General features: G+C 68.3%; 65 protein-coding genes and 1 pseudogene (1 of these 66 cut by a window edge). 26 read left to right on the top strand and 40 right to left on the bottom strand.

The features are described 5' to 3' along the window. Positions 1–567: the beginning of an MFS transporter gene (locus DEIPH_RS17870; RefSeq protein ID WP_051517515.1), read on the bottom strand. 648 nt of this gene lie to the left of the window's left edge; the window shows 567 of its 1215 coding nt (coding positions 1–567); it begins with the start codon at positions 565–567; the stop codon falls past the left edge of the window. Next, positions 564–929: an ArsR/SmtB family transcription factor gene (locus DEIPH_RS19475; RefSeq protein ID WP_081791007.1), complete on the bottom strand. Its 366-nt coding sequence runs from the start codon at positions 927–929 to the stop codon at positions 564–566. The genes DEIPH_RS17870 and DEIPH_RS19475 overlap by 4 nt, the downstream gene beginning before the upstream one ends. Positions 930–987: 58 nt before the next feature. Between DEIPH_RS19475 and DEIPH_RS20035 the strand changes: the two genes are divergently transcribed. The 5 genes from DEIPH_RS20035 (at position 988) to DEIPH_RS17845 (ending at position 5187) form a co-directional block, all read left to right on the top strand. Next, complete coding sequence (locus tag DEIPH_RS20035) at positions 988–1224, top strand: hypothetical protein (RefSeq protein ID WP_152545027.1); 237 nt, start codon at positions 988–990, stop codon at positions 1222–1224. A gap of 282 nt (positions 1225–1506) precedes the next feature. Further along, positions 1507–2289, top strand: a complete 783-nt coding sequence (locus tag DEIPH_RS20030; protein WP_034360879.1) for a TlpA family protein disulfide reductase — start codon at positions 1507–1509, stop codon at positions 2287–2289. A 200-nt stretch (positions 2290–2489) separates the two neighbouring features. Then, the gene (locus tag DEIPH_RS17855) at positions 2490–4118 is read left to right on the top strand and encodes a bifunctional metallophosphatase/5'-nucleotidase (protein ID WP_034360877.1); all 1629 of its coding nucleotides are present in this window, start codon (positions 2490–2492) and stop codon (positions 4116–4118) included. A 230-nt stretch (positions 4119–4348) separates the two neighbouring features. Beyond that, on the top strand, positions 4349–4972 hold the full coding sequence (locus tag DEIPH_RS17850; RefSeq protein WP_152545026.1) for a nucleotidyltransferase family protein: 624 nt from the start codon (positions 4349–4351) through the stop codon (positions 4970–4972). Then, positions 4969–5187, top strand: a complete 219-nt coding sequence (locus tag DEIPH_RS17845) for a hypothetical protein (RefSeq protein WP_034360873.1) — start codon at positions 4969–4971, stop codon at positions 5185–5187. Before DEIPH_RS17850 ends, DEIPH_RS17845 begins: the two co-directional genes overlap by 4 nt. 27 nt (positions 5188–5214) lie before the next feature. On the opposite strand, the gene DEIPH_RS17840 is transcribed toward DEIPH_RS17845, so the two are convergent. The 5 genes from DEIPH_RS17840 to DEIPH_RS17820 all read right to left on the bottom strand — a co-directional run bounded on the left by DEIPH_RS17840 (position 5215) and on the right by DEIPH_RS17820 (position 10777). Then, on the bottom strand, positions 5215–6753 hold the full coding sequence (locus DEIPH_RS17840) for a tetratricopeptide repeat protein (protein WP_034360871.1): 1539 nt from the start codon (positions 6751–6753) through the stop codon (positions 5215–5217). Between the two features lie 29 nt (positions 6754–6782). Continuing rightward, positions 6783–7871 (bottom strand): protein kinase domain-containing protein, encoded by a 1089-nt coding sequence (locus DEIPH_RS20025; protein ID WP_034360869.1) that lies wholly within the window; start codon positions 7869–7871, stop codon positions 6783–6785. A gap of 106 nt (positions 7872–7977) precedes the next feature. After that, on the bottom strand, positions 7978–9090 hold the full coding sequence (locus DEIPH_RS17830; protein ID WP_034360867.1) for a sensor histidine kinase: 1113 nt from the start codon (positions 9088–9090) through the stop codon (positions 7978–7980). After that, positions 9091–9756, bottom strand: coding sequence for a response regulator transcription factor (locus tag DEIPH_RS17825; protein WP_034360865.1), 666 nt, complete (start codon positions 9754–9756; stop codon positions 9091–9093). Positions 9757–9829: 73 nt separating this feature from the next. Next, complete coding sequence (locus DEIPH_RS17820) at positions 9830–10777, bottom strand: prolipoprotein diacylglyceryl transferase (RefSeq protein WP_051517514.1); 948 nt, start codon at positions 10775–10777, stop codon at positions 9830–9832. A gap of 159 nt (positions 10778–10936) precedes the next feature. On the opposite strand from DEIPH_RS17820, the gene DEIPH_RS17815 reads away from it, so the two are divergent. Next, positions 10937–11515, top strand: a complete 579-nt coding sequence (locus DEIPH_RS17815) for a DUF305 domain-containing protein (RefSeq protein ID WP_051517513.1) — start codon at positions 10937–10939, stop codon at positions 11513–11515. 203 nt (positions 11516–11718) lie between these two features. Then, positions 11719–12423, top strand: a complete 705-nt coding sequence (locus tag DEIPH_RS17810; RefSeq protein ID WP_235183291.1) for a LysM peptidoglycan-binding domain-containing M23 family metallopeptidase — start codon at positions 11719–11721, stop codon at positions 12421–12423. A 140-nt stretch (positions 12424–12563) separates the two neighbouring features. Here the strand turns inward: DEIPH_RS17810 and DEIPH_RS19455 are convergent, their stop codons facing one another. Further along, positions 12564–13196 (bottom strand): M23 family metallopeptidase, encoded by a 633-nt coding sequence (locus DEIPH_RS19455; RefSeq protein WP_161636096.1) that lies wholly within the window; start codon positions 13194–13196, stop codon positions 12564–12566. Positions 13197–13709: 513 nt separating this feature from the next. On the opposite strand from DEIPH_RS19455, the gene DEIPH_RS20020 reads away from it, so the two are divergent. From DEIPH_RS20020 to DEIPH_RS20725, 5 genes are all read left to right on the top strand, one after another. Further along, on the top strand, positions 13710–13847 hold the full coding sequence (locus DEIPH_RS20020) for a hypothetical protein (protein ID WP_198296466.1): 138 nt from the start codon (positions 13710–13712) through the stop codon (positions 13845–13847). Between the two features lie 180 nt (positions 13848–14027). Continuing rightward, positions 14028–14678 (top strand): LysE/ArgO family amino acid transporter, encoded by a 651-nt coding sequence (locus DEIPH_RS17800; RefSeq protein WP_034360858.1) that lies wholly within the window; start codon positions 14028–14030, stop codon positions 14676–14678. Positions 14679–14750: 72 nt separating this feature from the next. After that, positions 14751–14912: a hypothetical protein gene (locus tag DEIPH_RS20735; protein ID WP_232472386.1), complete on the top strand. Its 162-nt coding sequence runs from the start codon at positions 14751–14753 to the stop codon at positions 14910–14912. Beyond that, a complete protein-coding gene (locus DEIPH_RS20730) occupies positions 14909–15673 on the top strand; it encodes a hypothetical protein (RefSeq protein WP_232472387.1) in 765 nt (254 codons plus the stop codon). Before DEIPH_RS20735 ends, DEIPH_RS20730 begins: the two co-directional genes overlap by 4 nt. Positions 15674–15712: 39 nt before the next feature. After that, positions 15713–15967 carry a hypothetical protein gene (locus tag DEIPH_RS20725; RefSeq protein ID WP_232472388.1) on the top strand — a complete coding sequence of 85 codons (255 nt, stop codon included), beginning with the start codon at positions 15713–15715 and terminating at the stop codon, positions 15965–15967. A gap of 512 nt (positions 15968–16479) precedes the next feature. Here the strand turns inward: DEIPH_RS20725 and DEIPH_RS20720 are convergent. The 6 genes from DEIPH_RS20720 to DEIPH_RS17765 all read right to left on the bottom strand — a co-directional run bounded on the left by DEIPH_RS20720 (position 16480) and on the right by DEIPH_RS17765 (position 21886). Then, the gene (locus DEIPH_RS20720; protein WP_232472389.1) at positions 16480–16626 is read right to left on the bottom strand and encodes a hypothetical protein; all 147 of its coding nucleotides are present in this window, start codon (positions 16624–16626) and stop codon (positions 16480–16482) included. 330 nt (positions 16627–16956) lie between these two features. Next, complete coding sequence (locus DEIPH_RS17790; RefSeq protein WP_034360855.1) at positions 16957–17637, bottom strand: DUF1345 domain-containing protein; 681 nt, start codon at positions 17635–17637, stop codon at positions 16957–16959. A gap of 324 nt (positions 17638–17961) precedes the next feature. Next, positions 17962–18435, bottom strand: a complete 474-nt coding sequence (locus tag DEIPH_RS17780) for a cytochrome c-type biogenesis protein (protein ID WP_034360851.1) — start codon at positions 18433–18435, stop codon at positions 17962–17964. Next, a complete protein-coding gene (locus DEIPH_RS17775; protein WP_152545025.1) occupies positions 18432–18908 on the bottom strand; it encodes a TlpA family protein disulfide reductase in 477 nt (158 codons plus the stop codon). Before DEIPH_RS17775 ends, DEIPH_RS17780 begins: the two co-directional genes overlap by 4 nt. 199 nt (positions 18909–19107) lie before the next feature. Further along, positions 19108–20076 carry a heavy-metal-associated domain-containing protein gene (locus tag DEIPH_RS17770; protein WP_152545024.1) on the bottom strand — a complete coding sequence of 323 codons (969 nt, stop codon included), beginning with the start codon at positions 20074–20076 and terminating at the stop codon, positions 19108–19110. A 301-nt stretch (positions 20077–20377) separates the two neighbouring features. Beyond that, complete coding sequence (locus DEIPH_RS17765; protein WP_034360846.1) at positions 20378–21886, bottom strand: phospholipase D-like domain-containing protein; 1509 nt, start codon at positions 21884–21886, stop codon at positions 20378–20380. 312 nt (positions 21887–22198) lie between these two features. On the opposite strand from DEIPH_RS17765, the gene DEIPH_RS17760 reads away from it, so the two are divergent. After that, positions 22199–22387 carry a hypothetical protein gene (locus DEIPH_RS17760; protein ID WP_034360843.1) on the top strand — a complete coding sequence of 63 codons (189 nt, stop codon included), beginning with the start codon at positions 22199–22201 and terminating at the stop codon, positions 22385–22387. A gap of 382 nt (positions 22388–22769) precedes the next feature. Next, positions 22770–23531, top strand: coding sequence for a LysM peptidoglycan-binding domain-containing M23 family metallopeptidase (locus tag DEIPH_RS17755; RefSeq protein WP_034360842.1), 762 nt, complete (start codon positions 22770–22772; stop codon positions 23529–23531). A gap of 147 nt (positions 23532–23678) precedes the next feature. On the opposite strand, the gene DEIPH_RS17750 is transcribed toward DEIPH_RS17755, so the two are convergent. The 3 genes from DEIPH_RS17750 to DEIPH_RS17740 form a co-directional block, all read right to left on the bottom strand. After that, complete coding sequence (locus DEIPH_RS17750; RefSeq protein ID WP_034360840.1) at positions 23679–24149, bottom strand: hypothetical protein; 471 nt, start codon at positions 24147–24149, stop codon at positions 23679–23681. Positions 24150–24278: 129 nt separating this feature from the next. Next, complete coding sequence (locus DEIPH_RS17745) at positions 24279–24638, bottom strand: TlpA family protein disulfide reductase (RefSeq protein WP_034360838.1); 360 nt, start codon at positions 24636–24638, stop codon at positions 24279–24281. Between the two features lie 299 nt (positions 24639–24937). Further along, the gene (locus DEIPH_RS17740; protein WP_235183290.1) at positions 24938–25984 is read right to left on the bottom strand and encodes a peptidase C39 family protein; all 1047 of its coding nucleotides are present in this window, start codon (positions 25982–25984) and stop codon (positions 24938–24940) included. A 474-nt stretch (positions 25985–26458) separates the two neighbouring features. Between DEIPH_RS17740 and DEIPH_RS17735 the strand changes: the two genes are divergently transcribed. Continuing rightward, positions 26459–27595: an LCP family protein gene (locus DEIPH_RS17735; RefSeq protein WP_034360834.1), complete on the top strand. Its 1137-nt coding sequence runs from the start codon at positions 26459–26461 to the stop codon at positions 27593–27595. Between the two features lie 182 nt (positions 27596–27777). Here DEIPH_RS17735 and lnt read toward each other — a convergent pair whose 3' ends face one another. The 14 genes from lnt to DEIPH_RS17665 all read right to left on the bottom strand — a co-directional run bounded on the left by lnt (position 27778) and on the right by DEIPH_RS17665 (position 39361). After that, positions 27778–29232 (bottom strand): apolipoprotein N-acyltransferase, encoded by a 1455-nt coding sequence (gene lnt / locus DEIPH_RS17730; RefSeq protein ID WP_051517510.1) that lies wholly within the window; start codon positions 29230–29232, stop codon positions 27778–27780. 11 nt (positions 29233–29243) lie between these two features. Continuing rightward, entirely contained in the window at positions 29244–30131 is an 888-nt protein-coding gene (locus tag DEIPH_RS17725; RefSeq protein ID WP_051517509.1) for a cation diffusion facilitator family transporter, read from the bottom strand. Positions 30132–30176: 45 nt separating this feature from the next. Next, positions 30177–30590: a hypothetical protein gene (locus tag DEIPH_RS17720; RefSeq protein WP_034360832.1), complete on the bottom strand. Its 414-nt coding sequence runs from the start codon at positions 30588–30590 to the stop codon at positions 30177–30179. Then, the gene (locus tag DEIPH_RS17715) at positions 30587–30949 is read right to left on the bottom strand and encodes an ArsR/SmtB family transcription factor (RefSeq protein WP_034361088.1); all 363 of its coding nucleotides are present in this window, start codon (positions 30947–30949) and stop codon (positions 30587–30589) included. The genes DEIPH_RS17720 and DEIPH_RS17715 overlap by 4 nt, the downstream gene beginning before the upstream one ends. A 35-nt stretch (positions 30950–30984) precedes the next feature. Further along, complete coding sequence (locus DEIPH_RS17710; protein ID WP_034360830.1) at positions 30985–31614, bottom strand: SCO family protein; 630 nt, start codon at positions 31612–31614, stop codon at positions 30985–30987. Positions 31615–31702: 88 nt separating this feature from the next. Continuing rightward, positions 31703–32992, bottom strand: coding sequence for an NRAMP family divalent metal transporter (locus tag DEIPH_RS17705; RefSeq protein WP_051517508.1), 1290 nt, complete (start codon positions 32990–32992; stop codon positions 31703–31705). A gap of 74 nt (positions 32993–33066) precedes the next feature. Beyond that, complete coding sequence (locus DEIPH_RS17700) at positions 33067–33321, bottom strand: hypothetical protein (RefSeq protein ID WP_034360828.1); 255 nt, start codon at positions 33319–33321, stop codon at positions 33067–33069. Then, entirely contained in the window at positions 33318–34214 is an 897-nt protein-coding gene (locus DEIPH_RS17695) for a cation diffusion facilitator family transporter (RefSeq protein WP_034360826.1), read from the bottom strand. The genes DEIPH_RS17700 and DEIPH_RS17695 overlap by 4 nt, the downstream gene beginning before the upstream one ends. Next, the gene (locus tag DEIPH_RS17690) at positions 34207–34845 is read right to left on the bottom strand and encodes a DUF305 domain-containing protein (RefSeq protein ID WP_051517507.1); all 639 of its coding nucleotides are present in this window, start codon (positions 34843–34845) and stop codon (positions 34207–34209) included. The genes DEIPH_RS17695 and DEIPH_RS17690 overlap by 8 nt, the downstream gene beginning before the upstream one ends. Beyond that, positions 34815–35315, bottom strand: a complete 501-nt coding sequence (locus DEIPH_RS17685; RefSeq protein ID WP_034360823.1) for a DUF3105 domain-containing protein — start codon at positions 35313–35315, stop codon at positions 34815–34817. Before DEIPH_RS17685 ends, DEIPH_RS17690 begins: the two co-directional genes overlap by 31 nt. Continuing rightward, the gene (locus DEIPH_RS17680; RefSeq protein ID WP_051517506.1) at positions 35312–35842 is read right to left on the bottom strand and encodes a signal peptidase II; all 531 of its coding nucleotides are present in this window, start codon (positions 35840–35842) and stop codon (positions 35312–35314) included. The genes DEIPH_RS17685 and DEIPH_RS17680 overlap by 4 nt, the downstream gene beginning before the upstream one ends. Further along, the gene (locus DEIPH_RS17675; protein ID WP_051517505.1) at positions 35839–36573 is read right to left on the bottom strand and encodes a ZIP family metal transporter; all 735 of its coding nucleotides are present in this window, start codon (positions 36571–36573) and stop codon (positions 35839–35841) included. Before DEIPH_RS17675 ends, DEIPH_RS17680 begins: the two co-directional genes overlap by 4 nt. Further along, positions 36570–36827, bottom strand: a complete 258-nt coding sequence (locus DEIPH_RS17670; RefSeq protein WP_034360821.1) for a glutaredoxin family protein — start codon at positions 36825–36827, stop codon at positions 36570–36572. Before DEIPH_RS17670 ends, DEIPH_RS17675 begins: the two co-directional genes overlap by 4 nt. Before the next feature lie 8 nt (positions 36828–36835). After that, complete coding sequence (locus DEIPH_RS17665) at positions 36836–39361, bottom strand: heavy metal translocating P-type ATPase (protein ID WP_051517504.1); 2526 nt, start codon at positions 39359–39361, stop codon at positions 36836–36838. A gap of 122 nt (positions 39362–39483) precedes the next feature. On the opposite strand from DEIPH_RS17665, the gene DEIPH_RS17660 reads away from it, so the two are divergent. Next, positions 39484–39729, top strand: coding sequence for a DUF2171 domain-containing protein (locus DEIPH_RS17660; protein ID WP_034360819.1), 246 nt, complete (start codon positions 39484–39486; stop codon positions 39727–39729). Positions 39730–39876: 147 nt separating this feature from the next. On the opposite strand, the gene DEIPH_RS17655 is transcribed toward DEIPH_RS17660, so the two are convergent. From DEIPH_RS17655 to DEIPH_RS17640, 4 genes are read right to left on the bottom strand one after another with little or no spacing between them, the layout of a single operon-like run. Beyond that, entirely contained in the window at positions 39877–41028 is a 1152-nt protein-coding gene (locus DEIPH_RS17655) for a sensor histidine kinase (RefSeq protein ID WP_232472390.1), read from the bottom strand. Next, positions 41012–41692 carry a response regulator transcription factor gene (locus tag DEIPH_RS17650; protein ID WP_034360817.1) on the bottom strand — a complete coding sequence of 227 codons (681 nt, stop codon included), beginning with the start codon at positions 41690–41692 and terminating at the stop codon, positions 41012–41014. Before DEIPH_RS17650 ends, DEIPH_RS17655 begins: the two co-directional genes overlap by 17 nt. A 54-nt stretch (positions 41693–41746) precedes the next feature. After that, entirely contained in the window at positions 41747–42256 is a 510-nt protein-coding gene (locus DEIPH_RS17645; RefSeq protein WP_034360816.1) for a TlpA family protein disulfide reductase, read from the bottom strand. A 22-nt stretch (positions 42257–42278) separates the two neighbouring features. After that, positions 42279–42833 carry a DUF3105 domain-containing protein gene (locus DEIPH_RS17640; protein WP_081790992.1) on the bottom strand — a complete coding sequence of 185 codons (555 nt, stop codon included), beginning with the start codon at positions 42831–42833 and terminating at the stop codon, positions 42279–42281. A gap of 126 nt (positions 42834–42959) precedes the next feature. Between DEIPH_RS17640 and DEIPH_RS17635 the strand changes: the two genes are divergently transcribed. From DEIPH_RS17635 to DEIPH_RS20280, 5 genes are all read left to right on the top strand, one after another. Next, entirely contained in the window at positions 42960–43664 is a 705-nt protein-coding gene (locus DEIPH_RS17635; RefSeq protein ID WP_152545022.1) for a beta propeller repeat protein, read from the top strand. Between the two features lie 171 nt (positions 43665–43835). Further along, on the top strand, positions 43836–44219 hold the full coding sequence (locus DEIPH_RS17630) for a hypothetical protein (protein WP_152545021.1): 384 nt from the start codon (positions 43836–43838) through the stop codon (positions 44217–44219). Positions 44220–44313: 94 nt separating this feature from the next. Next, a complete protein-coding gene (locus DEIPH_RS17625; protein ID WP_034360812.1) occupies positions 44314–44763 on the top strand; it encodes a CBS domain-containing protein in 450 nt (149 codons plus the stop codon). A gap of 61 nt (positions 44764–44824) precedes the next feature. Continuing rightward, positions 44825–45448, top strand: coding sequence for a class I SAM-dependent methyltransferase (locus DEIPH_RS17620; RefSeq protein ID WP_034360810.1), 624 nt, complete (start codon positions 44825–44827; stop codon positions 45446–45448). After that, positions 45445–45903 carry a hypothetical protein gene (locus tag DEIPH_RS20280; protein ID WP_034360808.1) on the top strand — a complete coding sequence of 153 codons (459 nt, stop codon included), beginning with the start codon at positions 45445–45447 and terminating at the stop codon, positions 45901–45903. The genes DEIPH_RS17620 and DEIPH_RS20280 overlap by 4 nt, the downstream gene beginning before the upstream one ends. A 308-nt stretch (positions 45904–46211) precedes the next feature. On the opposite strand, the gene DEIPH_RS17610 is transcribed toward DEIPH_RS20280, so the two are convergent. The 3 genes from DEIPH_RS17610 to DEIPH_RS17600 are packed head-to-tail and all read right to left on the bottom strand — an operon-like array spanning position 46212 to position 48179. Next, positions 46212–47060, bottom strand: a complete 849-nt coding sequence (locus DEIPH_RS17610) for an urease accessory protein UreH domain-containing protein (protein ID WP_235183289.1) — start codon at positions 47058–47060, stop codon at positions 46212–46214. Beyond that, a complete protein-coding gene (locus DEIPH_RS18965) occupies positions 47057–47932 on the bottom strand; it encodes a WD40/YVTN/BNR-like repeat-containing protein (protein ID WP_051517500.1) in 876 nt (291 codons plus the stop codon). Before DEIPH_RS18965 ends, DEIPH_RS17610 begins: the two co-directional genes overlap by 4 nt. A 1-nt stretch (position 47933) precedes the next feature. Continuing rightward, positions 47934–48179 (bottom strand): DUF2933 domain-containing protein, encoded by a 246-nt coding sequence (locus tag DEIPH_RS17600; RefSeq protein WP_235183299.1) that lies wholly within the window; start codon positions 48177–48179, stop codon positions 47934–47936. A 189-nt stretch (positions 48180–48368) separates the two neighbouring features. Here DEIPH_RS17600 and DEIPH_RS21020 point away from each other — a divergent pair. Beyond that, positions 48369–50877: pseudogene (locus DEIPH_RS21020) on the top strand (heavy metal translocating P-type ATPase). A gap of 127 nt (positions 50878–51004) precedes the next feature. Here DEIPH_RS21020 and DEIPH_RS18960 read toward each other — a convergent pair. Then, positions 51005–51589: an ISAs1 family transposase gene (locus DEIPH_RS18960; protein WP_051517499.1), complete on the bottom strand. Its 585-nt coding sequence runs from the start codon at positions 51587–51589 to the stop codon at positions 51005–51007. 2 nt (positions 51590–51591) lie between these two features. Continuing rightward, on the bottom strand, positions 51592–52134 hold the full coding sequence (locus DEIPH_RS17585; protein WP_034360803.1) for a transposase family protein: 543 nt from the start codon (positions 52132–52134) through the stop codon (positions 51592–51594). Positions 52135–52204: 70 nt separating this feature from the next. Here DEIPH_RS17585 and DEIPH_RS17580 point away from each other — a divergent pair, with 70 nt between their 5' ends. From DEIPH_RS17580 to DEIPH_RS17565, 4 genes are all read left to right on the top strand, one after another. Then, positions 52205–52450 (top strand): cupredoxin domain-containing protein, encoded by a 246-nt coding sequence (locus DEIPH_RS17580; RefSeq protein ID WP_051517498.1) that lies wholly within the window; start codon positions 52205–52207, stop codon positions 52448–52450. An 81-nt stretch (positions 52451–52531) separates the two neighbouring features. After that, positions 52532–52897 carry a four-helix bundle copper-binding protein gene (locus DEIPH_RS17575; protein ID WP_034360801.1) on the top strand — a complete coding sequence of 122 codons (366 nt, stop codon included), beginning with the start codon at positions 52532–52534 and terminating at the stop codon, positions 52895–52897. A 91-nt stretch (positions 52898–52988) separates the two neighbouring features. Next, positions 52989–53255, top strand: coding sequence for an SHOCT domain-containing protein (locus DEIPH_RS17570; RefSeq protein WP_235183288.1), 267 nt, complete (start codon positions 52989–52991; stop codon positions 53253–53255). Further along, positions 53252–55168 (top strand): copper resistance CopC family protein, encoded by a 1917-nt coding sequence (locus DEIPH_RS17565; protein ID WP_034360797.1) that lies wholly within the window; start codon positions 53252–53254, stop codon positions 55166–55168. The genes DEIPH_RS17570 and DEIPH_RS17565 overlap by 4 nt, the downstream gene beginning before the upstream one ends. The last annotated feature ends 102 nt before the right edge of the window (positions 55169–55270 follow it).

Raw genomic sequence — 55270 nt, 5'->3', positions numbered from 1 at the left:
CGTCAGGATCAGCAGGCCGGAGAGCAGGAAGCTGGCCGCGTCGATGAAGAACAGGTCCCGTCCACCGGCCCAGGCGGCCACCAGACCGGCAAGTCCGGGGCCGACGATGCCGATGAGTTCCGTGGTGGCGCTGGAGAGCGCGAAGGCCTGGCCGCTGTCCTCGCGCCCCACGACGAGCGGCACGGTGGCCTGATTGGTCGGCGTGAAAAAGGCTGTGAGGGCGTTGAGCAGGAACATCAGCACGTACACCTGCCAGGTCGCGTGGATGAACGGCATGAACCCGATCACGAGCATCCGGCCGAAGTCACAGCCCACCAAGAGCCACTTGCGGTTCACCCGGTCCGCAACGACCCCGGCGAGCGGGCTGAAGAGCACGAAGGCCGCCACCCGCAGGGTCAGCGCGAAGCCCAGCACGGGGGCGGCATCCTTCCCGCCGGTGAGCTGGTAGGCGAGCAGGGCCAGGCCCACCCAGGTGAGTGCGTCGCCAATCTGGCTGACGGTCTGCGCGAGGTATAGCCGCGCGAAGCGAGCGTTCCGCAGGGGGGCGAACGGCGCGAAAGCGTTCAATGGACGCCCCCAGGCGCCGCATCGGGGGCCGGGTGGTCCGGCAGGTCCAGGCGTTCATGCTGGGCGTGGCTGAAGGCTTCCTGGACCAGGCGGCCCACATGCCCGTCGGCCAGACGGTAGTAGACGCTGGTCGTCTCGCGGCGGGTCCTGACCAGATCAGCGCTGCGCAGCAGGGCCAAGTGCCGGGAGACAGTGCTCTGGGGGAGGTGCAGCGCCTCGACCAACTGACCGACATTGCGCTCGCCGTCTTTGAGCAGCAGCACCAGTTGCACACGGATGGGTTCGGATAGGGCTTTGAAGAGGCCAGTGACGCGAGTGAGGTCTTCTGGATCGGCGTGTGCCGGAACAGGATGCTGCTGCATGGCCATACCTTAACATTTGCCTCTCCGAATATGTGGAACTTCGGATTAGGATAGAAAGGTGTCGTGTACCGCTCACCTTCCTGCCCAGCAGATCGCAGGCCCCATCATCCGCAGTGACGATCCGCGCCTCCCCGTCGGCTCATCCGTCGGGTTGCGCCTCGCGGACTTCGGGGGTGTCTCCGAGCCCAGCGTCACCTTTCAGGGAACCATTCATCCGATTCTCGTTCTGGGCCAGGACCGTCATCCCGATGGCAGCAGTGACGTGACATTTGCGCTGCTGCCTGCAGGAGAGTGAGCGGCCGGGATCTCATGGCCGGCTCCGTGACACGATCTTTACACACCTGCCGGACACTCCTCTCCATGGGACATCTCGCGGCTGGACGAAGCGTACGCCGGTGCCCCCGCTCCACGGGGGACCATCATTGGCCGACTCGCTATGGGGATGCCGCAGCATGAGGACTGCTGATCACGCCTGGACCGACACCTGCCGTTCCCCCGGACCCACCCATGGAAGCTGGAGGACTATCCCTGTGGTCGCGGGCGGCCCTGTCTCTCACCGCCGCCTGCCGGAACTCGCGTGACCATCGGGCCGGACGCCCTGACGGTCGGACCGCTGGTGCTCGGCTGGTCGCAGCTCACGCTGGTGCTCGGCCTGCTGGCCTGGTCCACCCTGGCGCGCTTCCGGGGGGCGGGCGTGGCCGCGGTCGTGGCCCTGTTCACCGCCCGCCTCTGGGCGACCCTTCCCGGCCTCTTCGGCAACCTGAGCCAATCCCTGGGCGCACAGTTGCTCGAACTGCTGGACGTCCGGCGGGGAGGCTGGGCGTGGGGGCCGGGCCTCGCCGCGGGCCTGTTCGCGCTGTGGTGGCCCCGCCGCCAGTTCCCCACCCACCTGGCCTTCCCGCTGCTCGTCACGGTTCTGGCGGGACTGCTGCCCCTGCTGCTCAAACCCACCCCCACGGTGCAGACGTTCCCGGCGGCACTCTTCCCGCGCCTCGCGGGCAGGACCGTCTCCCCACCCGTCCCGCTGCCGCGTCCCGGCGTGGTGAACCTCTGGGCCACCTGGTGCCCGCCCTGCCGAGCAGAGATGCCGCTCCTGATGCGCGCGGTTCAGGCGGGTGAACCCGTGGTGCTGCTGAACGTTGGCGAGCCAGCCAGCACCGTGGGCGCGTTCCTCCGCGCCTACCCGGCCACGAACGCCACCTGGCTGGGCGGTGAGGCGGTCACCGGGGCGCTGCGCGTCAGCGGCTTCCCCACCACCTTCGCGGTGAATGCCCGGGGCCGCATCGTCGCCCGGCACCTCGGCCCGCTCAGCAGCGCCCAGCTGCAAACGCTGATCCAGCAGGCCAAGGCAACGCCATGACGGGTGGGGCATCCAGACCCCCATGCACGCACCCGCCCGGCGACCCACGCCTGCTGTTCCCGCGTTTCATCCGGACCCGCACCGTGCGCCCTACACTGACCGTACCCGCTCGGCGAAGATCTTCCTGCTGCCGGCCCAGGGTGGTGGCGCGCCCTTCTCGCCCAACCTGCACCTCCCTTATCAGGAACAGGAGGAGACCCATGTCACGACGGAAGACCCTGCCCCTTGCCGCCCTGACCCTCGCGCTCTCCGGGTGCGCCAGCCTCATTCCGCCGGGACCACCCACCACCCTCCAACTGCTCGACGTCTCGGACTGGCACGCGCAGCTGGACCCCCTCACCGTGGGCAGCGGGTCCAGTGCCGTCCAGGTGGGCGGCGCGGCCGTCCTCAGTGCGTACTTCAAGCAGGACCGCGCAGCCAATCCCCACACCCTCACCGTCACCGCCGGGGACGCGTTTGGGGCGTCCCCGCCCCTGTCGAGCTTCTTCGGGGAGGTGCCCGCCATCGCGGCGATGAACGCGATGGGGTTCGATGCGGACACCTTCGGCAACCACAACTTCGACCGAGGCACGGCAGCCCTCCAGGCGCTCATCGACCGGGCGAAATTCACGTACGTCGCGGCGAACCTGCAAAACCTCGCCGCGAACCTGAAAAACGTCCTGCCGTACAAGATCTTCACCGTCGGCGGGGTGAAGGTGGCGGTCATCGGCCTGGTGAACCCGGAAGCCCCGACGCTGGTCGCGCCCGGCGCCCTCGGCACGCTGCAGATCACCGATCCGGTCGCCGCCGCCACCCAGGCCCGCGCCGCGGCCAAAGCGCAAGGTGCGCAGGTCTTCGTGGCGATCACGCACCTGGGCGTCACCCGCCAGGATCCCACCACGCAGGCCGCTTCGGGTCCGCTGATCGATTTCGCCCAGAGCGTCCAGGGCTTCGACGTGATTTTCGGGGACCACACCAACGAGCAGTTCAGCGGCGTGATCGGGGACGCGCTGGTCGTCGAGAACCTCAGCAAAGGCGCGACGTACGCGAAGGTGAACGTTATGTACGATCCCGCCAAAGGGCGCGTGACTGGCCGCACCAACACCTTTGTCGTGCCGCGCGCCGACGCGGTCACGCCCGATCCGGCGGTCGTGCAGGCGCTGGCGTCCTACCGCACGCAGCTCGCGCAGCAGCTCGACCGCAAGATCGGGGTGGCCACCGACCTGTTCCCGCGTGGCAACAACATTGAGCGCCTGGGGGAAGTCGCGCTGGGGGACCTGATTGCCGACGCCTTCCGGGCACGGTACGGCACGCAGCTGGCCATCCAGAACGGCGGGAGCATTCGCAGTTCGCTGCCCTCCAGCTACGCGCCGCAGGACAAGAGCCTGCGCCGCCCCGCGCCCGGCTACCAGCCCGGCCCCCCCTATGACATCGTGGCGGGGGACGTGTACAGCGTCCTGCCCTTTGGCAACACCGTCGTGACCCGCACCGTCACCGGGTCACAGCTGTACGCGGCGCTGGAGAACAGCGTCTCGGCGCTGCCCGCGGCCAGCGGACGGTTCCTGCAGATCTCGGGCTTCTCGTTCACGTATGACGTGAGTCGGCCGGTGGGCTCACGCGTTGTGAGCGTCACCCTGGAGGGCGGAACGTCGATCCTGAAGGACGCGGCGACCTATACCCTCGCGCTGAGCGACTTCACCAACAGCGGTGGGGACGAGTACACCATGTTCGCCGATGGCCAAGGCACCACCCGTGAGCTGGATGCCCAGGTGGTCCTCGAGTACATCCAGCAGCTCGGCACGGTCACCCCCACGGTCGGGCAGCGCATCCGCGCCGTCGGTGGAACCTGACCCGCACCCCTGGACTGGTGGGCGGCTGACACTGGGCTGCCCCCTCGCCGTTTTGGGGTGGGGCGGCAGACTCCCCCGAGGTCGGCACGTCCCCCAGGAGAGCTGCTCCGGCAGGCGTCCCTTCGCCTTCATCCTCCCGCTGCCCGCCAGCGTCACATTTGAGCCAGCCGCGTCCCGGCTCTACACTGCCGGGCAGAACGTTCATGCCGCAGACCGACCCCACTCCCCCCTTGCCAGAACCTTACGCCGAGCTGAGCCGCGCCTTGAGGCGCAGGTACCCTGAAGACCCTTCGCAACTGAGGCAGCGCGCGGCGGATGCCCAAACGGCCTATGCCGAGGCGCTGCAACTTCAGGGCAGGTTCGCCGAGCACTTGATGGCGCTGGGCGCCGCCGTGAAGTGCCCGGCGTTCCCCCGACCCGGCGGCATCAAGTCCTGGGCGCGGCTGGAGGAAAAAACCAACCTGTTCGGGTTTCCGCCCCTGGACATCCTGGCGGGGAAGATCGTGTTCACCTCCCTGGCCGACCTGTACGCTTCCGCACCGCTGGTCGGCGACCCATTTGTGATCGCGGGCTTCCGTGACCGCTTCCTCCAGCCGCGCGCCAGTGGGTACAGGGACATGCAGTTCATCGTGGACCTGGACGGCCACTACGCAGAGGTGAAGCTGGCTCTGGCCGCCTTCGACGAACTGGACCACTACGAGCACCGACTGTACGAGGTGCGGCGAACGCTGGAAACTCTGCCGCAACTGTCCAAAGTCCAGACGGTTGTCCTGGAAACACTTGACGATGCGAGTACACTGATGTTCTCCCGGGTCTGGCACAGCCTGGTGACGGAAGGGCAGGTGGAGGAATGACGAAGTACTACATGGTCGGCGCAGTCCCTGTGAAGGTGGTCCGGCAGGAAGGGGGCCAGACCGCCATTCTGGCCTTCAACGTGCACCTGGGCCGCTTCGAGTCCAACTCCCGCTACTACAGCATGATTCGCCGTGACGACACCGGGCTGGTGCGCCAGGTGACCGAGGAGGAATTCGAGTTCGCGGTGGAGCAACTGCGGCAGAAAGCTTCCTGAACGCCGGGGGCACTCCCCCTGCCGCCTTCACCTGAAGAGCGTGGGGGGCAGAACCTCCGGGGGGACCCCGAGGCGCTGCATCTGGGCCCGCAGATGCGCCACGGCGAGGTCCACGTCCGGCGAGGTGAGGGCCCGCGCTTCCTCCAGCGCCCGGAGAAGCACCGCCGGTGCCCGCTCATCGCCGCAGCGGATCAGCTCGCGGGCAAGATTGAGCTGGGCAATCACGGCGCGCTGCGGGAGCGCGCTGCGCTTGGCCAGGGCCGCCGCCGCCTCGTAGAGGTGGACGCCCGCGTCCGGCTGGCCCCGCCGGAACAGCAGCAGGCCCTGCGTGGCCACCAGGTTCGCCCCGTTCCAGACGTTCCCCGGTGCCGTGGCCGCCTGGGCGCGTCGCAGGTAGGTCTCCGCGTCGTCCAGTTGATCGCCAATGGCCAGGTAGTAGGCCATGTTGTTCAGCATGACCTCGTCGGCCGGATGCGCCGTGAGACCGAGCCGGGTCAGTTCAATCGCCCGGGTCGGGGTGGGATCCAGGGCACCGGCCAGGTACGCCGCCATGATCACCGGCGTGGCAGCGTACGGCTCGTCCTGCAGCCAGCACTCGAAGGCGTCCCGCGCGGCCTCAAAACGGGACAGGCTGTACCGCTCCCAGGCGCGCATCTCGAAGTTCCGGGGAACACTCTTCAACTGTTGCTCGTCCAGGGGCACCTGCACCTGCGGCGCCACCCACTGCACCTGCGCGACCGCGTTCTCGGTGGGCTGCTCGAGGGCCTGCCGGAACATCTTCCGCACGCGCTTGCTTTTCCCCCCATCCTTGAGTTCCAGCGTCCCCAGCGCCGCGGCCAGCTCACTGATGTGGAGGGGGTCAAGGTCCCAGTTCTCCACCAGGTCACGGGCCCGGCGAACAAACCGGGGCGCGACCCCCGCCACCATGGACGCGCTGATTTCCGCGGCGATCAGCCAGGGATCGTGCGGCGTGCGGTCCGAGCGGCGCAGGAGCGTCACGGCCGCGCGGGGGTCGTGCGTGTGCACGTGAAACCGCACGGCGGTGCGCAGGGCAAAGCGGTGCTGCGGCGCCAACGCGAGCGCCACCTGAAGATGCCGCTCGGCCCGCTGCGCCTGCCCCAGGGCCGCGTAGGCGCGCGCCAGGTCCAGGTGCATCAGGGGGTTGTGTGGAAACTCGCGCAGGAGGGGCCGCAGCCGGCGGACCTCCGCCTGGACGGTCAGCAGGCCGGTACCCTGCGGTGCCTGAAGGGCGGCCTCACCTGGCGCTGGGAGGGCCAGCAGTGTCCGGGCCGACGCCAGGGCGGCGGGCGTCGTCTGCTCGGCATTCAGCAGCAGGTAGACGGCGGCGTCTTCCGCCACGTCGGGCCGGTTCATCAAGGCCGCCGCACCCGTCAGTTCCGCCGCCCGGCCCACGCTGGGCTTCGCCCCGAACTCCCGTTGCAGGGTCACCAGCCGCTGCACGCCCGCCTGCTGCGCGCGGGCTTTCTCGTCCGCGCTGGCACGCTGCAAACTCCGCATTTCCCCGGTTTCGACGGCGGCGCGCGTGTCCCGCCAACGGGGAAGCACCCGGCGGTTCCTGGGCCTCGCGGGCAAGCTCACGGCCTGCTCCCCCGTTTCCGCGCGAGACCGGCTTTCATCACCAGGCGGTCGTACAGGCTGATGTACCGCTCCAGCCCGAGCGGGTTGAGGCCGGACAGGTTGCGGGGATGCCCCCGGCGCGCGGGGTCCGGGTGGCAGAGTTCCCGGATGCTGCGCGTCACCTCGCCAGCGACACTGGGGTGCAGGCGTGGCCGGAGCGCCACCTCCACCTCACGGGCGGCACGGTCGAAGGCCGCCAGCAGGTACGGCAGGGCCTCCTCGAACGGCCCGGTGAAGTCCCCGCCCCAGAAGAGCGGCAGCAGCTCCTCCGGCAACTCCCGCTTCAGGAAGGTGTTGAAGTGCTGGTGCGTGAAGAGAAACGTGATCAGGCCGCCCAGCATGTACAGGTCGCAGCGCCGACCATGCTGCCAGGCGTCCGCCTGCTCGGCGAGGCACGGCACTTCCGGAGGCGCGCAGTCCCAACTGCCCGCGAACGCTTTGCCGCCATGCGGGGAAGTCCCGGAGGCGTCCACCGCGGTCCCCAGGTCCCCGATCTTCGACCCCAGCGCCTCGAACACCAGCACGTTGGCCGGCTTGACGTCGTTGTGCGCGAACCTGGCGGTGTGGAGCTGGTGCAGGCCCACCACCACATGGTGGATGCACCTCAGCAGCCAGCCGTCGTCGACGGTCGTCGCCTCCAGATGGTCGCGGACGTCCCCGTCGGCCCGGTCGAACACGATGTACGGCACCGGGATGAGGGCGCCCGGGATGCGGTGCTCACCGTGATCAATCGCGTGGACGACCCGGCTCAGGCGCATGTCGCTGCAGTGTTCGAGCAGGCTCACCTCGAAGTTGAACTGCTCGGTGACCTCCTGGAGCGCCCGCATAACGTTCCTGGCCTGAATAATGCCCGACAGGTCGATGGCCTTCAGAAACCCCGGGTGCCCGTCTGCGCGCTCGACGAAGTACCCCACAGATTGATGTCCGCCGGCCGGCTGCCCTTTGACGGTGGTCGCCCGTCCGGTCACACGCCAGCCCCCCTCCAGGGTCAAACCGTGCAAAAACAGAGCGGGATGCGTGCTGATCGTGGGTGGGGGTGACGTCATGACGGGGAGCCTCCAGGCATGCAACTGAGAGACATTGTCGCTCAAAGGCCGCCTGCGGGGAAGCCACGTTGAGCAGCAACCGTGCGGAAACCGGGCAGCGTGGTGATCACGACCGCTGCGGCGGCCGGGCCGCCACGGGACTCAGCGGAACAGTCCAGCGGAAGGTGCTGCCCTGCCCGGGCGTGGAGGTCGCGGTCAGGTCGCCGTGCATCGCCCGCGCGAGGCCGCGGGCGATGGTGAGACCCACGCCGCTGCCTTCCCCCCGGGTGCGGGCCGCGTCTACCCGGTAAAACCGTTCAAACACGCGGTCCAGATGCTCCGGGGAGATGCCGCTGCCGGTGTCCACGACCGAGACCGTGGCCTCCGCCCCGTGGACGTCCGCCGAGACCCACACCCTGCCGCCCGCAGGCGTGTGCTTCAGGGCGTTGCCCAGCAGGTTCGCGAGCACCTGCTGCGCGCGCTGGGGATCCGCCCACACGGCCCAAGCGGCTGGGGGGAAGTCCACCTGCAGCGTCACGCCGCGGTCCTCGAAGGCCAGCTGGAAGCGGTCCTGCGCCTGCGTGAGCAGGTCCCGCAGCGGGATACTGGTCAGGTGCAGCTCGACGCGCCCGCCCTCGACGCGACTCACCAGGCTGAGGTCATGCGTCAAACGTTCCATGCCCGCCACCTCCCGCGCAATCGCCGCGAGGGCCTGGTCGGCGGGGAGGATACCGTCCTGCGCCGCCTCCGCGTACCCGCGCACGGCGCTAACCGGCGTGCGCAGTTCGTGGGCGACGTTCCCGATCAATTCCGCGCGCGTCTGCTCAATCCGGGCAAGGGTGCCGGCCATGGTGTTGAAACTGCGCGCCAGTTCCGTCAGTTCATCTTCCCCGACTTCCGGGAGGCGGCGGTCGTACTGGCCGCTGGCGATGGCCTGGCTGCCGGCCTGCAGGTGGCGGACGGAGGCCGTGACCCGCCGCGCCGCCACCCAGGCGGTCAGCGCGGCGACGAGCAGCCCCAGCGGCAGCGCCGCGAGCAGGGCGCGGGTGAGGGTGGTCCGCATGCCACTCGTAAGGTCCAGGCGCATGTGGTTGCCTTGTGATCCGAGCAGGTCCATCATCTGCGCCACGTGATGCCGGATGAAGGGCTGCGCGGTGAGCTCCGTGGCGATCAGCAACACGCTGGCCGTGACCGCCACGACGGCGAGGTGGTTGAGCAGCAGGCGGGGGAACAGTCGCATTCAGTCCTCCCGGAAACGGTACCCCAGACCCCGCACCGTCTCGATGAACGTCGGTGCGTCCGCATCGTCGCCGAGCTTGCGGCGCAGCGCGGTGATGTGCATGTCTACGACCCGCGTGACCCCAGGGTAGTCCGGTCCCCACACGCGCTCCACCAGCCGCTCCCGCGACCAGACCAGACCCGGGTGCTGCGCCAGCGTCGCCAGCAGGTCGAACTCGGTGCGGGAGAGGGCCAGCGGCTGACCCTGCAGTTTGGCGAACCGGCCCGCCAGGTCCAGCACGAGTGACCCCGTCTCGATGCGTTCCCGCACACCCACCCGGCGCAGCAGCGCGCGGACGCGGGCCACCACCTCCCGCGGGCTGAACGGCTTGACCATGTAATCGTCCGCGCCAGCGTTCAGGCCCGCCAGACGGTCCTCCACCTCGCCCCGGGCGGTGAGGAGCAGCACCGGCAACTGCGGGTGTTCACGCCGGGCATGCGCGGCCAGTTCCACCCCGCTCATCCCCGGCAGCATCCAGTCGATAATCGCCACGTCCGCCCGGGCCAGCAGCGGCAAGGCCGCCAGGCCGTCGTCCTCGATCACCACCGAGTGTCCCTCCGCCGCAAGGTACGCGCTGAGGATCTCCAGGATGGCCGGGTCGTCATCCACGATCAGGACAACGGCCATACGGGCTCCTGTGTCCCTCGGCCTGATCCAGCGGCAGGGCGTCTGTGGCGACTTGGGAGAACGGCCAGTTCGGTCATGGGTGCTCCGGGGGGGGAGAAGCCCTCAAGCTGGACGTGGTGGTCCCTCTGTCATGGGTGTCCGGCTTGTTCCGAATCCTCAGCAGCATCCAGAGACTCACCACAATCAGCGGGAGGCTGATCAGGTGGGTTTCGGTCCACAGCCCGATGCCCGCCTCGTGGAGGCCCTGGCTGAGATAGGTCTTGAGCGGCAGGGGGTTGAGGCGGAAGGTTTCTTCCACCCCCGCGCGCAGGACGCTATACCACAGCCAGAACTGCCAGAAGGCCCACCCGGCCTTGCGCGAGCGCAGCCAGAAGAAGGCGGCGATGGCCAGGATGATGCCGATGATGACCCCGTAAAGCTGCGTGAAGTGGACGGGCGCGGTCATCACGATTTGCCCATGGAGCTGCTGACAGTACTGGGACAGGTCCATCGTCGGATTTGGATTCTTGATGCACATGCCCTCGTGGAAGGCGCGGGCGGAGTCAGGCCAGCGGAACCCGATCGGCCAGCCGGTCACGCGGCCCACCGTGTCCGTCCCGTTCATGATGTTGCCGATCCGCCCGCCGATGATCCCGTAAGCCACGCCGGGCACGAACAGGTCGGCGTACTGGTAGAAGTTCAGCTTGTAGCGCCAGGTGTAGTACAGCAGCACCAGAATGCCGCCGATCAGCCCGCCGTGGATGCTGATCCCGCCCGTCCGGAGGTTGATGATGTCAAAGAGGATGCGCGGAAAGGGGATGCCCGCGAACTGCTGCCAGGAGGTCAGCACGAACACCAGCCGTGCCCCCACCAGCCCCCAGATGATCGCCCACAGGATCATGTCGTTGAAGAGGCCCACGTTCAGGCCGCGCTCGCGGGCCATCTTCGTCCCCACCCACACGCCCGCCACGATGCCCAGCGTGATCAGCACGCCGTACCAGGCAATCGTGAAGCTGCCGATTTTCAGGAATACCGGGTCCATTCCGCCTCCATGTGGGCTGAGAAGGGTCAGCCCACAGCAACGGTACGCAGCGTCTGTAAAGTTGCTGTAAAGGTGCCGAGGGAGGTGATGGCTTCCAGGCTTTACACGAATTTTACAGGGCCCCACTATCTTCCGGGCGTGAAACGGAATCTTCTTTTGATGGCCGCCCTTAGCGTGAGTGGGCTGGGCTTGGCGCAGGGCAGCATGGGTGGGATGAACCACGGCAACATGAGCGGCATGTCCGGCCAGAGCGGCATGACCATGAAGATGGACATGAGCGGGCTGGAAAAACTCCAGGGCAAGGCCTTCGACCGGGCCTTCCTGAGCATGATGATCCCCCATCACCAGATGGCGGTGGACATGGCGCGTGCCGTACTCCCCATCAGCAAGGACGCGACGGTGAAGACCTGGGCGAACGCGATCATCAAGGCGCAGGAAAGCGAGATCAAGCAGATGAACACGCTGCTCCGGAGCTACGGCGGCAGTGACGCGGCCATGGCGAACATGATGAAGGGCAGCATGAGCGGCATGGCGGACAGCGTGAGGAAGGCAAAAAATCCCGACGTGGCCTTCGTTCAGGGCATGGTACCCCACCACACGTCGGCCATCGACATGGCGACCATCGCGCTCCAGAAGAGCAGTGACCCCCGCATTCTGAAGCTCGCGCGCGCCATCGTCCGCGATCAGGCCAACGAGGTGTATGACTTCCGCCTGTGGTTGCTGAAGCGCGGCTTGTAAAGCTTCCCCCTTTGCGTGCCTCCTTCCCGGGGCACGCGCTTTTTTTGCCGCGCTTCGCTGCCGGTGTCCAGTGCCAAGCCCCCGAACTGCGAGCGTCTTTACGCAATCTTTACAAAGGTAGGGCAAGCTGGCACGCATTCATGCGACGTCAACTTCTGCTTACCCTCGTCCTGTCTGGTCTCCCTGTCGCTGCCGCAGCGACGGTGAGTACGCAACCGGGCGACACGCTCACCCGTCTGGCCGTACGGTACGGCACCACTCCCCAGGCTCTGGCACGTGCCAACCCGGCTCTGCCGCAAGGGGCCTTGAAGGCGGGGACGCGCGTCACGTTGCCACCCCCCGTGGGCCGGGTCTGGACCGTCCAGCCCGGTGATACCCTCTCTGGAATAGCCCGGCGTGAGGGGACCACCGTGGCCGCGCTCGTCGCCGCGAACCGGGGGTTGAATGCGCAGCAGCCCCTACAGGTGGGGCAGAAACTGACCCTGCCCTCCCGGATGGCCGCCTCCCAGCGGTCTCCCACCATGCCCGTCGTTCGCCCGGCGTCTATTCGCGTCTCGCCGGTCATGCCGGTCACCGGCCGCGTGACCACCCCCTTTCGCTCCGGACACGAGGGGGTGGATCTGGCGGTGCCGACCGGCACGCCCATCCGCGCAGCGGCACCCGGCGTGGTGACTGAGTCCCGCTTCGACGCGCAGAGTGGCTGGGGCTGGACGATTGTGGTAGACCACGGCAACGGCCTGCAGACCCGCTACAGCCACAATTCCGCGAACCTGGTCCCGGTCGGGAGCCGCGTCGAGGCCGGGCAGGTGATCGGCCGGGTGGGCAGTACCGGCAACAGCACCGGACCGCACCTGGATTACCGCGTGACGGTGCAGGGGCAGCCCATCAGCCCGTTCAGCCTGGACTGATGTTGGAGGGTGAGCGGGGCCGGGGGCTCGAGAAGAACTGAACGCCGCCGTGGCGGGAGACTCACCCGGGCAAGCCTCCCACGGTTGTCCCCTACTGCGGGCGCGTCGCCCTCGCCCTATTCATCGGCACTCGCCCCGGCTCAACGGGCAGCAAAGTGTTCCGGCGGGAGGTTGTGCAGTTCCAGCGGGTCCACCGGCGTTCCGGCCATCGTGACCCGGTAGTCGAGGTGAGGACCGGTGCTGTTGCCCGTACTGCCCACCCAGGCAATCGGCTGGCCTGCCGCCACTTGATCCCCCACCTGCGCCAGGTTCTCACGGTTGTGGCTGTAGCGGGTGCGCAGGCCATTCCCGTGGTCCACCACGACAGTCCACCCCCAGCCGGTGCGGGTGTCCAGCCGGGACTCCGTGACCACACCTGCTGCCGCCGCCAGGACGGGCGTTCCTGCGGACGCGGCGAGGTCCAGGCCCAGGTGCTGCGGCGAGAACGTGCTCGTGAGCCGCGCCCCGGACACGGGCAGGACCCACGGCCCGCTCAGCGCCGCGCGACTGGCCATTGGGGCCGCAACAGGACTGCTTATTCCCGTTGCCATAGGTATAGGTGCGGCTGGCGGCGGTACCGGTCCAGGGACAGCGGTCGGCACCACCAGGGCACGTCCGACCATCAGGGGCCGCCTCGCATCCACGGCCGGGTTCAGCGCCAGCAACTCGGCCAGGCTGATGCCGTACCGGCGGGCAATGCCGTAGAGGGTCTCGCCCGGCTGCACGTTCCACACGGCGGGCGTCCCTGAGGACCCGCCTGGCAAGGCGGGCGCGGCAAGCGGCACCGCTACGGGAAACGGGAGTGATTCTTCCGTGGCCACAGCGACGCTGGCACCGGCCAGCAGCAGGAGCATCAGTTGAGAACGCATCGACGGGAGGGAGCATCGCACACTTCTTCATCAAAGGTTCATGTAAAAGTTCACAGCGGGGCGTACCTCGGTGATGGCCAGGGTCAGGTCTTCTGGCGCCAACAGCGTGGCCGGCTCAACGCACGCAGGGCACCTCGCGCTTCTGGGTGGCAGGGAACTCTGTCCAGACTTACGACACTGGAGCGCCAGATACGCTTCCAGTGAATACAGCCGGCAGTTCCAGGGTCAAGGTCGTGCCCTCATCCTCGGCGCTGACCACCCCCAGGGTGCCCTGCATGGCCTGAGGGGCGGCCCTGGCGTCTGCGCTGCTGTCTCCAGGTCGACAGCGGGTACGGTGGCTGTGCAGGCGGTGATGCAGGGCTTCGTGGGCTTGCGCCTTTGATCACCATGCCGCCCGCCTTCGCGGTGATCCTGGTGGAGTTCAACCCCACGGGCACGCTCGTGCTCTCGCAGGTGGTGCTTTCCTTCAGGATTCCCTTCGCGCTGGTGCCGCTGCTGGTCTTCACCGCCTGCTGAGACAGCATGGGCACCCTGGCCAACACCCGGACGGTCACGGTGGCGGAGGCCGCTTCCCCCGTCACCTGCTGACACTCCATACCCCCCGCTGTTCGAGAGGTGGTCCCCTCCACCGCAACATCCCGGCTGGTAGGCTCGGCGCTGTGAGAAGCCGTTCTCAATTCCCGATCAAGGAGGGGTATGGCTGAAGTCATTCCAGCCGCACTGGTTCAAGGCTTTGGGGTAAGTGCCGCGCACCTGATCGGCGTAAGTGCGCTGAACGCCTTCGTGTTGCGCCAGGCCCTGCACCGCCACCACCCGCTCGTCGCGGGAACGGCGGGTGTCCTGGCCGACGCGCTGTTTATCACCCTCGGCACGACTGGCATCGGGGCATTGCTCACCGGGCTCCCTGCGCTGGCGCTGCTCGCGGCCTGGGGCGGGGCCGCGTTCCTGTTCTGGCATGGCTGGAAGGCCTTTTGTGCCGCCCGGCACCCGAAGGTCATCGACGCCCGGGCCACGCCGCAGGCCGCGGGTCCCGCCCGCCAGGTGGCGGTCACTGCCCTGGGCCTGACCCTGCTCAACCCGCACCCATACCTGGACAGCGTGGTGCTGTTCGGGGCCGTCGCCGCGCCCTTCTCGCCCGGCGGCCGGACGCTCTTCGCCTTGGGCGCCATCGCGGCGTCCTGCGCCTGGTACGCGCTGCTGGCCCTGGGCGGTGAACGCCTCGCGCCGCTGTTCCGTTCTCCCCACGCGTGGCGGGGGCTGGACGTGCTGGTCGGGTCGCTGATGTGGGCGTTCGCCCTGTCCCTGGTGTGGCGCGCCCTGCACGGTGAGGGAGGGGAACATCTGTGAAGGCCGTGGCCCCTCCTCGTCCACCACGCACCTGCGGGAACGTCCAGCAAAAAGGTGACGTAACGTACAGGCATGGACACTCCAGGAGTGTGGACCCGTGTGCGGGCCTTTACCTGTGGCGAGCGCGACGCCGAGACGCTGTACGCCTACCGGCGGGCCGGCGCGCAGGTCCACCCGCTGCTCGACGCCGCCGCTTCGACCTCACCGTCAGCGGAGAGCGCCCCTTCGCAGTGAAGCGCCACGTCGGCCTCGAACTCGCCTGCGCCTGGAACGCCTTCGCCCTGCAAACCCTGGGAGACAAGATGCTGGAGGCCGATGATGCCGCCGATCCGGACACGGTGGGCTTCGTGCCGCCCGTGACCTTCGACCAGGTGAACGCCTATTACACCGAAGTGGGGCGCTGGCTGGGCCACGCGAGCCAGGCGGGACACGACCCGGACTTCGCCCTGCCCGCCGGGACGTTGCCCGCCCGGCTTCCTGATTGGTCGCCGGTGGAACCCTGTCCCAGGCCCCACCTCGACGCGATGATCGCGGCCCTGGACGCTATGCGGGTCCACGCCGAGGCCGCCATGCACGCCCTGGGGAAGGCCACCCCCGAGGCCGATGCGGCCAGGCTGACCCGGTTGCGCGGACAGTTCGAGGGGGCGCTGTCGAAAGCGAATGACGTCGCGGGGATGTACCGGCCTGGGGCCTCCCTGGTCCTGCACGAGCAACGAGCAGATCGAGGCGCACGCGAAACAGGCCAGCGAGGGGCTGTACCGGGTCGGGCAGCTCATCAGCTATCCCGCGCTGCTGACCGAGGGTGGGCGCGCCGCCCCCAGGGTGCTCAGGGCTCCTTTCTCCGCACGCCCCTGCCCGGCGAGCTGGGCTGCGATCCCTGGGTGATGACCGACCCGAACAGCGTGGCCTTTCTGCGGCAGGACCCCAACGCCCGGCGCGTGATCGACGAGATGTGGGCGCTTGATCCCGACCCGGCGGTGAGCGTGGCGTTGTGAGACGAGATTCGCCAGGCTGTGGAGACGGGCGGCGCGGTGATGGCGAAGAACGGGCAGGGTCGGCCCCTGGGCTTCTACTTCTGCACCCCGTACTGCGCGATCTACGGGGCAAAGCGGCCCCTGGTGCTCGGGGACACGCCCGTGCGGAAGGGCCAGCGCTTCACTTTGGAGCGTGCGGCGGAGGGGGTACGCCTCGGCTACCCCTTCAGGCGGGAGATCGTGGTGGGCACCTTCCAGACCGGGGCGGCCATCGACTACTGCGATCCCGACCAGCCCCCGCCACATGAAGATTGAGACGGGAGTTGGGCGAGAAGGGTGTATGGACGCTTGGAAACTGAATTTCGCCCAGCCGGGCGTGGCCAGGCTGTCGCGTTCCCCCCTGGGCGCCAGTCCTGTTTTACGCGGGCTGAACAGCGGACTCTTCACCTGGCGACAAGGTGAGAGGCGCAGGAGAAGCTGAAGACCTTGCATACCGCCCTGCACAGAAGGAGGTTCGGATGTCCGATCAGAAGAAGCCAGATGAGCCGCGGCTGGGGGAGATCGTCCTCATGAACGTGCCGCACACGACACCCGGGGCGGCAGACAACGAGACGCCGACGGGACGCAAGGTGAGGCTGCTGCGGGCAGTCGAGCCGGACGACGACGTTGCCGAGCGTAACTGGACAGAAGGTCCAGCCCCGAGCGCCGAGACCAACACCTGGGGCAGCCAGAGACCAGAGGCCGGAGGAAACCAGATGCCGCGCAGATGGTCTCAGCGGAGAGAGGCGCGGTCTGGAGCTGGCAACAGGAACAGGAGGCCTGAGTGTTCAGGGGGTACCCGCCACGCCCTCCAGGAGCCCCTCGACCACGTCCCGGGCCACCTCCGCCGCCACCCGAGCCGCCGTGAGACTGGAGGCTTCAGGTCCGTCGGGGTTTGCCAGCAGGCTGGCGTGGTAGGTAGCAGTGGCACGCATCACGACGCCTGTCTCGTCCTCGCCCCAGCGCTGGCTCAGTTCCTCCAGAAACCAGAAAATGGCGGGGGAGTGGATTGAGGGTCAGAACAAGCCTGTTCTTGATGTTGGTCATCCACAAGTCATCGCGGACTGGCGCAAGTTCACGCGGGTCATCGGGAGATGTCCCTGGTGGATCCATTGTCCGGCGCGCTCACCCACCGCTGTGGTGGTTCTGTCCCCGTACCGTCCGCGGGCGGCTTGATCGCGTTCACCATGAACTGCAGGGTGGCCGCACACCACATGACGAGACAGGTTGTCGCTTCAGGTGTCAGTAAGGCGCCCAGGCTGGCATCAGATCTGGCTGCCGAGCACGTTCAGGGTCAGCGCGAGGATTGCGACGTTGAACCAGAACGCGGTCATACCTTGCCACAAGGCCACCTTGCGAATGACGGGGCTGGAGATGTCGACGTCCGAGACTTGAAAGGTCATGCCGATAACAAAGGCGAAATAGGCGAAGTCAAGGGCGGAGGGTGCCTTCGATCCGGGGAACTCCAGGCCACCGTCCGGCCCCGCCTCCGCATCCCAATCGCTGTAGTAGAGATGCGCGTAGCGCAGCGTGTAGGTGGTGTGTGTCAGGAACCAGCCGCTCAGCACGGCGATCACGGATACGGCGATGGCCAGCAGGGGCGCGCCCGGCTCCAGGCGTTTGGCGTGTTCGATCACGATGGCCGAGGCGACGAGACTCACGAGGCTGGAGCCGAGAACAACCGCATTCACGGCGGCGCGCCCGGGGTCTTCGGCAGCGGCGGCATACCGGGTGCGCTCAGGCGACGAACGCAGGATGAACCTCCAGGTCAAGGCCAGCAGGGTGATCGCCCCGGCATCCCAGCCAGCGACGATCCGCACCAACACGGACGAGGGGACCGGGAGGACGAGGGCCGCCGTGATTCCGGCGGCACTGGCGACGAGCAGACGTGACCAGGACCGCTGCCACTGGTCCTGAGCCTGTTGGAGGGAGGCAGGCTCATGCATGGCCCGCGCTCCCCGGCATCAAGCCGTGGAAGGGGCACAGGAGCAGACGGTCTCGCTCCGCGCGACGGGGCTGAACCCCCATAGCCCACTTGCCGTCGGGACGCCACCCGCGGGTCATCGATCCCACCTTCACCGGCCTTCCAGAGTTCAGCAGATTGAGCCAGGCGCTCAGCCCGGTAGGCTTCAGGAAGGTGGGCCTGCCACTTTTGGGACGCATGTTCACGGCGCGCAGCCTGCCTGGCGTCAGGTCGGGGGCGTTCCCGCGCAGCGGCCCCCGCCCTGGGAGCACCAGCAGGCCCAGGGCCAGCCCCGCCACACCGAGCATCATGCACCGTCCCCTTCCCGGAGATCGTCCGGCCGCGTCTTCCGCTGCACTTCCGCCAGGTAGGGGTCGAAGGGTTCCTCCGTCACGGGCGGGGCCGCCTCATCCGCGGGGTGCCGGCGGTGCAGGAAACGCCCCAGCACCGCGCCCCCGACAGCCAGCGCGGCGAGGGGCGCGCCCCACAGCAGCAGGTTGCTGCCCTCCTTCGGCGGGTCGAGCAGCACGAAGTTCCCGTACCGCGCGGCGAAGTAGGCGTAGATCTCACGGTCACCGCGTCCCGCCGCCACCTGCTGCCGCACTTCCCGCAGCATCTGCACGCTCAGGTCATTGGTGCTTTCGGTGATGGGCAGGCCAGTGCAGATGGGGCAGCGGAGGTTGTTGCCCAGTCGCTCGGTCCGGGCCTCCTGCTCGGGCGTCAGGGCCAGGGCGGCCGACAGCAGGAGGCCACAGAACACGGGAAGCAGCCGGTGCTTCACAGTCCCGCCACCCCGATCTTCTGCAGCCCCACGTTCAGCCGCTCGCGGGTCAGCCCACCGCGGTCCACATACTGGATCACGCCCTGGCGGTCGATGAAGAACGTCTCGGGGATCCCGCCCACACCGTAATTGATGGCCGTCCTGGAGCTGGGATCACGGAGGCTGGGGTAGGCGAGGGCAAACTCGCGAATGAACGCGCGGGCGTTCTGCTCCTGCGTCTCCTGAAAGAGGATGCCGACCACCGCCAGGCCCGTTCCTCCTGCCTGCCGTTCGCTGAGTTCACGGAAGAGGGGCGCTTCCTGGCGGCAGGGCACACACCACGACGCCCAGAAGTTCAGCACCACCGGACGGCCCCGGAGGGACGCCAGGCTCACCCGCGCCCCGTCCAGACTGGACAGGGTGAAGTCGGGCGCCGGTTTCCCGACGAGCGGGCCGCCGGTGGTGGCGCTCCGATTGGGGCTCAGCAGCGCCATCCCCAGCACGGCGACGACCCCGGCCGCCAGAAGAGGAGGGAGGAGACGCCGCCACAGGGGAACAGGCGGGACCACACGAAGTTGAGGCGAGGATTTCGTCACAGGTACGTCCAATCTGGCGCAGAGGGAAAGGGCACGCCATCCGTCCCGGAGACCGTCCGCAGGGCCGTCGGCCCTTCTCTGGAGCCGCACGCCCGCTTCATTTGCGGAACGGGCCGGAGGGTGCCGGGGAAGTGGGTTGGGGACGGTCAGCTTCAGGCGGCGAGCGCCGCAGGGTGAGGAGCAACCCCACCACGCCGACAAGCACGAGCACGTCGGGAAGGTGAGCGCCAGCGAGGCGCGTGCCCCCCGGCCAGCGCACCAGGGGGGCCAGCGGGTGAGCGGTCAGGAGGACCCCGGCAGCTCTGTCCAGCAGCCTGCCCAGGGTATCCCCAAACACACCTGCCACCAGCCAGGACAGCGCCCAGCCCAGGCCCCACGACAGCCAGCGGCTGAACAGGACGGCCACGAGCGCCAGGCCAGCAGCCACCCGAAGCGCAGCGGGCCACGGCAACAGGGGCGAGTTCGGACCGCCGATCCGTGTCCAGGCGGCCCAGAGGGTCAGGCCTGCGGCCAGGAACAGCAGGATGGCCAGCAGGGCCAGGGAAGGTCTCCTCCTGCTGCCAGGGAAGTGGGGCGGCCGCACGGCTGGCGGCGGCTGGCGGACGTGGACAGGGGGCGTATTGAGGAAGGGCTGGTTGCCCCACGCCCCTCCAGGAGGGGCCGGGGAGGGCTGGTCGGTCAGGGCGTTGTCTGGCGGTCTGGCCGCTGCGGAGTCAGCCGGATCTCGCGCTGCCGCGTTTGCCGGGACGGTCCGCCGGGCGATGGGGTCGGGCTGGGCCCGGTCCAGGCCGTCTTGTCTGGCCGCTTCAGGGAGCAGGCACCCCGGGGCGGGCAGAACCTCGGGGAAGGGGCGGGCGGCATAGCCGAGCAGCAGCAGGTTATTTTCCAGGACGGACCGTGACGTTCGCGTTTCGTCCAGTTCCAACCGGAGGTGCTGCGCCCGGGCGTCCGCCTCGATCTTGCGCGCACCCGGCAGTTTGGCCACCATACGAACCACGTCCTGAACGCGGCTTTCACAGTCCATTCGGGGAACGTGATAGTCGAGGGGTGTCGTGGAGGAGGCCACGCCCCAAGCATATCTGAGTATTTGGTCATATGTGTAGAGGACATTGAACCCGGGAGAGGTGCGCAGGTTCTGCGAGTCCCCGTGTTCCCGCCTGATCCCAGTCAACGGGTGCGGGCGACAACAGTCAGGAGGGCGGACCGCGGGGTTACCTCGGCCAGACACCACACAGACGGCGTGGACAGTGCCAGCCGGCGCAGCTTGTGCTGTCCTGAGCCGCTGGAAGCGAGGCGGGGAACTGCGCCATAACGGGCTGCGCGCGCCATGCCCAGGGTTCCCGTGGTCCTGCGCGATCCCGGTCCCCTTACTTCGGGAGGCGGGAGACATTCCGCATCCACCATTCCTCAGGGACGGCGCGACTGTGGTTGGCCCACACGTCCTCGAAGCTGGCGCGCTGCTCGGTCACCGCCTGGGGGTCCGTGGTCGCCAGCATCGCCTCGTTCAGGCCGAGCGGTCCCCAGGAGGAAAAGTGCAGGTTCATGCTCCCCGCCACCACCATTCGGTCATCCACCGTCATGGCCTTGGTATGCAGGTTGAAGGTGACATAGCGCGGCTCGAAGCGGTCCTCCAGGCCGCGCCGCCGTGCCTCCAGCCGCAACAGGGCCACGCCGCTGCGGTTCGCGGCCCGGTCGGTGCCGTAATCGACCATCAGGGCGCGAACCTTCACGCCGCGCTCCATCGCCTCCAGAAGGGCGCGGAAGTACGCGGGCCACTCGCCCACCGGGCAATCGTCGGGGTTCAGGTAGGCGTACCAGCACTTCAGGCTGGGGCTGACCTGTGCCTGCATCAGGTCCAGGCTCCGGCGCGCCGCACCGAACAGCGCCAGCAGTGTCCGGTCCGCCTGATCGAACCCCGGGCGGCGATACAGCAGGAAGGCGCGCGCTTCCCCGGTCGGCGTCAGCACGCGGGCCGCGTCCGGATGGCTGGGCGGATCGGGCGGACCCAGGGTGCAGCGCCGCGCAACTTCCGGTGCCGGTGTGCCCTCCGGGCAGCGCACCTGCTGGGCGTTGCGCCACAGGTCGTCGAACACCGCCACGCCGTCCTGTGCTGCCGGTCCGCGCATCCGCAGGCCCAGATCATGCAGGCTCTTCCCGCCCGGCTCCGTGTCCGGCAGGTGCCAGCCGGTGTAGTTGTACCCGGCGACCGTCACGTCCTGACCGTCGATCACGTGCAGCTTCACGTGACTGTGCGGAAAGTAGCGGTAGTTCGCCACCCCGAGTCGCCACCCCGCAGCCGGGTCGTTCAGAGGAACGCCCAGTTGCGTGAGGTCCCGCACGAGTTCCAGCGGCTGCGTCGCCCCATCCGGGCGCTTGAAGTCCGGAAAGCCGCCCAGTGCCACCCGCACCGTCATGCCCTGCGGGTAGGCCGCGGGATTGGCCCGCACTTTCAGGTACAGGTCCCGCACCGCCTGCGCGAAGGTCCACCCGGGGTTCCCCTCGCCCGCGTGCCACTCCATGCTGGCCAGCAGCACCTCCGCCCGTGCCCCCCGGATCTGGTCCGCCGTCACGCCGAAGGCATCCGGTTGTGTGGCGGTACGCGGCGTTCGCAGGAAGCCCACGAATGCGTTCCCGCACGAGCGGTCAGGCCGTCCCCCCTCGGCCGTGACGCGCCACAGTGCGAGTTCCAGCGGGTCTGTCGGCCTGGCGCAGGACAGGCCGGAAGGATTGAGGCTGGCGGTCGGGGGCACGCCGCCCAGCCCGATCGGAACTTCGGAGGCCCCCGCCAGCCCCCCCAAGGTCAGCAGGAGCGCCAGAAGCCAGCGCGGGGCGAAGGAAAGACCGCTCACCACCCGGAAGATACGCTGGTGCTTCATATATGAACAAGTGTTCAACAGTCAGAGATCAAGGGTTGGATCGATCCCGCCCGCACCTGACAATGTGAGAAGGGGCTTTTTTTCCGAACGCAATGGGCCCAAGCTCCACCGCAAGGAGGTTCAGATGCCGGGACGTGTTCACGGGTGGTGCTCCCGCCTGGGGGCTTTCCCGGATGGGAGCGTCGTGAGGCGAGGTTTCTCGCTGCTGCTGTGTGTGTTCGTCCCGGCGACCACGACGGTCCTCGGCGGCTTCCTGGCCACACTCCGCCCCCATCCGGGGAATGCTGGCGCTGCGCTTTTCAGCACTTCGCGGTGCTCGCCCGTAACCGGCTGCCCGAGATCAAGCAGGAACACCAGCCGCTGGGTGTCCTGCTGGGTTTGGCCCTGACCGTCCTGCTCGGCAGCCTGTCCGGCTTCGCGCCGGAGGTGGGCCTGTCCTTTGCCGGAGTAGCCCTGCTGCACCTGGAGCCGAGGAGTTGCCCACCGAGGCGCACCAGATGACCGGAAGGCGGCTGCTGACTGCGCCCTTTTCCCCGGGCTTCCTGGCCATCTTCCTGATCGCGCTGCTGCGTCCCCGGGAGCCGGGGCGTGGCGCTCTCGTTCCTCGCCTCAAACGACGCGAAGTTCGTGCCGGCTGCGGCCCCCGTCTGGACGGCAGCCGCCTGAACCGGCTGCGAAGCCGGAGGTTGACGACCAGGACACACGCCGCTGAACGTGCACACGGGGCATTCCTGCCAGCTTCGAATGCCTGTGAGACGGGCGCCCCGTTTTGCAGAACCTCCTGTTGCCACTGGCGAAATCGCCGGGCACCACTCCAAAAATTAGCTGCATGACTGCTCATTCATCCAAGCTTGAGCAAACCTTGGTACCTTACCGCTCGTTCATGCGTAATCACCTACTCACCGCGCTGACGCTCCTGCTGTTCAGCCTCGCTGCCGCCAAGACCGTCACCGTGCAGCCGGGGGATACCCTCACCCGCCTCGCGGTGCGGTACGGCACAACGCCGCAGGCCCTCCTCCAGGCCAATCCTGGAGTGAACCCCGCGAAGCTACGTGCAGGTGCGGCCCTGCGCCTGCCCGCCGTGCCAGCCCGGACCTGGACGGTCCGCCGGGGAGACACCCTGTCCCTGATTGCGCAGCGCAGCGGCACCACCCTGGGGGCCCTCTTGGGCGCCAACCCTAGGCTGAATCCACAGGTGCCCCTCCAGGTCGGGCAGCGCCTCGCTTTACCTGCTCCCGCCACGGCCCGCACCGCCACCACGGCCGTTGTTCGCACGGCCTCCATCCGCGTGAACGCCGCGCTCCCGGTCCAGGGCCGCGTCACCACGCCCTACCAGGCGGCTCACCCCGGCCTGGACCTCGCCGCCCCGACCGGCACGCCCATTCGCGCCGCCCTCCCCGGCACCGTCGTGGAGTCCCGCTTTGACGGCCAGACCGGGTGGGGCTGGACCATCGTGCTCGACCACGGCGACGGCATGAGCACCCGGTACAGCCACAACAGCGCCAACCTGGTCCAGGTGGGTGCGCAGGTCAAGGCCGGTGAGGTGATCGCCCGGGTCGGCAGCACCGGCAACAGCACCGGGGCCCACGTCGACTACCGCCTGTACCGGCAGGGTCAGGCGGTCAATCCCTTCAGCGTGCAGTGAAGCCAGGCGGCGGAGTCCAGCCTCCGTTGATGGGATCCCCAGGACACTTCCCCGAGAGTTGGCGTCAGGGCGGCCGTCCAGTCTGCCTGCTGGGGAGACCGGCCCGGCCCGCAGGCCACGTCTCGCTGAGGCCGAGGTGGAGTGGGGTCACCTCGCGCCGCGTCTGCGCCCCGGTCGCGGCACCGCGGGTTTGAAGAGCATCACGAGCAGGAGCGCGACCAACAGCAGTTCCAGAGCGGTGGTGATCAGGCCGAACGCGTCCCACGCCTCGACCTCACCGGCCTCCGGACCGAACCAGGGAATCCCCACCGTCCGCGTGACGAAGTACATCGCCGAGTTCCCCAGCACCCCTCCCCAGGAGTAAGGCACTTCCAGCCTGCTGGAACCCACCCGAGGGTGAGGATCACTCTGGGCAGCCCGCGCCTCGAGGGAGCGCAGGAGCAGGAAGCCGCCCCACACGAACTGTGCCGCGGTGGCCACCAGGAAGAACTGGCCGTACCCGAACCCTTCCGTGAAGTGTGCGCCGGTCACCCCACCGTGCAGGACTGCCGCCAGCATGGAAAGGGCGGCAGCATAGGGAATACGGCTGTCGGTGAAGGGCAGCTTCTGCTCGGTCAAGACGATTTCCCTTTCCGCCCCACCCAGGGGGGGCCAGCCCCACCTTTTCAACATTGTGGGTCCCGGGGTCGATGGGCCTCTCCCCGGCCCCAGGGCGCCGGGGCTATCCAGAGCAGGTGGCCGGGGAGATTAGAGCAGCCCTTGCAGCGACCGCAACAGTTCGTCCTCATCCAGGCGGCCCCGGCGCACGTCCCGCATGAACCCGTCCCGGTCGATAAAGACCGTGGTCGGGATGGGCAGGGCGTGATACCGCCGCGCGATCGCCTGCCCCGGATCGAGCCCGGTCCAGGTGCTGAAGGTGAACTCCGCGTCATACCGCCGAAGTTCGTCCAAGGTGGCCTGTTCGTGCAGGCTGACGACCACCAGGCCGTGGGTCACGTACTCGAGCTGGTAGTGGCGCAGCAGGCGGTCGTTCTCCCGGCAGACAGCGCAGCCCACGTCGCCGAATTGCACGATGACCGCCTCGCCCCGCAACGCGGCCAGGCTCACCTGCTCACCGCCCAGGTCAGTGAAGGTGAAGTTCGGGGCAGGACGCCGCGCGGCACCCGTCCCCCGCGTAGGCTGGCAGGGGCGTGGCGAGGCTGACCAGGGCAAGCAGAACGAGCACACGCTTCATGGGATCCTCCGAAGAGCAGCGGGTTCCCTCAGCATAGCCAGTTCCACCCGTGGTGGCGGGGCCTTCCCACCGGCGGGCCAGGAACAGCCAGGTCTCGGGGGCTTGGCCAGTTCCCAGGCAGCCCGTCCCCCCCTGCGCCTCGGGCAAGTGCTTTGCCTGCCGCCCAGGAACTTCAGGGCTGGGGGGCCATCACGTACGCCATCCCGCCCGCGTGGTTCAGCCACAACCGCTCGAAGGTGCTGCGGGGATAGGTGCGCTTCACGCTGGCATCGCTCGGCGCGGCCGGGTCGTTGACCACCGGATTGCCCTGCGCGTCGAACCCGGTGAGGACCATCAGGTGCCCGTCTGACCAGGAGAGCGGTGCGCCGGGCAACTCGCCCGCCCTGAACCGCACGCTGACGGCCAGCGGGAGGCCCTGACGGAGGTAGGCTTCCGCGTCCCGCAAGCTGCCCAGCCGCGTGACGAAGGCCTGCAGACCCTGCGTGCCCGCGTACGCCGTGTTGAAGGGCCAGTTGCCGAAGCCGCCATACACCGCATCCAAGGTGCCCTTCGCGGCGTCGGGGACACGCACCGGTTTCTTCCAGAAGCCCAGAAGCATACTGACACTGGTCGGGCTGCACCATACCGGCCCACCATCCGGGTAGGTCATCTGCGAGAGCCCCGGGACCTTCAGCACCCGGTTCCAGGCGGCCACCTGTCCCGCCGCGCCCTGATCGCGGAAGCGCAGGGCAGTGTCCGACGTGTTGAAGGACAGCAGCCGCACCTGCGCGCCTGCCCCCACTGTCACCCGGTCCTGAAAGGCGTCCGCATGAAAGGGCAGCGTCAGGGTGTCGGTGTTCACCGTGCCGTCCGCCGTGCGCGTGACCCGGAGGCTCGCCCGTGGCCCGCTCGCCCGCCACTCACCGAAGCTGAAGTACCGGGTCCAGCGGCCATCCGGGCGGCGCACCCGGACCTCGACCGTGACGGGGCTGGTGGCTGACCCGGTGACGTTCCAGCTCGGGATCAGCTCGTTGAAGGGCGGCACGGCCACGACCGCGCTTTCCAGACGGCCCTCCTGAAGCGGCGGGAGAGCCTGCCAGGTGGCCTGGACGCTGGTCTGCGCCTGCGCGGCCCGGATGGCGGGCGCGGGCGTGCCGAAGCTGGTCTGCTGCGCGTAGGGGGCAGCGGCCGCCACGCTCACGAGCAGCAGGCCAGGCAGGAAGATCCAGAAGGGCTTCACGGCCAGAGGCTACCGGGCAGGTGGCTCCATTGGGTGAACGTGGCGCCCTTCAGGAGGTCCTGTTCACCGTCGTCCTGCAACTTGCCCCAGGTTCAACGGTGCAGGCCGCGATGTACACCTGAACTGGAAGACGCACTGGGGCGAGGCCCACCAGACCCCGACACGCCTAGGCTGGCATCAAGCTGCTTACGGGGACCCTGGATGGATACCTGGCGCAAGTCAACTTCAGGGACGACCTCCTGGGTCGCCTGGTCGGGGTCCTCCTGGAAGGAGATGGCCTCCTTGGAGCGGACGAGGCGATCAAGGAGGTTCTTATGCCCCGGTATGGGCTTCTTCCGCTCTCCCAGGGGAACAACGACGTCGCCACGTCCCTCCTCTGCGCTTTCCTGGCCCTGCGCACGCGCTGACCGGCTGCCTCATCCTGAGCGTCACGCCCGGACGTCTGACCCGGGAAATGGGGCTTACACTGCTCAGGTGCGCCGCCTGGCCGTTCCCGTGCTCGTTGTTCTGGCGGGCTTCGTCGCCCTGTCCGCTCCCGCGGTCCCGGCCCTCCTCCGGTACGCCGCGCTGCCACGCCAGGCGGAGGGGCCAGTTACGGTGCTGCTCGCTGGCGTCACGCCCCGGTACCAGGAAAACGCCGCGGTCTGGCCGTGGCCGGTGGCCCCGGAGGACTTTACCTTCCTGACGGACACCCTGATCCTCGCGCAGCTCTGGCCTAACGGCACGGCGAACCTGCTGAGCATCCCACGGGACACCTGGGTCAACCTTCCGGGCCAGGGCTGGGGCAAGATCAACGGGGCCAACGTGAAAGGTGGGCCCAACCTGCTGGTCCGGGCCGTGCAGGAATTGACTGGAGTGCCGGTGGACGCCTACGCCCTGCTGTCGTTGAATGCCGTGCGGGCCCTCACCGACGCGGCCGGTGGCGTGACGCTGGATGTGCCCAAGCGCATGAAGTACGACGACAACGCGGGTAAGCTGCACATCGACCTCCAGCCCGGGCGGCAACATCTGAACGGGCAGCAGGCCGAGGGCTTCCTGCGGTTCCGGAAGGACAACCTGGGCGACATCGGGCGGGTCCAGCGGCAGCAGCTCTACCTGACGGCACTGTTGAGCCGGGTCAAGAACCCGCTGAACGGGTGGCGGCTGCCGGCCATGCTGGGGGCCCTAGACCAGAACACGAAGACGAACCTGACCCGGGCGCAGGTGGGCGCGCTGCTGGGCACGGCGCTGAGCGGCCTGAAGGTGAACACGCAGACCCTCCCGGGGACCTTTGGGGAGGGCGGCACCTGGGTGGCCGACCATCCCGCACTGCACGCCCTGGTCGAGGCGCGTTTCCGGGACCCTGGAGACCCGCGCACGCTGACCGTCGCGGTCGTGAATGTCGGGGCGCCTGACGGCAGCGCGCGCCGCCTCCAGACCAAGCTGGAAGCCCTGGGCTACCAGAAGGTGGTGATCTCCAGTGGCCCGCGCGCCGATGGCCCGACCACCATTACGGGAAAGGCGGCAGCGGCGGTGCTGCGGGACGTGGGCTACGGGCGGGTCACGCCGGAGGAAGGCCTCCCTGGCGCGGACGTGACGGTGCGCCTGGGGAACGACGTGGAGGAACAGTGAACGCGCTGCGGCGGGGATGATCCCGTTCCACTGACTGACGCTTCGAGTGGGACCCGGAAGGGGTGAAGGGAACCGGCCTTTTCCCCTGTTGCCCCGGGTCTTCCCCGAGCCGCCCCGGAGCCGCAGGGTGCCCCTGTCCGCGGTGCGCTTGCCCAGGCTGGCTATACTCCGCACCCGCGGCGTCAGGGAGTTTCCAGGGCGGTGAGCCTGCCTCCGCCGAGCCGGAGGCCCACCAGGATGAAGAGGCTGAGCAGGACCGGCCACTCCCCGAACCGGACATAGGGCGTGAGGCCGGATGTCACGCCAAAGGACGCGGGCAGGGTCGCGGCGACCGCCCGGGGCAGGCGGGCCATGACGCGCCCGGAAGGGGCGATCACCGCCGTCACGCCATCGTTGCCCGCCCGCAGCACCCAGCGGCGCGTCTCAATGGCCCGCATGCGGCCCATCTGGAAGTGCTGCTCGGCCCCCACGGACGGCCCGAACCAGGCGTCATTCGAGACCACGGCCAGAACCCGGGCACCGCGCCGCACCAGCGCGCGGGCAAGGGCCGGAAACGTCGACTCGTAGCAGATCAGGACGCCGACAGGGATCCCGTTCAGGGGCAGCGGAGCCAGGGTCCGGCCGGGCACCGCGCCGCTCAGCGCGGGCAGTCCCAGCCAGCGGAAGAGAACCCGGTACGTCCCATCCAGAACGGTCCGACCCGGAAAATACTCCCCGAACGGCACCAGCCGGACCTTGTCCTGCCTGCCCTGGACCTGACCCGCCTCAAACGCGTACACACTGTTGCGGTAGCCGCCCTGCCAGGTCGGGGCCCCAATCAGGAGCGGCACTTTGAGGGCCGTGAGGGCGCCCGCCACCTCGGGAACGGTGGGGGCGGCGGGCGCGGCGGTTTCCGGCCACACCACGAGCCTGACCGGACCGGCCTCCAGGCCCATACGGGTCAGCTCCAGGTAGCGCCGCAGCTCGTCGGCCGTACGCCCCTGGGTCTTGGCGCGCGGGTCCACGTTGCCCTGGACCAGCAAGGCCCGCGCGGTTCCCGGCGGATCGGGGGGCCGGGTCAGCCCGTAGGTGACGCCCAGGACGAGCAGGAGGACGCCGCCCAGCCGGGCGCGCGGCCGCCCGTCGGCCAGCGCCGCCGCGGTGAGCGCGACCACCAGCCCCACCAGGGCCATGCCGCCCAGGTCCGCGAGCTGCACGAGCGGGGTCAGCGCGAAGGCGTAGCCCAGGCTGCCCCAGGTGAACCCGAACGGCCCCAGGCTCCGGGCGGCGTCCAGCAGCACCCAGGCGAACGGCAGGGCCCAGAGCGTGGCGGGGCCCATCACGTGCCGGGTCAGCGCGGCAGCTGCGGCCCAGCCCAGCGCGAGCAACGCGACCAGTCCCACGTACAGCCCAGCCATACCGGAGCCAAACAACGGGGCCAGACTCGCAGGGAGCCACAGCAGCAACGCGGTGAAGAAGCCCACGGCAAAGGCGAAGGTCAGCGGGAACGCGCGGCCCGGCGGCCGGTCGGCCACCCGGCGAAACAGCAGCGCCAGGGGCAGCGGCGCGAGGACGCCCAGCGGCGACGGCGGAAAGGTGAAGGCGAGGCCTCCCCCCGCCAGGAGGCACAACAGCAGGTCGGCACGCGGGAGGAACACCGACAACCGCATCAGAGGACGAGGACCCCCCGGTGTTTGGCGGCGCTGTCCGGCTCGACGTGGATGGTGACCTCACTTCCCGGCACTTCCTGCTCAATGACCGCTTCCAGGCGGTCACAGATCGCGTGGGCCTGCCCCACCGTGTAGTGCTCCGGCACCACCAGATGGAAGTCGATGAAGGTCAGGCGACCCGCGTGACGGGTGCGCAGGTCATGGGCCTCCAGGGCACCCTCGGCATGCTCGGCCACCAGGCGGCGGACCAGTGCTTGTGTCTCCGGTGGAGCGGCCTCATCGAGCAGGCTCTGCATGGACGACCGAACCAGCCGTCCGCCGACCCACAGGATGTTCAGCGCCACCAGGATCGCCATGATCGGGTCGAGAATGGTCCAGCCGGTCAGGGCCACCAGGCCCAGGGCGACCAGCACGCCCCCACTGGTCACGACGTCCGTCATCAGGTGCTGGCCGTCGGCGACCAGGGCCGGGGAGCGCAGGTGCCGTCCGGTGCGGATCAGATAGGTGCCATACCCGGCGTTCAACAGGGTCGCGCCCAGGGAGACGAGCAGGCCCAGTCCCAGCGCTTCCAGCGGCTTCGGAGCCTGGAGGTCCTGATAGGCGCTGTAAATGATGCTGATGGCCGCCAAAACGATCAGCACACCTTCCAGAACGGCAGAGAAATATTCGGCCTTGGCGTGGCCGTAGGGGTGTTCGGCGTCAGCAGGCTTGCGGGCGATGGACAGGGCGAAGAGGGCTGCGCCAGCGGCCACGACGTTGATGATGCTCTCCAGGGCGTCGGAGTACAGGGCCACACTGCCGGTGAGCAGGTACGCGCCCGCCTTCAGCGCGAGAATCAGAATACCGAGCAGCAGGCTGTACTGGGCCAGGCGGATGGTGCGGTCCAAGGGAGACCTCCAGGGGAGTCAGCGAGAAGAGGAACCTCTATGGGACTAGGGGCGGCCACTCAGGGTAATCAGGGTGGTCTGGCCCTCCAGGGTGGCAAGGTAGTGCAGCATGCGGCCCTGCCGGTCAAGAAAGGCCGCGTAGTTCCCCGGCGCAATGGGGTCATCGGTCAGGGGGCGGTATCCGGCCTGCCGCAGGGGGTCCAGCAGCGCTTTGGGTTGCCAGCCGGGCAGGCGGTACTGCTCGACGCGGCTTTCCCCCTGGCGGACCTCCTGGCGGTAACTGCGGCTCGCCGGACATTCCGGTTGCAGGCCGTTGGGGAGGGGCACCAGGCCGTTCCAGAGTGTGCCCGGTTGCTCGATGCAGTAGAGGGCACTTTGCCAGCGGCGTTCGGCGGCCAACCACCACACGCCCAGGGCCAGAAGTGCGGCGACCGCCACCGCCGTCAGGGCTCCTTTCATTCGTTCGCGTGGTCGATCGCGTTGCCGATCAGGCTGGTAATGTGCTGGTCGAGCAGGCGGTAGTACACGACGCGGCCTTCCTTCCGGAAGGACACCAGACGGTGGGCGCGCAGCAGGCGGAGCTGATGGCTGACTGCACTCTCGCTGATGCCCGCCACCGCCGCCAGGTCGCATACACACAGCTCCTCGATATTCAGGGCACTGAGAATCCGCAACCGGGTGGGATCGGCCACCATCTTGAGGAGGCTGGTGGCGGCCTCCACGCAGGCTGCGTCCGGCAGGGCGGCGCGGACGCGGGCGACCGCCTCGGGGTGGACGCAGGGGACGTCACAGACGTCATCTTGAGAAGCCGTTCTCATCACCTGAGGGTAGCGCGGAAGGAGGCCTGCGAACGTCACCGCATCACCTCCCGCACGTCCGCCACCACCCGGTTCACGTTCGTGAGCTGGGTGTAGTCCCACACCACCCGCCGCCGCCCTTCCCGGTCGATCAGGTAGACGCCGGTCGTGTGGTTGACCTGGTAGTCCGTCGGGCTCTTCACGTCCGCCTTCTGGTATCCCACGCCCCAGGCCGCCGCCGTGTCGGCCAGGCTCGGCTCCGGGATGAACACGCCTTTGGCCCTGGGACTGAAAAAGGTCACGTACTGGCGCAGCTTCGTCACATCATCGCGCGCCGGATCGAGCGTGACCAGCACAGTGCGGAAGTTCTCGCGGTCCTGGGGCGGCAGCGCCTGGCGAACCCGTTCGAGGGACGCCAGGGTCGTCGGGCAGACGTTCGGGCAGTGCAGGAAGCCAAAGAACACCGCCACCGTTTTTCCACGCAGGTCGCTCAGGGAAAACGCCTTGCCGTTCTCCCCGGTTCCGGTCAGGGCGGGCGCGGCGGTCACGGGAGTGTAGACCGTGCCGTAAAAAGGAAAGGGGCTTTTCAGGCGTGCATAAGCCCAGACGCCGCTCAGCAGGAGCGTGACGGCCAGGAATGCCCACAAGGCGGAGCGCCAGACAGGGCGCGGGGGGACAGTCTTCATGGACAAAGTTCTCCTGTCAAAAGGGTGGGGAGGAGCGGACCAACTGCAGGGCGCGACATGCGCGTCAGAGACAACCTGGCTCCGGCCATCACTGGCCCCGCGTAAGGAACAGGGCTGCGGCGGCGGCCAGCATCACGCCCGCACCGGTCCAGCCCAGCCATTTCAACCAGCCTTTCACGGTGAATTCCCCCATCACCCGGCGGTTGGAGGTCATCAGCATGATCAGGATCATGACGGGCGCGGCACTGACGCCATTGATGATGGCCGCGTAATAGAGCGCCTTGATCGGGTCAATGTGCAGGAGGTCCAGGGTCAGGCCCAGCAGGGTGGCGACCGCGATGATGCCGTAAAACCCCCTGGCCTGATAGGGCTTGCGCTCCAACCCCACCGGCCACTTCAGGGCCTCTCCCAGCGCGTAGCCAGCGGAGCCGGCCAGCACCGGCAGCGCGAGCAGGCCCGTTCCGATGATGCCCGCGGCGAACAGCGCGAAGGCGAAGGGGCCAGCCACCGGCCTCAGGGCCTCCGCTGCCTGCGCTGCCGTCTGAATGGACGTTTTGCCCTGAGCGTTCAGAACCACAGCTGCGGTCAGAATAATGAAGAAGGCCACGAGGTTGGAGAAGGCCATGCCCACAAAGGTGTCCGTCCGAATGCGGCGGAACTGGACCGGGGCCTGCTGGGGGGCCTGCCGCAGGGGTTCTTCCCGCGGGCGGGTGTCCATTTCCGACACCTCCTCGGAGGCCTGCCAGAAGAAGAGGTAGGGACTGATGGTGGTGCCCAGCACCGCCACCACAGCCTGAATCGAGGAGGCCTGCCAAGTGAAGTGGGGCAGCACCGTCGACTTGAGGGCCAGGCCCCAGGGCACACGGACCACAAAGACCGTGGCCACATACGCAAACAGGGAGACCGTGAGCCATTTCAGAATGCGGGTGTAGCGGGTATACGGCACAAAGACCTGGAGCAGGACCGACGCCGCCGCGAACAGGGCGGCGTACAGGAGGGCCGGGCCGCCCACCAGCAGCCGGAGCGCCTCGCCCATCGCGCCAATATCGGCCCCCAGATTGATGATGTTGGCGACGACCAGGAGGGCCGTGAGACCCCACAGCCATCCCGGTGGGTAATGGCGGCGCAGGTTTCCGGCGACGCCGTGGCCGGTCACGCGCCCCAGTCGGGCGCTGATCTCCTGAATGGTCGCCATCAGCGGGTAGGAGAAGAGCATGGACCACAGCAGGCCGTACCCGAACTGGGCCCCCACCTGGGAATAGGTGGCAATCCCGCTGGGGTCGTCGTCGGAAGCCCCCGTGATCAGGCCCGGTCCCAGGCTTTGCAGGAGACCTGTCTTGGTTTCCCGGCCTTCCAGATCGGCAGCGGGTTCAGACATGTGACGGTTCACCCATCGTGTTCGTCATCCTTTCGGGTGTGGGGTCTCAGGGCAAAGGCAAGCGCGGCCCACCCTTACGTCAACGCCAGCACTTCCGTGATCAGGAAGCCCAGGGCCAGACCCAGCCCCACGCTCAGATACAGGAGATCCTGCTGCCGGGGATGCCAGCGCCACTTCTGAACGTGGCTCAGCAGCAGACTCACGCCCAGGGCACCGTACATCGGGGCCAGCAGGGCGTGCCGGTGACGCAAGGCCACGAACGCGACGGCGAGATCGACCAGCCCGTTCGCCGGGACCAGGAGGGCCACCTGCTTGCGCCGCTGCTTCATGGGTGAACGTGGCCCTCCTGTCCGGCGTGGGCATCCGGGGGTTCGAATTGCACCGTGCTGTGCTCAATCCCGTGGCGCTCAGCGATGGCATGTACCTGAGGCAGCAGGGCGGCCTGCGGCTGGCCAGTGGCCACCACCAGATGCGCGGTGAGGCTGTGCAGCCCACTGGTCACGCTCCAGACGTGCAGGTCGTGTACCTCCTGCACGCCGGGCAGGGCCGCCAGTTCCGCCCGGAGCCCATCGAGATCCACGCCTTCCGGCACCCCTTCCAGCAGCACGTTGACGCTGGAGCGCAGCAGAACCCAGGTGCGCGGCAAAACCCAGAGACCGATTCCTGCGCCCAGGACAGGATCCACCCAGGTGAGGCCGGTGAAGCGAATCACCAGCGCGCCCACGATCACCGCCACCGAGCCGAGCAGGTCCCCCATGACCTCCAGGTACGCGGACTTCACGTTCAGACTGTGCTCGCTGCCCGAGACGAGAATGCGGGCGCTGATCAGGTTCACGATCAGGCCGAGAACGGCCACGATCAGCATGGTGGTGCTCTGCACCTCCACCGGCTCGCGCAGGCGGCGGTACGCCTCGAAGAGGATGTACAGGCCGATGGCAAAGAGCGCCCCGGCATTCAGGGCCGCCGCCAGAATCTCGGCCCGGCGGTACCCGAAGGTGCGTTTTCCATCAGCGGCCCGCTGCCCGATACGGATGGCAAACAGGGACAGGACCAGCGCCATCACGTCGGTCAGCATGTGCCCCGCGTCCGACAGCAGCGCGAGACTCCCGGAGAGGAAGCCGTAAATCACTTCCACCACCAGAAACGTCCCGGTCAGGGCCAGGGCGACGCTGAGCTGCCGGGCGCTCGCGTTCGCGCCGTGGCTGTGGCCGTGTTCACTCATGCTGCATGCCGTCCATTTCCGGCATCTCGGGCTGCGCTTGCGCGGGGGGTTGACCTGTCATGCGCTTCTTCAGCAGGGCGTCGATGGCCTGGATCTCCGAGGTCTGTGCCGCCACCACCCGCTCGGCAAAGGCCCGGACTTCCGGCCGCTTCACGGTCTTCAGGGCCGACTTCGCCATCGCCACGCCGCCCTGATGGTGCCGCCGCATCAGCACCAGATACCGCGTCTCCGCCGTGTTGACGGGGAGGTGCTGCAACTCCCGTTCGTCCTCGGCGGAGGCCAGGCCCATGCTGGCCCGGTCCATGCCCGCCATCGGTGCTTCTTGGCTGGCCAGGGGACGGCCCCAGGCCATCAGCCAGCCGCCCATCTGCCCGATCTGCGCCTGCTGCGTGAGGAGGATGTCCTGCGCGAGCAGCTTCACCGCCGGGTCGGCCGCCCGCTTGACCATCGTCACGCTCATGTCCACCGCCTGGGCGTGGTGGGCGCTCATGTCCCTGGCGAAGGTCACCTCGGGGCTCCCCTCGGCGGGTGGGCGGGGCCAGATGACGGCCGTGCCCACGCCCAGGAGCGCTGCCGCCAGCACGCCGCCCGCCCAGAAGCTCAGACCGTGCCGTTGTACGCGCCGCTGCATGAGGCACCAATCTCCGGGGCTTCTCCGCCCTGCTCGTATTTCTGGAGGAACGGCTTGATGCGCGGGTCCGAGACGTCCTGCACCTCCAGTTGCTTGTTCCAGGCACTTAGGACCAGCGGGGCCGTCTGCGTCTCATGGGGAGAGAGCAGCGTGTAGGGGCGCCCTTCCACCAGCTTCTTCAACGCCTCGACCTGGCCCGCGGGCAGGTCCGGCCGGTAGGTGAGCCACACTGCCCCGTGTTCCAGGCTGTGCACGGCGTACTCGTCGTAGAGCGGCCGGTCGTACACGCCGCAGTTCTGCCAGGCGGGGTTGTGCGGTCCGCCTGCCGGGGGGGTCTGGGCGTAGGGGACGCGGCCCTCCTGGTGGGCCCCCCCCTTGTTCTGGAAGCTCTTGACGCCCTCGATGTCACCGCCTCCCTGGGTGCAGGCGGCGAGCAAGGCGGGCAGGGTCAGCAGGATCAGTCGTTTCATGGGTTCTCCTTGGGTTGAGAGGTAGCACGCCGGTCAGAGGCGGAATGTCCAGCGCGACGTTCTGCTTGCCAGGCATGGAGCAGCAGCCAGAGGGTGCCCGTACACACCAGCACGTCCGACAGGTTGAAGATGGGAAAGGGCCGGCCCGTGAGCGGGAGCGTGACCACGTCCAGCAGGGGCGAGGTGAGGTAATCGACCACCGCGCCGCGCGCCAGGCCGTCCACCGCATTGCCCAGCGCGCCCGCCGCGATCAGTGCCAGGGGCCAGCGGCGGGCGCGGGGGAGGCGACCGGACAGGAGCGCGGCCACGATCACCAGGCCCACAATCAGGCGCAGGAGGGCCAGGGGGGCCGTGAAGCCGCCCAGCAGGCCCCAGGCCATGCCGGGGTTCAGCGTGAAGCCCAGATGCAGCAGGCCAGGCAGCAGAACGCGGTCCACACCCGGGGTCAGATTTGCCGCGGCCCAGGCTTTGAGCAGCCCCTCCAGCGCCAGCAGGGCCGCGATCAGGCCCAGGGGCGGCCATCTCACGACGCCAGCTCCAGCAGGTAGAGGGCCACGAAGCCCGCGAAGAAGGCGGCGGTGATCAGCGGCGTCTCCTTCACCTCGTGCGCCTCGGTGAGCAGTTCCTCGGTGACCAGGAACAGCAGGGCCGCCGCGCCAAAGGACAGGACGACCTCCAGGGGGAACCCGGTCAGGCCCTGAAGGAGGGAACCCCCCAGCAGCGCGCCCAGGATCACCAGCAGGCTCAGCCCGGTCACGGTCAGGACCGTGCGGCCCCGGGGCATGCCGGACTCCCCCAGACTGGACGCCACCGAGACGCCCAGGAACAGCAGTTCCAGCGTGAGGGCCACCACCAGCAGGGTGCCCACCCGCGCGCCCGCCGCGAACCCCACACCGATCAGCAGGCCGTCGATCAGCACGTCGATGCCGACCACCGTGACCAGGCTGACATTCCCGCTCCGGGCGCGCCCGCCCACCTCGCTGGGCCGTTCCAGGCGTTCGGCGAATTGCCGGATCACCAGCATCGCCACCACGCCCAGCGTAAAGCCGATCACCACCCCGAACGGCTGATGGCCCCGCGTGATCTCCGGCAGCAACTCTCCGGCCACTGCCGCGAACACCACGCCCGCCGCGAAGTGCTGCACGAAGGAACGCAGCCGCTCCCCGGGCGTCCGGAAACTGGCCGCTACCCCGCCGAGGATGGTGGCGGCCACCGGGATCAGCGTGAGCGACAGGATTTGCTGGAGGGGCGCGCTCAAGAGGATGAGGTTCCCGCCTGCAGGGCCGCCAGAATCCGGGGCCGCTGCTCGTCGAAGGGGCCGTTAAAGACCTGCTCGCCGATGACCGTGACCGGGGCGATGCGCACGTCCGCCCGGCGCTGCATCTCGGCGAGCGCCGCCGGGTCGCCCCGCACGTTCTTCTCGGTGAAGGCGGCCCCGTGGTGGGTCAGAAGCCGCTTGATAGCTGCGCAATCCGCACAGCCCGGGACGGTGTAGAGCGTGATCTCAGACATGAGGTTCCTCAGGCGCGGTGGGGAGCGGCGCTGACCGGGACTGCACGGGTTGTCCGGGGTTCACGGCCCTGCCAGCGCAGCAGGCGCAGGGCATTCGCGGTGACGATGGCGGTGGCCCCAGTATCGGCCAGGATCGCCATCCAGAGGTTCGTGTAGCCCAGCAGCGTGGTGATCAGGAAGATCGCCTTGAGGCCCAGGGCAAAGGCGATATTGACCTTGATGTTGCCCATGGTGGCGCGCGACAGGGCCACCAGATCGGCCACACCCGTGACACGCTCCTGCAGCAGGGCGGCGTCGGCGGTTTCGAGGGCCACGTCCGTACCGCCGCCCATCGCGATGCCCACGTCCGCCTGGGCCAGGGCCGGGGCATCGTTGATGCCGTCGCCCACCATCGCCACGCCGCCCTGCGCTTTCAGGTCCGCGATCAATCGCAGCTTGTCCTCAGGCAGCAGTTCCGCCTGCACGTCCAGCCCGAGGTCACGTCCGATGGCCTGCCCGGTGCGGCCGTTGTCCCCAGTCAGCATGACGGTGTGCACGCCCAGGCGCTGGAGGTCGGCGATGGCGTCCCGCGCGTCGGGCCGAGGCTCGTCGCGGATGGCGATCACGCCGAGGGGCGCCCTGCCGTCCAGCAGCACCACGGCGGTGCGGCCCTGCGCCTCGAACGCCTCGATCTGCTGCTGGAGCTGGCCCGACAGGGAGGTCAGCGCTGCGGCATGTCGAGGCGAACTCACGCTGAGGGTGCGGCCCTCGACCGTGGCCGAGACGGCCTTGCCGGGGATGGCCTGGGCCTCGGTGACCGGGGGCAGGGCCAGGTTGGCCTGCCGGGCGGCGTCGGTGATGGCCTTGGCCAGCGGGTGACTGCTGCCCGACTCCACGGCGGCGGCCAGGCGCAGCACCTCCTGGCGGTCGAGGTTCAGACCGACCACGTCTGTGACGCGGGGCTTGCCCGCCGTCAGCGTCCCGGTCTTGTCAAACGCGATGGTCCTGACGCTGCCGATGGTTTCCAGCGCCGCGCCGCCCTTGATCAGCAGGCCGCGCCGCGTTCCGGCACTGATGGCGCTGGTGATCGCGGCGGGCACACTCAGCACCAGGGCGCAGGGACAGCCGATCAGCAGCAGGGCGATGCCCTTGTAGAGCCAGGGGTGCCAGGCCGCCCCGAACAGCAGCGGGGGCACCAGGGCCACCAGCGCGGATACCAGCACCACGCCGGGCGTGTAGTACCGGCTGAAGCGGTCGATGAAGCGCGCGGTGGGGGCCTTGCTGCCCTCGGCCTCCTCGACGAGGTGGATGATGCGGGCGATGGTGTTGTCCGAGGCGGCCTTATCCACCCGCACCGTGAGCACGCCGTCGGTGTTGATGCTGCCCGCGTACACGCTCTCCCCGACGCCCTTCACGACGGGGACGCTTTCCCCCGTCACCGGGCTGTCGTCCAAGCTGGAGGTGCCGGTCAGGATGGTGCCGTCGGCGGGCACCCGCGCCCCCGGATTCACCTGCACGGTCTGGCCGACGGCGAGTGAATCAGCAGGAACCTCGCGGGTCCCCTGACCTTCGATCAGCAGGGCCGTCTTGGGTGCGAGCGCTGCGAGCGCCTGAATGCCCGCGCGGGCGCGTCCGGCGGCGACGCCTTCCAGCAGCTCACCCACGGCGAAGAAGAACACGACGACCGCCCCCTCGGCGGCCTGCCCGATCAGCACGGCACCGATGGCGGCGAGGCTGACGAGCATGTTGATGCTGAAGGGGTCGCCGAAGCGGGCACTGGCGACCGCCTTTTTTGCCAGCGGCCACACGCCCAGCAGCGTCGCGGCAATGAAGCCGTACGTGGCGAGTTGCGGCTCAATGAAGCTGAAGAGCCAGGCCAGGATCAGCAGCACGCCGGAGGTGACGACCAGTTTGCCCTGACCGGTCGCGTACCAGGGTTGACCGGGCTTCGGGGCCTCGTGGACATGGCCGTGCCCCGCGTGGTCGTGGCCACTGTGGTCATGGTCATGACCTTCGTGGTGAGCGTGGTTCTGGGCGGTGGATGCGGGGGCCTTTCCCAGCAGGGAAGGCGTGTACCCCAGCGCCTTCAGGTTGCCTTCCAGCGTCGCTCGCTGGGTCTGCCGCTCGTCGAGGTCCAGGTCCAGGGTCTGCTTGTTAAAGCTGGTCTTCACGCCGGTCGCGCCGGGCAGCGTGGCGATCATACGCTCGACTTTCTGCACGCAACTGGCGCAGTCCATTCCCTCCACGAAGTAAGTCAGGTGGGCGGTCTCCGCCTGGGCGGGCGCGGGGGACGCTTCCCCGCTAAGCAGGGAAGGCGTGTACCCCAGGGCCTTCAGGTTGCCTTCCAGGGCGGTCCGTGCCGTTTGCGTCTCATCAAGGTCCAGGTCCAGGGTCTGCTTGTTGAAGCTGGTCTTCACGCCGGTCGCGCCGGGCAGGGTGGCCATCATGCGCTCGACTTTCTGCACGCAACTGGCACAGTCCATTCCCTCCACGAAGTAGGTCAGGTGGGCCGTCCCCGGCCGAGGGGGATCCGAGCGGGAGGACGAGGAGGTCATGGCCCCACTATACCTGAGTGACGGTTCATATGTAAGTCTGCTCAGACATGAAATGGAATTGGCGGTAGACTCATCTGGAAGCCGAAGGAGGGCGCGTACGCTGACCACCCAGGAGGCAACGTATGACGATGCAGTCGCAGATCAAGCCAGGGATGCCCGTGAAGTGCGCGAACGGAATGGACCACGGACAGGTGGACAGCGTCGACGGCGAGTACATCAAGCTGACCAACGACGATTCCGGTCAGGCCCACTGGCTGCCGCTGAGCGCCGTGGATCATGTGGACGAGCACGTCCACCTGAACCTCAACCACGAGCAGGTGCACCAGCAGTGGCTGAGCCAGGACCCCCATCCCCAGCACCGTCCATAAGCAGGCAGGCACGAGGGGGCAACTGTTCAGTTGCCCCCTTTCTCAGCATGGTCCCCGCCCCACCGTGCTGGTGTCTGCCTGGTCAGGTTGTCCTTGGGCAGGCCGAAGAGGCGCCCGAACAGGAATTCAGAGCATGAAATGGCCACGTCAGACGGCAGTAACTCCCTGTTCGGTTCCCAAAGCGAGTGGCAGCTCCACCCTAAATGTCGTCCCCTCCTCCCCTGTGCTCACCACCTGGATGGCCCCGCCCATCGCCTCAACAAGGTGCCGGGATACGGTGAGGCCCACCCCCGCCCCGACGCTCTCGTCCGCGTCCCGCGCACGGGACTTGTCCGAGCGGTAGAAGCGCTCGAAGACATGCGGAAGGTCTTGCGGCGCGATGCCCTCCCCGGTGTCCTGCACGTCCACCCAACCGCACCTCCCATTCCCGTCCACGTGCAGCGTCACGCCTCCCACCTGAGTGTGGCGGAGCGCATTCGACAAGAGGTTGACCAGCACCTGAGTGACCCGGTCCGGATCCGCGAGTACCCGCGCATCGCGCTGCGTGTCCAGCCCCAGGGACAACCCCTTGTTTGCAAAGGGCCACTCGAACTGCGCGCAGGCCGAGCGGGCGAGTTCCGCCAGGTGAACTGGACGCGGCATCACCGGAATCACGCCTGCCTCCGCCTGCGTCACCAGGGACAGGTCCTGCGTCAGCCGCTCCAGCCGCCGGATCTCCCGAATGAGGTCCGGCCCGGCCTCCTCAAGGCGAAACACGCCGTCCAGCAGCCCTTCCGTCAGGCCCCGCATCCCAGTCAGCGGCGTGCGCAACTCGTGGGCGACTGTCCCGATCAGTTCCCGGCGCCGCATCTCCGTCGCCTCCAGGGCCTCGGCCATGCGGTTGAAGCTGCCCGTCAATTCCCCCAGTTCATCCCGGCCCATCTCCGGCAGCCGCTCGGCGTAATGCCCCGCGGCGATGCGGGTGCTCGCGTGGCTGACACGTTTCACGGACCGCAGAATCTGCCGGCTGACAAAAGCACTCACACCCAGCGCCACCAGCAGTGTCATGAAACTGGCGACGGCGAGGGCGCTCCCGAACGCGCCGGTGAAGCCCTCGGACAGTTGACGGCGCATCTCCGGGATGTTGCGGATGCCGAACATCTGCACCATCTGCTCAATGTGTGTCCGGTAGAAGAGCGGGGCCGTCCACTCCGCGATCACGATCATCGTCGTGGCGGCCAGCGCGATCACCGCCAGGTACGAGAGCAGCAGCTTTGCTCTCAGGCCGAGCCCGGAAGCGGGCTTACTCGGGGCGGCCAAAGCGGTACCCCACCCCCCGCACGGCATGGATGAAGCGCGGCGACTGCCCGGACTCCCCCAGGTGCTTGCGCAGACTCACCATGTGCACGTCCACCACCCGGTCCACCCCCGGGAAATCCTCCCCCCACACCCGCTGAATGAGTTCGTTGCGGGCGAATACCCTTCCCGGTGCCCGGGCGAGTTCGTACAGCAGGTCGAACTCCAGCGCACTCAGGTCCAGCGCCTGTCCGGCCAGGCTCGCCGTGCGCGTCACCGGATCCACGCGCAGCCCCTCGTACATCACGGGCGCGGGGGCCGCCTCGCCGGAGGTGCGCCGCAGGATCGCCTTCACCCGCGCCACCAGTTCCCGCGGGCTGAAGGGCTTGACCACGTAGTCGTCCGCGCCGAGTTCCAGGCCCAGCACCCGGTCGAACTCCTCCCCGCGGGCCGTGAGCAGAATGATCGGCACGTTCGAGGCGGCGCGAATCCGTTTGCAGACGTCCAGCCCGTTCATCTTCGGCAGCATCACGTCGAGCACGACCAGCGCCAGACCGCCCTCCTCCGCCTGCCGCAGACCGTCCATACCGTCCGCCGCCGTGCGGACCTCGAACCCTTCACGCTCCAGGTACGCCGAGGCCACCTTGCGCACGCTCGGCTCGTCGTCCACCACCAGCACCGTATTCATGCGTCCCCCCAGTATGTCAGGCATCTCAGGGTCCTGTCGGGTTGTCGCGCACGGTCAGAACTGCACGCCGATCCGCCGGGCGCTGGCCCACAGCGCCTCCCGGGTGAAGGGACCGTTGTGTTTCTCCTGAATCACCCCGTTTGCGTCGATAAAAAACGTCTCGGGAATCCCCCCGACGCCGTAGTCGATGGCCGTCCGGGACTGCCGGTCGATCACGCCGGGGTACGGCACGGCGAACTCCCGCACGAAGGCCCTTGCCGCGTCGGGCTGGTCCTGAAACACCACGCCCACCATCGTGAGGTTCCGCGCGTCCCGTGCGAACTCACCCAGCATGGGAGCCTCCTCCCGGCAGGGAATGCACCACGACGCCCAGAAGTTCACGATCACCGGCCCGCCCAGGTGGTCCCGCAGCCGGAAGGCTTGGCCGTCGAGCGTGACCAGCGTGAAGTCCGGGGCCGGCTTTCCCACCAGCGGTGACTCTATACCCTTGCTGGGGCGCAACAGAGCCACCGCCAGCACCGTCACCACCAGGGCCGCGAGCACCGGGGGCAGCCAGCGCCTCACCGACCACCCCGGTCGGCGGACTTCATTCGGGGAAACGCTCGGGGGCACGGTTCTTGTACCGTTCGATGAAGTCCACGATCTTCGCCTCGTCCAGCGTGTCCAGAGTGTACAGCCGCCGCCAGGCCGTCACGGCCAGCGGCACCTTCAACTGTGCGTTCGGGGCAACCACCGTCTTGTTCGGAAAGCGCTTCTGAATCGCCTCCAGCTTCCCGATGTCCCCCTTCAGCAGCGCCGGGTTGTACTGGATGACCACGCCACCGTGCTCCAGGTTGTGCACCAGGGTCTCCGGCGCAATCTCGTACACGAAGGTGCCCCACGGCTGCGGCTGCACGTAATGCCAGCCGCTGGTGGCCGGGAACGAGTTGTACGGGGGGTGCTGAGCACCGAAAGCAATGTGCTCCTGCCCCTGGTTGGGGAACGTCTGGCCCAACCCTCCGGCTTCGCCACCCGAACGGGCCCACCACGCCCCACTCACCAGCGCCAGGGCGAGTGCCCCGACCAGCACGGCGGGCCAGGGGTTGCGGCGCTGCGGCGCCGAGCTGAACTTCACGTCGGGTTTCCTGCTCGCTTTCGTCACGTGCCCACGCTACGCGGCACGTGTTCAACCTCAATAAAACCCGGCGTCACGTCGTGTACGGCGTCAATCCCGTTGGAGCCCCTGCGCTTTATCAAAGCTGAACAGTGCTTTGCGAGCATGCCTGCCGTGAAGCGCCTCTCCCTCCTTCTCGCCGCATTCGCCCTGACCACGGCGGGTGCCCACGGCAGTGAATCGCACGCCGTCGGCCAACTCCGCACCCGCGACGCGCACGCCCTGCTGTGGCTTCCGGATGGCCGCCTCCTGTTCGGGCACCATGACGGCGTCCAGGTCAGCACCGACCGGGGCGTGACCTGGAAAAAGCTGCTGGACAAGCCCAATTTCGACGCGATGAATCTACAACAGGCCGGAAGGACCCTGGTCCTCGCCGGGCACGACGTGTACGCCACCAGCGGCGACGGGAAGCGCTGGACGAACCGCAAGCCCAAAGGCCTGGGCGGCACGGACCTGCACGGGTACGCGGTGGACCCAGAGAACAGCAGGCGGCACTTCGCCTGGGAAGCCGCGACGGGCCTGTACGGCAGGACCGACGGCGGCGCGACCTGGACGCCGCTCGCCGCGCAGAACCTTCCCCCGGACGTGATGAAGCTGGCAGCCGGTTCGGGCGGGAGCCTCTACGCGCTCTCCGCCCGGACAGGCTTGTGGCGCTCCGCTGACGGCGGGAAGTCCTTCACCATGCTCCAGACCCCCGAAAGCCAGCCCTACACCCTCAGCATGGCGGCGGACGGTGCCCTCTGGGTGGGGGGAAGAGCGGCGTGTGGCGTCAGCAGAAAGGCGCCTGGTCGCGCGTGGCAGACGGGGCCGCCAGCGTGATCGCCGTGAATCCCAAACGGCCCGGCGAGGCCGTCTGGGTGGACGAACAGGGGGCCGTGCATCGCAACCTCGACTGAAAACCTGAAGCCTCTCCTCACCTTTATTGAGACTGAACAGACCGCAGGTACGGTGGCCCCGTTCGGGATTCAAACCGAACGACTGGGAGGTTCCATGAAGCGAGTTGTCCTCACGTCAATGCTGCTCCTGTCGGCTGCCTTCGCTCAAGGCACGACGCCCATGTCCCAGGGCATGGGGCAGAGCACTGAAATGGACGCGATGATGGGGCAGTGCATGCAGATGATGCAGGGCATGGGCGGCCCAGGAGGTATGCCCATGATGGGCGGACAAACGAGCGCCGCCTCGGGATTCAGCCGGACAGCGGTCGAAGCGGTCGCCCGGGCGTTTCTCCAGGGACAGTCTACGGGCGGGATGGTGCGCATCACGGGCGTTGACCGCCTGGGTGATCACTACCAGGTGCGCTACCTCCTGGGGAGCAGGGCCGGTACCCTGCGGATTCACGCGATCAGTGGCGAGGTTCTGAGCGGCTCTCAGTAAAGCGAGTCTGGGAGAGCCTTCACCCACGCCCGTCCATCACCACGCACAGGAGAAGTTGGGCTGTTCACGCCCCGTTCGTTCCAGGGAGGACCCTATGCAAGTGAAAGACGTGATGACCAGTAACCCCGCCTGCTGCGCGCCCGACACACCCTTGCCCGAAGTGGCCCGGATGATGGAACAGCACGATTGCGGCTGCATTCCCGTCGTGGAGGATCAGGACAGCAAGAAGCCCGTCGGGATGATCACCGACCGGGACATTGCCCTGCGCGGCGTTGCCCAGGGGAAGGACGTGAGGAGCATGTCCGCGCGCGACTGCATGTCCACCTCCGTCGTGACCGTCACCCCGGAAGACAGCGTGGATGACTGCTGTAAGGCGATGGAGGACAACCAGGTGCGCCGTGTCGCCGTGGTGGACCACCAGGGCGGCTGCTGCGGCATGGTGTCGCAAGCCGATGTGGCGCTGGACACCAGCGGTAAGGTCGGCCAGGTCGTGCGGGAAGTCTCCCAGCCGACCGACAGCGCGTCGAACGTGCCCGGCCAGTAACGCGTGACGTCCGGGCGGGGGCCGCCGAACGGGTGTGCCCCCGCCATCTCTGGAGGACCCTATGGCGAACGCCGAGCGCGTCCAGCACCTCTATGACCGCGTCGCCGCCCGTTACGACGCCGCCATGCGAACCCGCCTTCTGAACGAGTTGCGTTCTCGCCTCCTTGCGAGTGCCCGTGGAGACGTGCTGGAACTCGGGGTGGGAACGGGCGCGACATTCGCGCACTACCCGGACACCGTGCAGTGCCTCACAGCCCTCGACCTGAGTGGCGGGATGTTCCACCAGGCGCACCTCAAGGCCCTGACCCTGCCGTTCCCGGTGCACTTCGTGCAGCACGATGCCCAGACCCTGCCATTCGAGGACACGCGCTTTGACACCGTCGTGAGTTCCCTCGCGCTCTGCGGCATTCCCGATCCGTCACGCCTCTTTGCGGAGGTGCGCCGGGTGCTGCGGCCCGGTGGACGGCTGCTGGCGCTGGAGCATGTACGTCCCCCCAACCCGTGGCTGGGCCGGATGGCCGACCTGATCGACCCGGTCTTCGATCCGGTGGTCGGCTGCCATCCGAACCGGCCCACACCCGAATTGCTGCGCGCTGCGAGCTTTGCGGTGGAGGTGCGGGAACGTCATCTGGGCGGCGTCCTGGTGACGCTCGAAGCTTTTCCCGACACGGACGGTTTGGCGTGACCCTGGACCGCCGGACGCTCAACACCGCTCTGGTGTCCATCTCCGGCATCGCCTTCGTTCTCAACTTCACCTGGGAGATGCTGCAAATGCCCCTCTTTGAGGGCATGGACTGGTCCCCCACCTCCTGGACCCTGTGCGCGGCGGCCTCGCTGGGCGACGCCGCCTTCTCGGCGGCGGCCTACACGGCACTTGCGCTGAGGCACGGGGAGGCACGGTGGGTGTGCCGGCGTGACGCCCGTGACGTCGGGTGGGTGGTCATGGGCGGTCTCGTGGCGGGGGTGTTGGGCGAGTGGGTGTCACGCGCGCTGGGCTGGTGGTCCTACAGCGACCGGATGCCGCTGATACCCGGCCTCGAAGTGGGCGTGGTGCCGCTGGTGCAACTGGCGGTGCTGACCGTCGCCACCTTTGAACTCGTTCGGCACTTCGGTCTGTGCCTGTCACGGCCTCACACCTGATACCAAATTGCGGTGATTCCTTGGAATCATCCGAGCGGAGCGAGTAACAAAAGATACGGGCTGGCGGCGATGGAAGAACATCCGGCGCTTTTCCGGATGTTCTGGAATCAGAGCAAGCCCGTATGAATCCTTCAGCACCGGTCCTTGTATGAACGGCCCGGGCCACCTGAGGACGTCCAGTCCCGGCGCGTCCGATACCTCCCACGTCTGCCTGGGCTGGCCGGGGTACCAGGATCACGCGTCCTGGCGTTCACCAGGACAAGCGGTGGGTGCAGACCCGGCAGCACCCCGACCTGTCCTGATCGCCGTCAGAGCAACCAGTAGATGAAGGTGTCGTACAGCCCAGCCAGAACGAACACGGCACCCGCCAGGGGCGTGGCGAGCCGGTGGACGCGCCGGAGTCCACCGATGTACGTCTGCCGCCCGCTGGCCGATGCCGCTGGCAGGAACGCGACCAGGACCAGCAGGGGAAGCATCATCCCCAGCACGAACGCGGCCGGATACAGCGCCCCCAGCGGCGCGGTGAGCGCCAGGGGGAGGGTCAGGCCAAAGTAGAGCAGGAAGAGCGTCGGACAGAACGCGAAGCTGAAGGCCAGACCCAGGGCGAACGCCCCCAGGGTGCCGCGCCGCACCCGGGCGCGCTCCTCCAGCCGCTCCGCGAGCCGCGCACCGACCGTGAAGCGCGGGCGGAGCACGCCGACCATCACCAGGCCCACCAGGAACATCAGTGGCCCCAGCACCCGCCGGACGCCCGTGAAGAAGGGGCCTGAGGCCGTCACGCTTCCGCCGAAGACGTACACGGCCACCGCGCCAAGCACCAGGTACACCAGCAGGCGCGCGAGCACGAAGGCCAGGCTGCGCGGCCACGCTCCCCCCGCGTGACCGTCCCGCGCGACATACGCGAGGGTGGCCGCGCCGGTGGAGAGCTGACAGGGCGCGGTGGCGGCCAGCAGTCCCAGCAGGAACGGCGTGAGGAGCGAAGCGCCGGTCTGGAACCGCAGGGCGCTGATGGGACCGGCCAGGGTCCCGTTCAGGGTGCCGCTCAGGCGGTACAGGTCCAGGGCCGCCTGCCGCAGGCCCGGCGCCACGGCTGGCCACGCGACGAGGAGCGCCACCAGGGCCGCGCCCGACCCGACGAGCAGCCACCGCGTCCTCACCGGCTCCAAGTGCTCCCCCCGTCCACCGAGCGGTACACCACGCCACTTTCGGCGGCGGCGTACAGCTTCGCTTCGTCCTGTGGGTCGGCGGTGACCAGCAGCGCGCCTTCCGGCAGGTTCAGGTCCGTCCAGGTTGCGCCCCTGTCCTCCGAACGTGCCACGCCGGTGGGACCGGCGATATACACGTTGCCGCTCACAGGATGAACGTCCAGGCCGGAACCGGCGGCCTGCGGCGCGTCCCCGGCCCGCTGCCAGGTCGTGCCGTTATCCGAGACGATCAGGCCATCACCCATGGTGAGGGCATAGAGACGCGGGAACGGCCCCGGCCCCACCGCAAGCGCCATTGCGCCCGCCGTCGCCGGGGACACGAACCGCCAGTCCTGGCCGTTCTCGGTGCGGTACAGGCCCCGCCCGGCGATATTCGCGTACCACACGTCCGGCTGGTCGGGCAGGGCGGCAAACCCGTGGATGTCCGTGCCCGGCAGGTTCCCGAACCCGCTGTCCTGCCAGGTCTGCCCGCCGTCGCGGCTGGTCTTCAGCACGTCGTGCCCGGCCAGCACCAGCGTGCCGGGTGTCCGCGCGGACGAGGCGAGCGCCATGGCGTCCCCAGCACCATCAGTCGGGCCCCACGTTCTCCCCCCGTCCGAACTGACCGAGACGCCCGCATGCTGCCCGTACAGCAGGCGGCCATCCGGGAGGACCCGCAAGGCGTGGAAGTCGCCGCTCAGGCGCTGAGCCACCCTCACCTGGTTGCCCTGCGTCTGCCACCACAGCGTACCGCCCAGCAAGGCCGCCGTGAGCAGGGCCGCCGGCAACAGCACACGGCGCCGGGTGGGGGGTGCAGCAGTGACCGTTCGAGCCTTCGTCGTCATGTCACTCCCTGAAGGCCGTGGCCTGCACGGGAACGGACGCTGGGGCGAGTTCAGGCTGCGGGGCAGGTTCCGGCTTCGCCACGTGACTCCCATGGGGCATGAAGCGCATCATCAGCAGCATCGAGAGCGGGCACGCCGCTGCCAGCAGGAAGGGCAGCGCGGCGGTGAACGCGCCCGGGGACACGGCGAAGTACAGGCCTACGGCCAGGGCGGCGAGGCCCACGAGCACCTTCCAGTTCAGGCACATCCCGAAGAGTTTCATGCCCTCCACGGTAGAGAACGTCTGTTCAACTTCAATAAACCCCGGAGACACGTGATGCAGCGGGTCTGCGCGGTGGATGAAGCAAAACAAAAGACCCTGTTTTATTGAAGCTGAACATAGTGCTCTTACGGTGGCGGGGATGCCAGGGGTGTCCTGACGAGGAGGAGAGAGGCCATGACGACGCGGGACCAGCGCACCGAGAAGACAGAACTGCCGCTGGAGGGGCTGTCCTGCGCGAGCTGCGTGCGGACCGTCGAGAAGCAGCTCGTGCGCACGGACGGCGTGAAGCGGGCGGAGGTGAACCTGCCCCTGGAGAAGGCGTACGTGGAATACGACCCGGCGCAGGTGGACCTCGCGCAACTCAAACGCGCGGTGGAGGGCGGCGGGTACGGGGTCCGCACGGGTGAAAGGGCGCTGGACGTGGTGGGCCTGGAACCGTTCGTGAACGCTGCGGAGCTGGAAGGGGTGCTGTCGCGGGTGCCGGGTGTGGTCCAGGCGCACGTGGATCTGGACGCGCGGAAAGTGCACGTGCAGCACCTGAGCGGCGGGGTGGACCTGGCGGACCTCGTGGCGGCGGCGGACGCAGCGGGGCTGAAACTCTCCGCGCCGGACGTGCCTGCCTTGGGGCTTGACCCACAAGACGTTGCGCGCGCCCAGGAGTACCGGACGCTGATGCGCAAGTTCTGGTTCGCGGTGATCGTCGGCGTGCCGGTGCTCGTCACGATGTTCATGGAACTGAATCCCGCGTTTGGGGAAGCGTTGATGCCTTACGAGCGCGTCATCGGTCTGGCCGCGGCCGGCCTGACCCTGCCGGTGCTGGCATGGTCTGGCGGACAGTTCTTCTCTGGCGCGTGGAACAACTTTCGCAACCACAACGCGAACATGGACACGCTGGTCGCGCTGGGCACTGGTGTCGCCTGGCTGTACTCCACTGCGGCGGTCCTCGCCCCGCGCTTCTTCCCGGAAGGGACCGCCGGCATGTTCTTCGACGTGGCGGTGATCGTGATTGCGCTGATCGTCCTGGGGCAGGCGCTGGAGGTCCGTGCCAAGGCCCGGTCGGGCGCCGCGATCCGCAAGCTGCTGGAGTTGCAGGCGAAAACCGTGCGGGTCGTGCGGGACGGCGTGGAGGTGGAAGTCCCGGTCGAGCAGGTTGCGGTCGGGGACCTGGTGCGGGTGCGGCCCGGGGAGCAAGGTGCCGGTGGACGGCGTGATCGTGGACGGCCAGAGCGCCCTGGACGAGAGCGTCGTGACGGGCGAGAGCGTGCCGGTCGACAAACGCCCCGGCGACCCGGTGATCGGGTCGAGCCTGAACACGACGGGGGCCTTCACCTTCCGCGCGACGAAGATCGGGAAGGACACCGCCCTCGCGCAGATCGTGCGCCTGGTGCAGCAGGCGCAGGGCAGCAAGGCCCCGATCGCACGCCTTGCCGACGTCATCAGCTCCTACTTCGTGCCCACGGTGATGATCATCGCGATCCTCACATTCCTGGTGTGGTTCAACTTCGGCCCCGCCCCCGCCCTGAACTTCGCCGTCGTGACCGCCGTGACGGTGCTGGTGATCGCCTGCCCCTGCGCGCTGGGCCTGGCCACACCAATGGGCCTGATGGTTGGCATCGGCAAGGCCGCCGAATACGGCGTGCTGATCAGGAACGGGGAGGCGCTGGAGACGGCGGCGCGGCTGGACGTGATCGTGCTCGACAAGACCGGCACGATCACGCAGGGGAAGCCGGAAGTGACGGAGGTGCAGCCGCTCGGGAAGTTCGGTGAGGCGGAACTCCTGATGCTCGCGGCGGTGGCGGACAAACGCAGCGAGCACCCGCTGGCCGCCGCGATTGTGCGGGGGGCCCAGGCGCGGAGGATCGACCTGGGCGAGCCGGAAGCCTTCGAGGCGCTGCCGGGCTATGGGGTGGAAGCGACCGTGGCCGGGCGGCAGGTGCTGGTGGGGAACGCGAAGCTGATGCGCCGCGCGGGTGTGGAGGGACGGTCCTTTGGTGAACTCGCCGAGCGCCTCGCGGACGAGGGGAAGACGCCGATGTTCGTGGCGGTGGACGGCCAGCCGGCGGGGGTGATCGCGGTGGCGGACACCCTTAAGCCAGACTCAGTGGAGGCCATCCGGGCCTTGCGGGCGCGGGGACTGGACGTCGTGATGATGACGGGTGACAACGAACGCACCGCGCGGGCGATTGCCCAGCAGGCGGGCATCACGCAGGTGCTGGCGGACGTGCTCCCCGAGGATAAGGCGCGGCACGTGGCAGAACTCCAGCAGGCGAATGAACCGGGCAAGGCGCGCGGGGGGCGCGGCGCACGTCTGGTCGGCATGGTGGGGGACGGCATCAACGACGCGCCCGCCCTCGCCCAGGCGGACGTGGGCTTCGCCATCGGGACTGGAACCGATGTGGCGATCGAGGCGGCGGACGTCACGCTGGTGGGCGGCAGTCTGCGGGGCGTCGTGACGGCTGTGGAGTTGTCCCGCGCCACGCTGCGGAACATCAAGCAGAACCTGTTCTGGGCCTTCGCGTACAACGTCGTCGGCGTTCCCATCGCCGCGGGCGTGCTGTACCCCTTCTTCGGGGTGCTGCTTTCGCCGATCCTGGCAGGTGCAGCGATGGCGTTCTCCAGCGTGAGCGTGGTGACCAACGCGAACCGGTTGCGGTTCTTCCGCCCACGGGAGGTGAGGGCATGAGCACGGCGCAGTGGATCGTCACGCTGGTGGGCCTCGGCTTGATCGCCTGGATCGTCTGGTACTTCTGGCTGTGCCAGCGGGAAAGCGTGCAGGCGCAAACAAAGGAGGGTGGCCTCAGGCTTTTATCTCAACTGGGTTCAGGGATGAGGAGGCGGAGGGCGGCGAGGGGGTTGAGGCGGAGTTGGCGAACGAGCGCGGTGAGGTGGCGCGACTGTGAGGTCAGCAGGGCCAGGACCACGCCATTGAGGACAGCACGTCCCTGAGCGCCCTTTCGCAAACGACAGCGATCTTCGTGGAGGACGGTATCGCGGCGATGATGGCTGCGATTTTCAATGCCCCAATGGCCCCGCCAGCAGTCCTCCGCTTCCTGGGCCGTCAGCAGCCTGCTGCTGACGGCATAGCGGACTTCTACAGTCTGGAGGCCATTGCGGCGAGTGATCCGATGTTCGCGGCGAATCAGCGTCTTCACGTCAGGAAGGGCTTGAGAAATCGCTTCGGGAAGATCAGCACCGGTGATGACCTGGCTACGCCGCTCCCAGACCTCCCCACTGCGGTATTCCACATCCACCACGCCGTTCTGCGTCGGGTAGCTGAAGGCCAACTTGGCCCATTCCTTCAATTCTTTGACGTTGTTCTTGAGGGGAACGAGGTAGGCTCCGCCTGCCTCGATCACCTGCGTGGTGAAGCCTCGCTCGGTATAGGCCGCGTCCAACGTCAGCAGCCAGTTGGGTCCAAAGACAGCAGCCAGTTGGGTCCAAAGACAGCGGTGAGGGTCACCAGCAGTTCCCCCATCCCTTTGGCCTCGTGTCGTCCTGCCTGGTCCGCCTGCGTCACCGTCACCGTCAACTCGTGGAAAAACACCGACAGGAACGAGAGGGCCGCCTGGCCCTCTCGCCCGCTCCCCTTGAGGACTTTGCCGTCACCCGCCAGCAGGACGAGTCGGTCATGCGCCGTAGGATGTTGGGCGTTCACCCAGGCCAACAGGGCGGTCTGAAGCTGGGCGAGATGCTGTTCCAGCGACCAGAAGAAGCGGTAAATCATGGCCTGTTGGGGGATCCGGTCCAGCGCGAGGTGCTGACACAGCACCTCGCGCTGCCCTTGCAGCCACTGGGACAGGGCCAGGATGTTTTCTGGTCCTGTCAGCAGACCGACCAGAATGACCGTCCAGAGCGCATTCCAGGGGTAATGGATGCGCTTCTGGTCACGCCAGTCCGGGATTTGGGTTAAAAAGGGCAGTGGGCTGATGGGTGGTCGCACAACTCCCTATCAGCCCTTTTCCTTGCCCCCAGTCAAGATAAAAGCCTGGGGTGGCCTGCAGGAAGTTGATGTGTCGGTGAAGGGCGGGTACCAGCCCGCCGTGATCGAGGTGCAGGCCGGGCAGCCGGTGCGGCTGAACTTCACGCGGCGGGAGGCCAGCACCTGCGGGGAGGAAGTGGTCCTCCCCGCCTTCGGGCAGCGGGCGCACCTGCCGGAGAACCAGACGGTGCCGCTGGAGGTGACGCCCGCGCAGCCCGGCGAGTACGAGTTCACCTGCGGGATGAACATGTACCGCGGCAAGATCATTGCCCGCTGAGGGGGAAGCCATGACGTAGAACATGCCGCTCACTGGTCGGAACACCCCGAACCCAAGCCCTGGACACCATGGGAGGATCACATGACGAACGCGCAGCAGACGGGCACGAACAATAGCCCCTCGATGATGCAGGACTGCATTCAGGCCTGTTCCGACTGTCACGACGTGTGCTTGCAGACGCTGAACTACTGCCTCCAGCAGGGCGGGCGGCACGCGGAGGCGTCGCACGTCCGCCTGCTGATGGACTGCGCGATGATCTGCCACACCAGCGAGGACTTCATGCTGCGTGGCTCGGAGCTGCACGCGCGGGTGTGCGGGGTATGCGCGGAGGTGTGCGAGCGCTGCGCGGAGAGCTGCGAGGCGCTGGGGGACGACCCGCAGATGCGGACGTGCGCGAACACCTGCCGCCGCTGTGCCGATTCCTGTCGGCGGATGGCGCACGCCTGAAGCCAGGCCGAAGGCGCCGGGGACCCCCTCAGAACGCGGGTCCCCGCTTTATTGAAGTTGAACAGAGGGACGCTACCTTGTTCTCAGCAGCGTGACGGCCTGTTCCCTGCGTGGACGGCGTGCGCGGGGAGTGACCGTGATGATGGGAATGATGGGATGTGGCGGCGGCATGCTGCTGAGCCTGCTGCTGTGGGTGGCCGTGATTGCCGCCGTGGTGTACCTGGCGGTGCGGCTGACCCGTGATGGCCGTCGCGACGATGGGCCGGACCGGGCGTGGCAACTGGCGCGCGAGCGTTTCGCGCGTGGCGAGATCACCGGTGAGGAACTCGACGACCTGGAGCGCTGGCTCCGCCCGTGACCCGGCACGCTGACCGCTTGGCGCGGCCGGTACGGGTCCTCCTCGTGGTGTTCAGCCTCGGCTGGCTGTCCGGCGCCGCCGCACACGCCTTCCTGGTCAACACCAGCCCGCGTGCCGGGGCGCGCTTTACCGAGGCGTCACGGGAACTCGCGTTGCAGTTCAGCGAACCCGTGAGTCTGCACTCGGCCCAGGTCAGGGTTCGGGTATTGAAGGGAGGGCTGCTGGAGGTCCGTGAGCTTCACCCCGGTGCCGACGCCCGGAATCTGCTGGCGACCCTGCCGTCCCTGAAGCCGGGCGTGTACGTGGTGGCGTGGCAGGTGGTGGCGAGTGACGGGCACCTCTCCAGCGGGGAGTTCGCCTTCGGCGTGGGTCCCGAGGGGGCGATTCCCGGGTTGCAGGACAACGTGGACGGGGTGCCGCTCCCCTGGGTGGCGGGCAGCACCCTCCTGCTGGTGGGGCTCGCCCTCGCGCTGGGCGGGTGGATCAGCGAGCGGTCCGTGTGGCGGGGGCAGAGCGTGCCGCGCGCGTGGATCGGCCTGGGCGCGGTTCTGGCCGTGCTGGGCAGCGCCGTGCATCTCGTGTCCCTGGCCGGGAGCGGTCCGCAAGCGGTCAGCACAGTCCTGACCAGCCGCCCGGGCGTCGCGGCGTCCCTGGCGCTGCTGGCCTTCCTGGTGAGCGCCCTCATGGCCAGGGGTCGCGCGCGGCCTTTCGTGGGCCTCCCGTTGGGCGTCGGGGCGCTGGCCGTGGCGTGGCAGGGGCACCTGGGCAACGCCGAGAGTTTCTGGTTCACGCCGCTCGGTCTGGCGCACCTGCTGCTCGCCGCGGTCTGGGTCGGAGCCCTGGTCCACCTCGCGCAGGTGCTGTGGTCGGGGAGGGCCGCCGGGTGGACGGAAGGGATCAGGGCGGGCACCGGGCGGTACGCGGGGCTGGCGGCCTGGACGGTGGGGCCGCTCCTGCTGCTCGGTCTGGTCCTGGCGTGGCCGAAGTTCGCAGTCCCGGATGAACTGTGGACGACGCAGTACGGGCGGCTGCTCCTCGCCAAGGTCGCCGCAGCGCTCGCCGCCCTGGCGCTGGCCTGGCTGTCCCGCACTCGGGCGATGCCGTCTCGAACGACCACCCCCTCGCGCCTGTCGCGGTTGGTGCCTGCGGAAGTCGTCGCGCTGCTGGGCGTGTTGCTCCTGAGCGCGGGGCTGGTGAACGCCACCCCGCCGCAGGCGCTCACGGCCGCGAACATCCTCGGCGCGCCTCCTGCGGGCGCGGCGGTGCGCGCAGCCGATCAGGTCGGATTCCTGAGCGTGTACGTCACGGCCGCCGAGGGGGAACTGCGCGTGCAGGTCGCGCAACCGACCGGAAAGCCGGGCGAGAAGACGCGTGTCTGGGTGAGTGGCGAGGGGCCTGCTGGAAGCTTCACGCTGTACCCGCGTTCCTGTGGCCGTGGGTGTTTCCGGGCCCCCTTTGCGTGGACGCCGGGGGAGACGACCGTCCAGGTGAGGGTGACTGACCCGGAATGGCCAGGGGGGCCGACCACGCTGAAGCTGCGCTGGCCACCCGGCCCGGATCAGGCGGGGCGGCTCGCGCGGGTCGTGGAGGCCATGAAACAGGCGGGAACGTTCACTGTGACGGAGCAGGCGCTCAACAGCCTGGACCCCTCTCCCCACACCTTTCCGCTGACGGCAGAGACGCTCGCCGCGACCGACCTCTACCTGGGCGGCGGGGCGGAGGACGTGCATGAGGTGGGACGCGACGAAGAGGGCCACACCGTGCTGTCGCTGTTCGTTCCCGGCTCCAGCATCTGGTACGAGCTGCATGTCGATGAGCGCAACCGCATCCGGCGGGAACGGGTCGTTGGCCTCTCATACGCTGTCCAGCGTGAGATCGCGTACCCTCCATCCCAAAAAGGGGACTTGCCCTGACCAGCCGGATACAGTCCTTCACCGACCCGCGCATTCCGCTGATCGCGTACCCTCCATCCCAAAAAGGGGACTTGCCCTGACCAGCCGGATACAGTCCTTCAC

The organism is Deinococcus phoenicis (genome assembly GCF_000599865.1).
Classification (GTDB): domain Bacteria; phylum Deinococcota; class Deinococci; order Deinococcales; family Deinococcaceae; genus Deinococcus; species Deinococcus phoenicis.
The sequence above is the reverse complement of the archived record's forward strand: the minus strand, read 5'-3'. Positions and strand labels throughout refer to the sequence as shown.

Bases quoted from the DNA above. Each gene is read 5' to 3' on its own strand.
- DEIPH_RS19475 (WP_081791007.1), bottom strand. From the start codon at position 929: ATGCAGCAGCATCCTGTTCCGGCACACGCCGATCCAGAAGACCTCACT.
- DEIPH_RS17855 (WP_034360877.1), top strand. From the start codon at position 2,490: ATGTCACGACGGAAGACCCTGCCCCTTGCCGCCCTGACCCTCGCGCTC.
- DEIPH_RS17845 (WP_034360873.1), top strand. From the start codon at position 4,969: ATGACGAAGTACTACATGGTCGGCGCAGTCCCTGTGAAGGTGGTCCGG.
- DEIPH_RS20025 (WP_034360869.1), bottom strand. From the start codon at position 7,871: ATGACGTCACCCCCACCCACGATCAGCACGCATCCCGCTCTGTTTTTG.
- DEIPH_RS17830 (WP_034360867.1), bottom strand. From the start codon at position 9,090: ATGCGACTGTTCCCCCGCCTGCTGCTCAACCACCTCGCCGTCGTGGCG.
- DEIPH_RS17825 (WP_034360865.1), bottom strand. From the start codon at position 9,756: ATGGCCGTTGTCCTGATCGTGGATGACGACCCGGCCATCCTGGAGATC.
- DEIPH_RS17820 (WP_051517514.1), bottom strand. From the start codon at position 10,777: ATGGACCCGGTATTCCTGAAAATCGGCAGCTTCACGATTGCCTGGTAC.
- DEIPH_RS17815 (WP_051517513.1), top strand. From the start codon at position 10,937: ATGGCCGCCCTTAGCGTGAGTGGGCTGGGCTTGGCGCAGGGCAGCATG.
- DEIPH_RS17800 (WP_034360858.1), top strand. From the start codon at position 14,028: ATGGCTGAAGTCATTCCAGCCGCACTGGTTCAAGGCTTTGGGGTAAGT.
- DEIPH_RS20735 (WP_232472386.1), top strand. From the start codon at position 14,751: ATGGACACTCCAGGAGTGTGGACCCGTGTGCGGGCCTTTACCTGTGGC.
- DEIPH_RS20725 (WP_232472388.1), top strand. From the start codon at position 15,713: ATGGCGAAGAACGGGCAGGGTCGGCCCCTGGGCTTCTACTTCTGCACC.
- DEIPH_RS20720 (WP_232472389.1), bottom strand. From the start codon at position 16,626: ATGCGTGCCACTGCTACCTACCACGCCAGCCTGCTGGCAAACCCCGAC.
- DEIPH_RS17790 (WP_034360855.1), bottom strand. From the start codon at position 17,637: ATGCATGAGCCTGCCTCCCTCCAACAGGCTCAGGACCAGTGGCAGCGG.
- DEIPH_RS17775 (WP_152545025.1), bottom strand. From the start codon at position 18,908: ATGGCGCTGCTGAGCCCCAATCGGAGCGCCACCACCGGCGGCCCGCTC.
- DEIPH_RS17765 (WP_034360846.1), bottom strand. From the start codon at position 21,886: ATGAAGCACCAGCGTATCTTCCGGGTGGTGAGCGGTCTTTCCTTCGCC.
- DEIPH_RS17755 (WP_034360842.1), top strand. From the start codon at position 22,770: ATGCGTAATCACCTACTCACCGCGCTGACGCTCCTGCTGTTCAGCCTC.
- DEIPH_RS17720 (WP_034360832.1), bottom strand. From the start codon at position 30,590: ATGAAAGGAGCCCTGACGGCGGTGGCGGTCGCCGCACTTCTGGCCCTG.
- DEIPH_RS17715 (WP_034361088.1), bottom strand. From the start codon at position 30,949: ATGAGAACGGCTTCTCAAGATGACGTCTGTGACGTCCCCTGCGTCCAC.
- DEIPH_RS17710 (WP_034360830.1), bottom strand. From the start codon at position 31,614: ATGAAGACTGTCCCCCCGCGCCCTGTCTGGCGCTCCGCCTTGTGGGCA.
- DEIPH_RS17705 (WP_051517508.1), bottom strand. From the start codon at position 32,992: ATGTCTGAACCCGCTGCCGATCTGGAAGGCCGGGAAACCAAGACAGGT.
- DEIPH_RS17700 (WP_034360828.1), bottom strand. From the start codon at position 33,321: ATGAAGCAGCGGCGCAAGCAGGTGGCCCTCCTGGTCCCGGCGAACGGG.
- DEIPH_RS17695 (WP_034360826.1), bottom strand. From the start codon at position 34,214: ATGAGTGAACACGGCCACAGCCACGGCGCGAACGCGAGCGCCCGGCAG.
- DEIPH_RS17690 (WP_051517507.1), bottom strand. From the start codon at position 34,845: ATGCAGCGGCGCGTACAACGGCACGGTCTGAGCTTCTGGGCGGGCGGC.
- DEIPH_RS17685 (WP_034360823.1), bottom strand. From the start codon at position 35,315: ATGAAACGACTGATCCTGCTGACCCTGCCCGCCTTGCTCGCCGCCTGC.
- DEIPH_RS17670 (WP_034360821.1), bottom strand. From the start codon at position 36,827: ATGTCTGAGATCACGCTCTACACCGTCCCGGGCTGTGCGGATTGCGCA.
- DEIPH_RS17665 (WP_051517504.1), bottom strand. From the start codon at position 39,361: ATGACCTCCTCGTCCTCCCGCTCGGATCCCCCTCGGCCGGGGACGGCC.
- DEIPH_RS17660 (WP_034360819.1), top strand. From the start codon at position 39,484: ATGACGATGCAGTCGCAGATCAAGCCAGGGATGCCCGTGAAGTGCGCG.
- DEIPH_RS17650 (WP_034360817.1), bottom strand. From the start codon at position 41,692: ATGAATACGGTGCTGGTGGTGGACGACGAGCCGAGCGTGCGCAAGGTG.
- DEIPH_RS17630 (WP_152545021.1), top strand. From the start codon at position 43,836: ATGAAGCGAGTTGTCCTCACGTCAATGCTGCTCCTGTCGGCTGCCTTC.
- DEIPH_RS17625 (WP_034360812.1), top strand. From the start codon at position 44,314: ATGCAAGTGAAAGACGTGATGACCAGTAACCCCGCCTGCTGCGCGCCC.
- DEIPH_RS17620 (WP_034360810.1), top strand. From the start codon at position 44,825: ATGGCGAACGCCGAGCGCGTCCAGCACCTCTATGACCGCGTCGCCGCC.
- DEIPH_RS18965 (WP_051517500.1), bottom strand. From the start codon at position 47,932: ATGACGACGAAGGCTCGAACGGTCACTGCTGCACCCCCCACCCGGCGC.
- DEIPH_RS17600 (WP_235183299.1), bottom strand. From the start codon at position 48,179: ATGTGCCTGAACTGGAAGGTGCTCGTGGGCCTCGCCGCCCTGGCCGTA.
- DEIPH_RS17575 (WP_034360801.1), top strand. From the start codon at position 52,532: ATGACGAACGCGCAGCAGACGGGCACGAACAATAGCCCCTCGATGATG.